General features: G+C 38.5%; 55 protein-coding genes, 2 tRNA genes, 2 pseudogenes and 1 other annotated feature. Of the genes and pseudogenes, 8 read left to right on the plus strand and 51 right to left on the minus strand.

What is annotated here, in order from left to right; all coding sequences use genetic code 11:
- Window positions 1–19: 19 nt before the first annotated feature.
- The 14 genes and pseudogenes from FD29_RS02855 to gmk form a co-directional block, all read right to left on the minus strand.
- A pseudogene (locus FD29_RS02855) lies at window positions 20–864 on the minus strand (MetQ/NlpA family ABC transporter substrate-binding protein).
- A gap of 290 nt (window positions 865–1154) precedes the next feature.
- Window positions 1155–1931, minus strand: a complete 777-nt coding sequence (locus tag FD29_RS02860; RefSeq protein WP_057887463.1) for an SDR family oxidoreductase — start codon at window positions 1929–1931, stop codon at window positions 1155–1157.
- A gap of 23 nt (window positions 1932–1954) precedes the next feature.
- Complete coding sequence (locus FD29_RS02865) at window positions 1955–2428, minus strand: S-ribosylhomocysteine lyase (RefSeq protein ID WP_057887464.1); 474 nt, start codon at window positions 2426–2428, stop codon at window positions 1955–1957.
- 30 nt (window positions 2429–2458) lie between these two features.
- Window positions 2459–3313, minus strand: coding sequence for a MetQ/NlpA family ABC transporter substrate-binding protein (locus FD29_RS02870; protein ID WP_057887465.1), 855 nt, complete (start codon window positions 3311–3313; stop codon window positions 2459–2461).
- A 785-nt stretch (window positions 3314–4098) separates the two neighbouring features.
- Window positions 4099–4758 carry a thiamine diphosphokinase gene (locus FD29_RS02875; RefSeq protein WP_057887466.1) on the minus strand — a complete coding sequence of 220 codons (660 nt, stop codon included), beginning with the start codon at window positions 4756–4758 and terminating at the stop codon, window positions 4099–4101.
- A complete protein-coding gene (gene rpe, locus FD29_RS02880; RefSeq protein ID WP_083477750.1) occupies window positions 4758–5432 on the minus strand; it encodes a ribulose-phosphate 3-epimerase in 675 nt (224 codons plus the stop codon). The genes FD29_RS02875 and rpe overlap by 1 nt, the downstream gene beginning before the upstream one ends.
- Before the next feature lie 13 nt (window positions 5433–5445).
- On the minus strand, window positions 5446–6336 hold the full coding sequence (gene rsgA / locus FD29_RS02885) for a ribosome small subunit-dependent GTPase A (RefSeq protein WP_057887467.1): 891 nt from the start codon (window positions 6334–6336) through the stop codon (window positions 5446–5448).
- Between the two features lie 3 nt (window positions 6337–6339).
- Entirely contained in the window at window positions 6340–8313 is a 1974-nt protein-coding gene (gene pknB, locus FD29_RS02890; RefSeq protein ID WP_057887468.1) for a Stk1 family PASTA domain-containing Ser/Thr kinase, read from the minus strand.
- Window positions 8314–9060 carry a Stp1/IreP family PP2C-type Ser/Thr phosphatase gene (locus tag FD29_RS02895; protein WP_057887469.1) on the minus strand — a complete coding sequence of 249 codons (747 nt, stop codon included), beginning with the start codon at window positions 9058–9060 and terminating at the stop codon, window positions 8314–8316.
- Window positions 9061–9079: 19 nt separating this feature from the next.
- A complete protein-coding gene (rsmB, locus tag FD29_RS02900) occupies window positions 9080–10402 on the minus strand; it encodes a 16S rRNA (cytosine(967)-C(5))-methyltransferase RsmB (protein WP_057887470.1) in 1323 nt (440 codons plus the stop codon).
- Window positions 10395–11342: a methionyl-tRNA formyltransferase gene (fmt, locus tag FD29_RS02905; protein WP_057887471.1), complete on the minus strand. Its 948-nt coding sequence runs from the start codon at window positions 11340–11342 to the stop codon at window positions 10395–10397. Before fmt ends, rsmB begins: the two co-directional genes overlap by 8 nt.
- Window positions 11343–11356: 14 nt before the next feature.
- Window positions 11357–13765, minus strand: a complete 2409-nt coding sequence (gene priA / locus FD29_RS02910; protein ID WP_057887472.1) for a primosomal protein N' — start codon at window positions 13763–13765, stop codon at window positions 11357–11359.
- Between the two features lie 74 nt (window positions 13766–13839).
- Window positions 13840–14097 carry a DNA-directed RNA polymerase subunit omega gene (rpoZ, locus tag FD29_RS02915; RefSeq protein WP_057887473.1) on the minus strand — a complete coding sequence of 86 codons (258 nt, stop codon included), beginning with the start codon at window positions 14095–14097 and terminating at the stop codon, window positions 13840–13842.
- 6 nt (window positions 14098–14103) lie between these two features.
- A complete protein-coding gene (gene gmk / locus FD29_RS02920; protein WP_057887474.1) occupies window positions 14104–14715 on the minus strand; it encodes a guanylate kinase in 612 nt (203 codons plus the stop codon).
- A gap of 179 nt (window positions 14716–14894) precedes the next feature.
- Between gmk and FD29_RS02925 the strand changes: the two genes are divergently transcribed.
- Window positions 14895–15215, plus strand: a complete 321-nt coding sequence (locus FD29_RS02925; RefSeq protein ID WP_057887475.1) for a hypothetical protein — start codon at window positions 14895–14897, stop codon at window positions 15213–15215.
- Here FD29_RS02925 and recN read toward each other — a convergent pair.
- From recN to FD29_RS03000, 15 genes are all read right to left on the minus strand, one after another.
- Window positions 15207–16904 carry a DNA repair protein RecN gene (gene recN / locus FD29_RS02930; RefSeq protein ID WP_057887476.1) on the minus strand — a complete coding sequence of 566 codons (1698 nt, stop codon included), beginning with the start codon at window positions 16902–16904 and terminating at the stop codon, window positions 15207–15209. The genes FD29_RS02925 and recN overlap by 9 nt on opposite strands.
- An 8-nt stretch (window positions 16905–16912) precedes the next feature.
- Window positions 16913–17737 carry a TlyA family RNA methyltransferase gene (locus FD29_RS02935; RefSeq protein WP_057887477.1) on the minus strand — a complete coding sequence of 275 codons (825 nt, stop codon included), beginning with the start codon at window positions 17735–17737 and terminating at the stop codon, window positions 16913–16915.
- 10 nt (window positions 17738–17747) lie between these two features.
- The gene (locus tag FD29_RS02940; protein WP_057887478.1) at window positions 17748–18596 is read right to left on the minus strand and encodes a polyprenyl synthetase family protein; all 849 of its coding nucleotides are present in this window, start codon (window positions 18594–18596) and stop codon (window positions 17748–17750) included.
- 2 nt (window positions 18597–18598) lie between these two features.
- Window positions 18599–18838: an exodeoxyribonuclease VII small subunit gene (locus tag FD29_RS02945; RefSeq protein ID WP_057887479.1), complete on the minus strand. Its 240-nt coding sequence runs from the start codon at window positions 18836–18838 to the stop codon at window positions 18599–18601.
- Entirely contained in the window at window positions 18831–20180 is a 1350-nt protein-coding gene (gene xseA / locus FD29_RS02950) for an exodeoxyribonuclease VII large subunit (protein WP_057887480.1), read from the minus strand. Before xseA ends, FD29_RS02945 begins: the two co-directional genes overlap by 8 nt.
- Window positions 20173–21021 carry a bifunctional 5,10-methylenetetrahydrofolate dehydrogenase/5,10-methenyltetrahydrofolate cyclohydrolase gene (locus tag FD29_RS02955; RefSeq protein WP_083477751.1) on the minus strand — a complete coding sequence of 283 codons (849 nt, stop codon included), beginning with the start codon at window positions 21019–21021 and terminating at the stop codon, window positions 20173–20175. The genes xseA and FD29_RS02955 overlap by 8 nt, the downstream gene beginning before the upstream one ends.
- Before the next feature lie 38 nt (window positions 21022–21059).
- A complete protein-coding gene (gene nusB, locus FD29_RS02960) occupies window positions 21060–21464 on the minus strand; it encodes a transcription antitermination factor NusB (RefSeq protein WP_057887482.1) in 405 nt (134 codons plus the stop codon).
- A gap of 5 nt (window positions 21465–21469) precedes the next feature.
- Window positions 21470–21889: an Asp23/Gls24 family envelope stress response protein gene (locus tag FD29_RS02965; protein ID WP_057887483.1), complete on the minus strand. Its 420-nt coding sequence runs from the start codon at window positions 21887–21889 to the stop codon at window positions 21470–21472.
- Between the two features lie 29 nt (window positions 21890–21918).
- Window positions 21919–22479, minus strand: a complete 561-nt coding sequence (gene efp / locus FD29_RS02970; protein WP_057887484.1) for an elongation factor P — start codon at window positions 22477–22479, stop codon at window positions 21919–21921.
- 139 nt (window positions 22480–22618) lie between these two features.
- Window positions 22619–22891 carry a 50S ribosomal protein L27 gene (gene rpmA, locus FD29_RS02975; protein WP_057887485.1) on the minus strand — a complete coding sequence of 91 codons (273 nt, stop codon included), beginning with the start codon at window positions 22889–22891 and terminating at the stop codon, window positions 22619–22621.
- Between the two features lie 12 nt (window positions 22892–22903).
- A complete protein-coding gene (locus FD29_RS02980) occupies window positions 22904–23248 on the minus strand; it encodes a ribosomal-processing cysteine protease Prp (protein WP_057887486.1) in 345 nt (114 codons plus the stop codon).
- A 2-nt stretch (window positions 23249–23250) separates the two neighbouring features.
- Window positions 23251–23562, minus strand: coding sequence for a 50S ribosomal protein L21 (rplU, locus tag FD29_RS02985; RefSeq protein ID WP_057887487.1), 312 nt, complete (start codon window positions 23560–23562; stop codon window positions 23251–23253).
- A 9-nt stretch (window positions 23563–23571) separates the two neighbouring features.
- Window positions 23572–23639, minus strand: a sequence feature (ribosomal protein L21 leader region).
- A gap of 44 nt (window positions 23640–23683) precedes the next feature.
- The gene (locus FD29_RS02990) at window positions 23684–25249 is read right to left on the minus strand and encodes a glycosyltransferase family protein (protein ID WP_057887488.1); all 1566 of its coding nucleotides are present in this window, start codon (window positions 25247–25249) and stop codon (window positions 23684–23686) included.
- 106 nt (window positions 25250–25355) lie between these two features.
- A complete protein-coding gene (locus FD29_RS02995; RefSeq protein WP_057887489.1) occupies window positions 25356–25604 on the minus strand; it encodes a hypothetical protein in 249 nt (82 codons plus the stop codon).
- A gap of 144 nt (window positions 25605–25748) precedes the next feature.
- On the minus strand, window positions 25749–27140 hold the full coding sequence (locus FD29_RS03000; protein WP_162253415.1) for a carboxylesterase family protein: 1392 nt from the start codon (window positions 27138–27140) through the stop codon (window positions 25749–25751).
- A 200-nt stretch (window positions 27141–27340) separates the two neighbouring features.
- Between FD29_RS03000 and FD29_RS03005 the strand changes: the two genes are divergently transcribed.
- The 3 genes from FD29_RS03005 (at window position 27341) to FD29_RS03015 (ending at window position 28268) form a co-directional block, all read left to right on the plus strand.
- A complete protein-coding gene (locus FD29_RS03005; RefSeq protein ID WP_057887491.1) occupies window positions 27341–27529 on the plus strand; it encodes a hypothetical protein in 189 nt (62 codons plus the stop codon).
- Between the two features lie 461 nt (window positions 27530–27990).
- Window positions 27991–28064, plus strand: a tRNA-Arg gene (locus FD29_RS03010).
- 130 nt (window positions 28065–28194) lie between these two features.
- Window positions 28195–28268, plus strand: a tRNA-Arg gene (locus FD29_RS03015).
- Window positions 28269–28325: 57 nt separating this feature from the next.
- Here the strand turns inward: FD29_RS03015 and FD29_RS11825 are convergent.
- The 5 genes and pseudogenes from FD29_RS11825 to miaA form a co-directional block, all read right to left on the minus strand.
- Window positions 28326–28565: a cation transporter dimerization domain-containing protein gene (locus FD29_RS11825; RefSeq protein ID WP_371862708.1), complete on the minus strand. Its 240-nt coding sequence runs from the start codon at window positions 28563–28565 to the stop codon at window positions 28326–28328.
- The gene (locus FD29_RS03020; RefSeq protein WP_371862706.1) at window positions 28566–29294 is read right to left on the minus strand and encodes a cation diffusion facilitator family transporter; all 729 of its coding nucleotides are present in this window, start codon (window positions 29292–29294) and stop codon (window positions 28566–28568) included. It lies immediately after the preceding gene.
- Between the two features lie 236 nt (window positions 29295–29530).
- Entirely contained in the window at window positions 29531–29662 is a 132-nt protein-coding gene (locus FD29_RS11725; protein WP_268871997.1) for a hypothetical protein, read from the minus strand.
- Between the two features lie 438 nt (window positions 29663–30100).
- Window positions 30101–31315: pseudogene (locus FD29_RS03025) on the minus strand (methionine gamma-lyase family protein); the annotation flags it as partial.
- Window positions 31308–32234, minus strand: a complete 927-nt coding sequence (gene miaA, locus FD29_RS03030; protein ID WP_057887492.1) for a tRNA (adenosine(37)-N6)-dimethylallyltransferase MiaA — start codon at window positions 32232–32234, stop codon at window positions 31308–31310. The gene miaA and the pseudogene FD29_RS03025, both read right to left, overlap by 8 nt.
- Before the next feature lie 85 nt (window positions 32235–32319).
- Between miaA and FD29_RS03035 the strand changes: the two genes are divergently transcribed.
- Complete coding sequence (locus FD29_RS03035; RefSeq protein ID WP_057887493.1) at window positions 32320–32514, plus strand: DUF3042 family protein; 195 nt, start codon at window positions 32320–32322, stop codon at window positions 32512–32514.
- Window positions 32515–32572: 58 nt separating this feature from the next.
- Here the strand turns inward: FD29_RS03035 and FD29_RS03040 are convergent, their stop codons facing one another.
- From FD29_RS03040 to FD29_RS03095, 13 genes are all read right to left on the minus strand, one after another.
- Window positions 32573–32980, minus strand: coding sequence for a rhodanese-like domain-containing protein (locus FD29_RS03040; RefSeq protein WP_057887494.1), 408 nt, complete (start codon window positions 32978–32980; stop codon window positions 32573–32575).
- Between the two features lie 12 nt (window positions 32981–32992).
- A complete protein-coding gene (locus FD29_RS03045; protein ID WP_057887495.1) occupies window positions 32993–33955 on the minus strand; it encodes an ROK family glucokinase in 963 nt (320 codons plus the stop codon).
- On the minus strand, window positions 33952–34185 hold the full coding sequence (locus FD29_RS03050; RefSeq protein WP_083477752.1) for a YqgQ family protein: 234 nt from the start codon (window positions 34183–34185) through the stop codon (window positions 33952–33954). The genes FD29_RS03045 and FD29_RS03050 overlap by 4 nt, the downstream gene beginning before the upstream one ends.
- The gene (locus FD29_RS03055; protein ID WP_057887496.1) at window positions 34178–34855 is read right to left on the minus strand and encodes a rhomboid family intramembrane serine protease; all 678 of its coding nucleotides are present in this window, start codon (window positions 34853–34855) and stop codon (window positions 34178–34180) included. The genes FD29_RS03050 and FD29_RS03055 overlap by 8 nt, the downstream gene beginning before the upstream one ends.
- Window positions 34839–35408, minus strand: a complete 570-nt coding sequence (locus FD29_RS03060) for a 5-formyltetrahydrofolate cyclo-ligase (protein ID WP_057887497.1) — start codon at window positions 35406–35408, stop codon at window positions 34839–34841. Before FD29_RS03060 ends, FD29_RS03055 begins: the two co-directional genes overlap by 17 nt.
- A 49-nt stretch (window positions 35409–35457) precedes the next feature.
- A complete protein-coding gene (rpmG, locus tag FD29_RS11210) occupies window positions 35458–35607 on the minus strand; it encodes a 50S ribosomal protein L33 (protein ID WP_083477753.1) in 150 nt (49 codons plus the stop codon).
- A gap of 473 nt (window positions 35608–36080) precedes the next feature.
- A complete protein-coding gene (locus FD29_RS03065) occupies window positions 36081–38177 on the minus strand; it encodes a peptidoglycan D,D-transpeptidase FtsI family protein (protein ID WP_371862707.1) in 2097 nt (698 codons plus the stop codon).
- Between the two features lie 37 nt (window positions 38178–38214).
- The gene (locus FD29_RS03070) at window positions 38215–38511 is read right to left on the minus strand and encodes a HesB/YadR/YfhF family protein (RefSeq protein WP_057887499.1); all 297 of its coding nucleotides are present in this window, start codon (window positions 38509–38511) and stop codon (window positions 38215–38217) included.
- A gap of 49 nt (window positions 38512–38560) precedes the next feature.
- Complete coding sequence (gene greA, locus FD29_RS03075; RefSeq protein ID WP_057887500.1) at window positions 38561–39040, minus strand: transcription elongation factor GreA; 480 nt, start codon at window positions 39038–39040, stop codon at window positions 38561–38563.
- A 102-nt stretch (window positions 39041–39142) separates the two neighbouring features.
- Entirely contained in the window at window positions 39143–40243 is a 1101-nt protein-coding gene (gene mltG / locus FD29_RS03080; protein ID WP_057887512.1) for an endolytic transglycosylase MltG, read from the minus strand.
- Window positions 40244–41001: 758 nt separating this feature from the next.
- Window positions 41002–43407, minus strand: a complete 2406-nt coding sequence (pheT, locus tag FD29_RS03085; protein ID WP_057887501.1) for a phenylalanine--tRNA ligase subunit beta — start codon at window positions 43405–43407, stop codon at window positions 41002–41004.
- 4 nt (window positions 43408–43411) lie between these two features.
- On the minus strand, window positions 43412–44458 hold the full coding sequence (gene pheS, locus FD29_RS03090; protein ID WP_057887502.1) for a phenylalanine--tRNA ligase subunit alpha: 1047 nt from the start codon (window positions 44456–44458) through the stop codon (window positions 43412–43414).
- A 652-nt stretch (window positions 44459–45110) separates the two neighbouring features.
- Window positions 45111–45872 (minus strand): TrmH family RNA methyltransferase, encoded by a 762-nt coding sequence (locus tag FD29_RS03095; RefSeq protein WP_057887503.1) that lies wholly within the window; start codon window positions 45870–45872, stop codon window positions 45111–45113.
- Window positions 45873–45938: 66 nt separating this feature from the next.
- On the opposite strand from FD29_RS03095, the gene FD29_RS03100 reads away from it, so the two are divergent.
- From FD29_RS03100 to trpX, 3 genes are all read left to right on the plus strand, one after another.
- Window positions 45939–46214, plus strand: coding sequence for an acylphosphatase (locus FD29_RS03100; protein ID WP_057887504.1), 276 nt, complete (start codon window positions 45939–45941; stop codon window positions 46212–46214).
- Window positions 46215–46272: 58 nt separating this feature from the next.
- Window positions 46273–47283 carry a membrane protein insertase YidC gene (yidC, locus tag FD29_RS03105; protein ID WP_057887505.1) on the plus strand — a complete coding sequence of 337 codons (1011 nt, stop codon included), beginning with the start codon at window positions 46273–46275 and terminating at the stop codon, window positions 47281–47283.
- A gap of 475 nt (window positions 47284–47758) precedes the next feature.
- On the plus strand, window positions 47759–48775 hold the full coding sequence (gene trpX / locus FD29_RS03110) for a tryptophan ABC transporter substrate-binding protein (RefSeq protein ID WP_057887506.1): 1017 nt from the start codon (window positions 47759–47761) through the stop codon (window positions 48773–48775).
- 95 nt (window positions 48776–48870) lie between these two features.
- Here the strand turns inward: trpX and FD29_RS03115 are convergent, their stop codons facing one another.
- From FD29_RS03115 to gndA, 4 genes are all read right to left on the minus strand, one after another.
- Window positions 48871–49806, minus strand: coding sequence for a hypothetical protein (locus FD29_RS03115; RefSeq protein ID WP_057887507.1), 936 nt, complete (start codon window positions 49804–49806; stop codon window positions 48871–48873).
- Window positions 49807–50107: 301 nt separating this feature from the next.
- On the minus strand, window positions 50108–51199 hold the full coding sequence (locus tag FD29_RS03120; protein WP_057887508.1) for a sensor histidine kinase: 1092 nt from the start codon (window positions 51197–51199) through the stop codon (window positions 50108–50110).
- A complete protein-coding gene (locus tag FD29_RS03125) occupies window positions 51196–51882 on the minus strand; it encodes a response regulator transcription factor (protein ID WP_057867881.1) in 687 nt (228 codons plus the stop codon). The genes FD29_RS03120 and FD29_RS03125 overlap by 4 nt, the downstream gene beginning before the upstream one ends.
- Before the next feature lie 340 nt (window positions 51883–52222).
- A complete protein-coding gene (gene gndA, locus FD29_RS03130) occupies window positions 52223–53647 on the minus strand; it encodes an NADP-dependent phosphogluconate dehydrogenase (protein WP_057887509.1) in 1425 nt (474 codons plus the stop codon).
- Window positions 53648–54311: the final 664 nt, after the last annotated feature.

Genomic DNA, 54311 nt, shown 5'->3' on the forward strand with positions numbered 1-54311 from the left:
AGTACTGTTTAGAATACTCTCATTTTCTATATATCCACTTGACTAATCGTAGGAAGTATGAGAGTGGTTTATTAACTTCCACTTTAGTTCCGTAATACTTTTTATTGATGAATTTTTGAATAGCCTTGTTGTGGTATAGCTTGACTAATTTCTTGTATGCGGCATTATCTTTATTCTTTTCAGCTGTAGCTAAAACATTGACGTTATTCTTAGTATCTTGTTCAACTTTTTCGTGATAGATTGAATCTTGCAGGACGTGCAATCCACTGGCTAAAGCGATACTGTTACCAATCAAAACAACTGGCACATCACCTAAAACACGTGGGCCTGTGGTATCATCAATTTCCTTGAATTTGAAATGATGTGGATTGCTGGCAATATCTTTAGTGTCACTAAAGGCATTGAAATCCTTCTTTAGAGTGATCAATCCGGCGTTTTTCAAAAGTAGCAAGCCACGAGAAGTATTAGCTGGATCATTGGCGATGGCGATGGTAGTTCCATCAGGGATCTGGCTGATTTTTTTATACTTCTTTGAATAAACCCCAAGTGGTTCTAAATACGTAGTTCCTAAAACGGCTAATTTTCCCTTAGGATTTTGCTTGTTATAAGCTTCCAAATACGATAAGGATTGAAAGGCATTAACATCAACTTGACCATCGCTGGTTGCTTGATTTTAATCGTCAAACCTAATTCCTTAGCCTGCTTGCTTTTAGCAATATGTTGCCAAATATCTAGATCAGATGTATGCGAGCCAACTGTGACCGTATCCGTTTTAGCGGCTTGAGATTGTTTGCCACAACCAGCCAATAGAAAGACCGTAAAGAATAAAGCTAATGCGAATAATAAATTTTTTCCCCTTCTCATTTTCGTTCTCCTTCTCCTAAAAAATTATTAAAAAAGCGTCCCTATACCAAAGTAAATCCTTTGATATAGGGACGCTTTTTGCGTGATACCACCCTAATTTGTACTTTGTTTACACAAAATACCTCGACGACACTAACATGTCTGGGATGATATCGCATCCTTGCGTACCCTTGGCTTGCACCGCAGATAAGACTCAGAGTTCATTCAATTAAACTTTTGTTCCACCTTTTCACTAGACAGTGGTCACTCTTCAAAACTACTAATTTAATTTACTATTCTCTTCAATGTCTTTAATTCATCGTCATTCCACCAGTAACATTGATTCCTTGACCTGTCATGTAATCTGACAACGGACTAGCGAGAAACAATACTACATTGGCCACATCTTCAGGAGTTCCTGTTCGTCCCAAAGGTACTTGACTATTATCTTCCTTTTCAATGTCATCGGGCGTTAAACCGCGAATCTTGGCGCCATCTTTTCTCTCACGATGCTTCATGGAAGTTTCGATGATTCCAGGACAAACGGCATTGACATTGATCTGGTCATGGGCGACTTCAATCGCCAAGGTCTTGGTCAAACCAAGTACGGCATGTTTGGAGGCTACGTATGCAGCCATGGCCCGATAGCCATTCTTGCCAGCTTGAGATGCAATCAGAACTACTTTGCCTGGTCGTTTGGCGGCGACCATCAGTGAGACGATATATTTGCTGACTAAATACGTACCACGCGTATTCACCGCAATCGTCTTGTCAAAATCGGAAGTTTTGCTTTCAATCAAATAATCCATCGTGGAAATACCAGCAACGTTGACTAAAATGTTGGGAGTTAAGTTTTGAGTTTTTAGTTGGTCAGCTAGATTAGAAACACTCTTTTCATCACTGACATCTAGGTTGATCTGATATTCCTGATCATTTATTTGTCGTAAAGTTTTATTTTGATATGCCAGATTGGCAGCAATGACAATGGCTTTTTCATTCTGAAAAGTCTCAACTACTTGGCGACCAATACCTTGATAACCGCCAGTTACAAGCACGATTTTCTTTTCTAAAGATGTGAATAGACTCATAGATTGACCCTTCCTTACTCTGATTAAATTACGTGACGTTCGTATGGATCGTTTGAAATTCCTTCTTCAAGAATCTTCTTGGACCATTCTTTGGCTGAGAACAATGAGTGATCACGATAGTTACCACAACTGTACTTGTCAGTTCCTTGAACATCTTTCCATTCAATCTTATTAGCAATATCATCCAAGGCGCCCTTCAAAGCAGTAGCAACTTCAGTAGTTGAGTGTTCGCCCCAGACGATCAAGTGGAATCCTGTTCGACAACCGAATGGTGAACAGTCAATAACGCCATCAAGACGGTCTCTCAAAAGTCCAGCTAACAAGTGTTCGATCGTGTGCAATCCAGCAGTTGGAATAGCATTTTCATTTGGTTGAACCAAACGTAGATCGTAATTTGAAATCGTGTCGCCCTTTGCTCCGTGTTCTTCAGTGATCAAACGTACATATGGTGCCTTTACCTTTGTGTGATCCAATGTAAAACTTTCAACTTTAGCCATAATTAAATATCTCCTTAAAATGTTTATTTATTATTTATTTTCCAAATATGTTAATGGTTTATTAACTTCGATCTTAGTTCCGTAATACTTTTTCTTGATATATGCTTGGATCTCTTTGTTGTGATACAACTTAACAAGTTTCTTGTAACTTGCATTGTTCTTATTCTTTTCAGCTGTAGCTAGGATATTGACGTTATCTTTAGTACTTTGATCAACTTGTTCGTGATAGATTGAATCGGTCAAAACATGAAGTCCGCCCTCCAAGGCTACGGTGTTGGAAATGAGAACGACTGGCACATCATTTAAAACACGTGGTCCGGTAGTATCGTCGATTTCTTTGAATTTCAAATTCTTAGGATTTGAAGTGATATCTTTGGTATTGCCTAAGGCATTGAAGTTTTTCTTCAAAGTGATCAAACCGGCTTTTTGTAGTAGTAGTAGATCACGCGATGTGTTGGCAGGATTGTTAGCAATCGCTACGGTAGTACCATCTGGAATCTCTTCGATGCTCTTGTACTTCTTGGAATAAATTCCCAAAGGTTCCAAATAAGTTGTTCCTAAGGCTGATAACTTACCTTTAGGATTCTGTTTGTTATAAGCCTCGTAGTAAGACCATGATTGAAAGGCATTGACATCGACTTGGCCTGAACTTGTGGCAGTGTTCAATTGCGCTCCGTCGGTGATTTCCTTGGTTTTAATATTGAGACCTAATTTCTTTGCTTGAGAACTCTTGGCAATATGTTCCCAGATGTTCAAGTCAGATCCTTGTGAGCCAATAGTTATGGTATTGCTCTTGGCTGCACTGGCACTCTTTCCGCATCCGACTAATAAAACCAGTGATAAAGCTAACAATGCTGTAAAAAATATCTTTTTCCCTTTTCTCATTTCCATTCTCCTCCTCATAATTCCAATACAAGTTACTCTCTAAGTTGGTGCGAACCAAAAATCAAACATCCAATGCCTCCTCCGTTGAATTTGCTTATTTAATTTAATTCTAATGCGATTAGAAATCGTGGTATTTATCTAACCTTTGTCAGCTTTGATCTGAACGATCCACTTATATAAACTATGCTGTGAATCTCGTCCTAAAATTTACCTTCGTCAGCTCAAATCCGAACGATCCACCGGAACGTTCGGATAATGGATTCTAAGTGGCAAAGCCACTAAGAATCCATAAAAAAAGGCGTCCCTATACCAAAGCTATTGCTTTGATATAGGGACGCCTCTAAACGTGGTACCACCCTAATTTATATTTTGCTTGCACAAAATACCTCAACGACACATATATTATATGTCCGGGATGATATCGCATCCTTGCGTACCTTTGGCTTTCACCTAGGTAAGACTCCAAGCTCATCTTCAGTTAAACTTTCGTTCCGCCTTTTCACTATCTGACGGTCACTGTCAAAACTACTCGTTAACTTACTCTTCTCTTCAACGTCTAATTAGATTAAATAAGTTTTAATTGTTTGATTGGTGATTAATTTACTCTTGCATTATTAACTTGTCAACATTACTTTCAAAAAATATATCTATTTCTAGCTTGCATATCGTCTATAACTAACTATACCAATGGTTTTAAAAATTCATTTCTAGGGCATAAAAAAAGGCATCCAGCTGAGGGATACCAAATTTTAGAAAATTATAATTAATTAAATAAAAAATTTTTATTATTTTTTGTCTTTACTCTGAATAACCGCAATTATTCCACTTTCAAAACTGAAATCGATCGTCCCTTTGACAAATTCATTGCTGGCCCAACTGATTGGATGTCCCGCACTGAAATCGGTCAATTTGTACTTAGCATCAAACAGATTCAGGTGCGTTACTGGGCCCAAATTGACAAAAGCGACATATTTCATTCCGTTCTCGTGAAAAATCGTATAGCGACCAGGACGATAAAACCTGATCGTATTAGTAGCCGACTTGTAATACAGTTTATCGTAAAAGTCCAAGAATCGTGGATCAAATGGCAAGAACAGATTGACCAAAAAATGGTCTATCCGCCCACCAGTTGCACCATAAACGTAGTATTCTTGCGCATTATAGGCTTCCCTAGCCGCTAACAAGCACAACTCTGAATCAGTATCATCTTTTTCGGGGGGAAATTTTTTGAAGACTGGCACATTATCCCGTAATAACTTTTGTTCTTTCTTGTCGATCGAATCAAAGTCACCAATGGCAATCTGCGGAACGATGCCATTTTTCAGCAAGTGCAAACTTCCCCGATCAGCACCCACCCAAGGTCCAGGAATAGCCTTGATACTTTGGCTCAATTCCTTTGGATATTCGCTCTGTGGTCCGCCTAAAAGAATATTTACTCGTTTCATTACTGTTCAACCGCTGCCAAGGAACGAAGGTTATCGATTCTACCTTTTAGATCGGCATCGTTGCCATCAAAAAGATATGATCCGGCTACAAAAATATCAGCACCGGCTTTAGCACATTGACGAATCGTTTCAGGGTTGACCCCACCGTCAACTTCGATATCAAAATTATCATCGGCAGCAGTTTGACGCAATTGGTCCAACCGTTGGATCTTCTTAGTCATACCGGGAATGAATTTTTGACCACCAAAACCAGGGTTGACTGTCATAACCAAGATCCGGTCAATAATTGGGAACAATTCTTTCACAGTTTCCAAAGGTGTACCTGGATTGACTACGACACCAGCACGGACTCCGTAGCTCTTTACCAATTCAATCGAACGATAAATGTGCTGTGTACTTTCGGCATGGATCAAAATCGTACTGGCACCAGCATCAACGATTGGTTTGATATAAGCATCAGGATTTTGCATCATCATATGAATATCAAGCGGTTTGTCAGTCACTCGACGCATCCCCTCGACCACACTAGGGCTAAAGGACATGTTTGGTACAAAGTTACCATCCATTAAATCAATGTGAAAGACGTCAGCACCAGCTTTGTCAGCTGCTCTAACATCACGTTCTAGATTCATAATATCTGCAGATAAAATTGAAGGTGCAATTTTTATTGTCATTTGATTCAGCTCCTCAATATCTTTTTTTGTAAGAATTAATTTCGTTCAAAAAGTATAAATAATCGTCATAACGACTGTGCATTATCTTACCTTCAGCCAACTCTTCTTTGACTTTACAGTTGGGTTCATTGACATGACGGCAGCCTCGGAATTGACATTCGCCACTGTATTCCAAAAATTCTGGGAAAAGCGTTGGCAATTCTTCTGGGGTGATATCCATCAGATCGATCGATGAAAATCCTGGCGTATCAGCTACCAAGCCATCAGCAATATTGAACAATGACACTTGTCTAGTCGTATGCTTACCACGATTCAACACTTGAGAGATTTCAGCCGTGGCCAAACCAAGTTCCTTATCGATATGGTTCAGCAAAGTCGACTTTCCAGCCCCAGATTGACCTGTAAAGACCGTTACTTTGTCAGCAAAGGTCTTTTCCAGTCTATCCAGTTGATCATCATTATAAGCTTCTTGATCGTCAAAAACTTGATAGCCAGCTTCACGGTACCCTTGCATTATTTTTTGCAATTCTTGGTACTTTTCCGTCGTTAATAGATCTGATTTAGTTAAATAAACGACTGGTTCAATCGAATTATGCTCGATATTGACCAAAATTTTATCCAACAAATTGCTTGAAAAATTAGGTTCCGCCGCTGAAGTGACCACGATAGCTTGATCGATATTAGCTATCGGTGGACGAACTAAACTATTCTCTCGTGGCAAAATCTCCAGAATATATCCTAGATCGCCGGTCGCATCATAGGAAACTTTGTCGCCAACTAGTGGTTTGATCTTACGCTTGCGGAAATTGCCTCGAGCTCTAGTTCTGATTAGTTCTTCACTTTCATCGTCAATTACATCATAAAATCCACTGATCGACTTTATAATTCTTCCAATTCTTTCCATACATCACCCATTTACTGAACCGCCAAGAACAGTCTTATTGTCACGTTCGACTACGTAGGATCCAGTTTGTCCATCTTTTAAATTAAAACTCAAAGTTACTGGTGTATCAGCAGTAATGTTCATCGTCTTATAAACAGTATTGATACTGTGCGTGGCGTCAGAAATATAGATCGTAATACTATTATTGCCACCCGCATCGTAAGGAATCGTAATATCCTTTGTCACCGTACTTGTTGACGAAGAACCATTGCTGTTAGTGTTATTAGTGCCGTTGCCATCGCTTTCCTTGTCGGTCGTAGTGGTCTTATCAGAATCAGGTCCCTTAGAGATCACGACTGACAAAGTTCCACCTTGATTGATCGTACTGTTGGCACTTGGCGTTTGACTGACCAAAAGGCCTTCTTCAACATCGTCAGAATACTCGTACGAAGTATTCAAAGTCAAACCGACTTCTGTAGCATAATCTTGGATGCTCTTGAGGTTGTAGCCGGTCAAATCACGGACTTTGACAACTTTAGGCTTGATAGTCTTAGCCTTAGCTAAGGTTAAGGTCAACGACTTATTCTTAGTAACGACTTTTTTGCCGCCAGGGATACTTTGTTTGATGATCGTACCGGCATCATATTCATTTGTCGCTTTGTAGTTCACTCTTACTTTAAAGCCACGACGTTTCAAATTACTCGAAACATCTTCATATTGCTTACCAATTAATTTAGGCATTTTGTAATAAGTTGCACCTAAGCTGACAACTAAATTGACTTTGGCACCATTTTTCAACTTCAAACCCTTGGCTGGAATCGACTTGATCACGTGTCCCGCTTCCACATCGTCGTCGTTTTCCTTAGAAATATCGCCAGCTGTCAAATTGGAACTCTTCAACATCACATTGGCTTGTTTCATAGTCAAGTTAAAGAGGTCCGGAACTGTGGTCTCTTGGTTGCTTTTGATCACCATAGCAATCAGGAACAAGACAATAATAACTGGCACGATCGAAGCAATCAAAATAATCTTACGCTTGCGATCGAGTTTTTGAGGTTTCTTAGTTGGAGCCGTGGATTTATCGCTTGTTTTATCAAGTGGCTCCATGACTCTTGTTTCTTCTAAATCATTTATAGGGGTCGGGATAAACTTAGGTTCATCGCCACGTTCGGGCATCAGACACGTATTTAAATCGTCGCACATCTCTCTGACTGATTGGTAACGTTGGTCAGGGTCCTTTGCTGTGGCCTTCAAAACTACGTTCTCCAGTGGTTGAGGAATGTCTGGGTCAATCTTACGTAGATCCGGCATATCTTCCTTAGAGTGCTTCAAAGCCACTGTCACAGCCGTATCTCCGGTAAATGGTACATGCTTAGTCAACAATTCGAATAAGATTATTCCCAAAGCATAAATATCGGATAGTACAGTTGCTGAACGTCCTCTGATCTGTTCAGGCGACATGTAGTGTACTGAACCCAAAAGCGAATTGGTCCGTGTGATCGACCGTTCGCTCAAAGCCAAAGCAATCCCAAAATCAGACACTTTGACTTGGAGAGGGTCTTTTTTCTCATCTACCAAAATATTTTCTGGTTTAAGATCACGATGGATAATTCTGTGCTCATGAGCATCAGCTACTGCCATACAGATCTGTTTCATAATATCGACAACTTCGCGATATGGGATCGGATAGTGGGTCCTAATGTACTTCTTTAGATTCGGACCATCAACGTATTCGATGACGATATATTGCACGCCGTCATCATTGCCGACATCTAAGACATTTACGATATTGGGATTAGAGAGACCACTAGTTGCCCTAGCTTCACGCCCAAATCTCCTTTTAACCGATTCGTCATCTTGAAGATCGTACCGCAGCGCTTTAACAGCAACCTTACGGTTCAAAAGTGTGTCATTGGCCAAATAGACATTGGCCATTCCGCCTTCACCAAGTGTACCTAGGATCTCATAACGACCGCCTACTAGGTAACCTTTCTCCATCTAGTGATTACCTCCGTTATCTTTGGTAGAAAAGAGCAAGGCGGTAATATTATCCCTTCCACCAGCGGCATTGGCTTTGTCGATCAACAGATGACACTTAGTTTCTAAACTCATCTGTTTCGACAAAATATCTTTAATTTCATTTTCGGGAACCATATTCGTCAAACCATCGGTACATAACAAAATAATGGCATTGTCGACTAGATCAAAATTCTTTACCCGCGGTTGAACGGTCTGTGAAACGCCCAACGTTTGCGTAATGATGTTCTTCTGAGGATGATTCTCAGCTTCCTCAGGGCTTATTTGACCAGTCTCTAGTAACTCGTGCACTAAAGAGTGATCGACGCTGAGTTGCTTCAATTCTCCATCAGTGTAGATATAACATCTGGAGTCGCCGACATTAACGACCATTAATTTTTGATCCACGAAAAAGACGCCGACCATCGTCGTTCCCATTCCGTTCAAATCATCGAATTGATTGGAGACCGAAACGATTCGATCGTTTTCTTTGCTTAATTCACGGATGATCCATTCACGCAATTCTTCAATGTTATCAACATCCGATTCTTCAAAATTGTGTCCTAAATGAGAAACAGCCATGTCTGAGGCAACATCCCCACCACGGTGGCCACCCATTCCGTCGGCAACGATCCCAAAGACGATATCTTTTTTATTTTTGAAAACATTCACGTAATCCTGATTGTTTTCCCTGAGTTTTCCAACATCAGTTAATAACGCATATTCCATCAGTTTAAACCTTACCTCTTTAGTTTTTTCTAACAAAAGTAGCTATGAAGAATCCATCTGTAAAGTAATCGCTTGGTAGAACTTTAAGCATGCCATCTTTAACGGATTTATCCATCGCTGCTTCATGTTTAACTGGTTCAAGTTCAAAGTTCTTGTGCGCTGCCAAGAATTTCTCAACAACTTGTTCGTTCTCTTGATCGTCAAAGGTACATGTACTGAAGACCATTTTACCGTTAACTTTAAGAAGATCGACCAAGCTGTCAAGGATTTGTAATTGAACTCGTTGCAAGTTCATCAAATCTTCTTCTTGACGGAAATATCTCAATTCAGGCTTTCTGCGCATCAAACCTAGTCCAGAACATGGAGCATCGACCAAAATACGGTCAAAGTTCATATTCAAAACGTCCTTGGCTTTACGAGCATCGATCGCACCTGTACTTATAATATCGCTATAACCCATTCTTTGACTATTTTCACGAATCAACTTGGTCTTGTGTTTGTGAATATCCAAAGCTGTAACGGCACCATCTTTGATGTAGCTGGCGATGTGAGTCGTCTTACCACCAGGAGCAGCACAAGCATCGAGCACTTGACTGTCAGGTTGAACGTCCAAAGCTGGAGCAACTAACATTGAGCTTTCATCTTGAATAGTATATAAACCATTTCTAAATTCGTCTGTGTTGACTAGATTGCCATGTTCACACACTAAGCCAACTGATGAGATTTTACTTGGCTTCATGTCGAATCCTTGAGCATTCAACGTTTCCATCAAGTCAGCAACTGTCGTCTTATTAGTATTTACACGAATTGAAATATGTGAAGGCTGATTGATCGACTTCAAAATTTCCTTAGTCTTCTTCTTGCCTTGTTGGTTTTCGAATAGCTCAACTAACCAGCGAGGAACACTGTACAAACGACTCATGTCGTAAATTGAATCAGAACCTGGCATGATTCTGGAACCGTGGCGTTGATAATTTCTCAAAACAGCATTGACTAAGTTAGCAGCCCCTTGATTGGCACGTTGTTTAGCGACTTCCGTCGATTCGTTCAAAACAGCATGAGCTGGTATTTTATCCAAATAGGCTAATTGATAAACGGCTGTCTGCAATAAAAGATCCAACCAAAGATCGAGTTTTTTATCTTTGATATATGGTTCTAGTTGATATTCCAAAACATATCTATTTTGAATGACGCCGTAAACGATATTAGTCATCAAACGACTGTCGGCGTCTGACATTTCAGCTTTCTTCAAAATATTATTGATCTCAATATTCGAGTAAGCCTTATTTTGGAAAACTCTAGTTAATGCTTCTACAGCTAATGCACGTGGATTATTATTCATCAATGACTTGTTGTCCTTTTTCTAAGTTTTTGCCTAAACCATTCATATAATTGGCAATATCCATAACTTTTTTACCGGCTGGTTGAATTCTTTTGATTGCTACGCCTTGACCATCGCCAGCTACGATGACTAAGCGTTTCTTACCTAAATCATAAACTGTGCCGGCCGCTTGATCAGAATTTATCTCTTCAACATTGGTCTTATAAAGCTTCGTTCTTTGACCATTCAACATCATCCAAGCACCTGGATCAGGACTCAAGGCTCTGATCTGATTGTGAACTTGTTGCGCTGACTTAGTAAAGTCGATGTGTTCTTGTTCTTTAGAAATGTTTGGTGAAAAGACGACTTTATCAGGGTCTTGTGCTACTGGTGCTATATCGCCACTCAAAATCTTTGGTACAGTATCCAACAACAATTCTCGTCCAACAACAGCCATCTTCTCAAACAAACTGCCATTGTCATCGTCATCAGTGATTGCAATCTTTTCTTGACTGATGATATCGCCGGCATCCATTCCTTTGACCATGTACATGATCGTAATCCCAGTTTCTTTATCGCCATTTAGAAGCGACCACTGAATTGGAGCTCCACCACGATACTTAGGTAACAATGAACCGTGAACATTGATGGCTGCTACTTTAGCTGAGTTTAAAAAACTGGTAGGCAAAAATTGTCCATAAGCTGCCGTAATGATCAAATCTGCATTGAGACTCTTTAACTCTTCAACCTCAGGGCTGCCTGGCAACTTAGCCGGTTGATACAGCTTGATATTTTCATCCTCAGCAATCAACTTAACTGGACTCTTTTGTAATTTTTGCTTTCTTCCTACTGGCTTGTCTGGTTGTGTCACAGCAGCAACGATATCGTAGCCTTCTTTGATCAAACCTTTCATAACTGTAGCTGAAAATTCTGGTGTTCCTAGAAAAATAACTCTTGTCATTCAATCACCCTCACTTAATCGATATGTTGCGGCTCATTGTCGATCGCAACTGTAAATCCACTTTTAGCATCAGCTTGTGTCTCATTTAAAATTTCCAACAATCGTTGATGCAATTTTGGCTCATGCTTATATTTTACAATAATTTGGTAATAATATTTGTTTTGTTTACGTGAAATCATCGTCGGACTTGGTCCCAATAAAATTGCATCATCAGAAAGAGCCGTTTGAAGCTGTTTCTTCAACCAATAGCTCCGCTTTAAAGTTTTACCTTCATCTTGATTAGCTACACTGATCAAAGTCGTAAAGTAATAAGGCGTGTAATTGGACTGGTGTCTGATATACATTTCTTGTTTAAAGAACGTTTCGTAATCTTGTTTAGCCGCATCTTTGATAGCATAGTGATCCGGATTAAAGGTTTGGATCACCACATGCCCAGACTTTTGGGCTCGACCAGCTCGGCCACTCACTTGCGTCAACAATTGGAAAGTCCGTTCACTAGCACGAAAATCAGCCAAGCTCAAGGTAGTGTCAGCGTTAATGACCCCAACTAAAGTTACGTCTGGAAAATCCAATCCTTTAGCGATCATTTGCGTACCCAACAAAATATCGGCTTTGTGCTGACCAAATTGACTCAAGATCTTTGCATGGGCCCCTTTTCTTCTAGTCGTATCGACATCCATACGCAAAACTCTAGCTTGTGGGAACAAATCATTCAATTGCTGTTCGATATTTTGCGTTCCAGTCCCATAAAAGCCGATCTTTTTACTGCGACAGTTAGGGCAAAATTGGGGCATTGGTTCCTCATGGCCGCAATAATGGCACTTCATCTTGCCAAGATCCTTGTGATACGTCAGTGAAACATCGCAATTAGGGCATTTTAAAACAAAACCGCATTCCCGACACATCATAAACGACGAATAACCCCGCCGATTCAACAAAATAATGGCTTGATCGTGTTTGTTTAAAGTTTCTTGCAGACTAGCTTGCAAAACTGGCGAAAAATCACCTTTAACGGCTGAATTTTCCGCATCCCGCATATCGACGATTTGAACTTGAGGCAATTTTTGTTCATTGACTCGTTTCTTCATTCGAATCATCTGATAAACGCCCTTTTCGGCTCTAGCTCGTGATTCCAAAGATGGCGTAGCGCTCCCCAAAACTACTGGGCTCTTGTTGACTTTAGCCCGCCACAAAGCTACATCACGCGCATGGTATCTGGGATTGTCGTCTTGTTTATAACTGGCCTCATGTTCCTCATCAATGATGATCAGGCCAATATTCTCCAAGGGAGCAAAAATGGCACTTCTGGCTCCAACCACTACCTTAACCTCGTGATTCTCAATTCGCGTCCACTCATCGTAACGTTCACCATTAGAAAGTCCACTGTGCAAAACTGCTACTTGATCTCCGAATCTGCCAACGACTCGATTGACCATTTGAGGCGTCAAAGAAATTTCAGGTACTAGCATCAGAGCGGTTTTACCTTGCTGTAAAGCCTTGTCGATCGACTGCAAATAAACTTCCGTCTTGCCACTGCCGGTGACTCCTTCAATCAAAAAGGTCTTTGGATCTTCATCTGTGATAGCTTCGTCTATCTGGTCGACTGCTTGTTTTTGCTCATCTGTCAAAGACATTTTAGTCGTCTTCTCTGGAGTCATACCGACTGGCTTTCGGAGTTTCGTCACTTCAGTGATCTTGACTAGATGATTCTTTTCAGCCGTCTTGATTGCTGCTCGAGAGATTCCGTAGTCTTTTTCTAAAACATTGAATTCCACTGGCAGATCGTGCAAATGTGCTGTTAGATATTCCAAAAGTTTGATTTGAGCTTTGGCATTAGCGCGCAGTTTGCTCTTTTCTTCGTGCAATTGGATGACATTCAAATCCGTCGTTACTGCTTGACGTTTCACTTGTACTGCTTGATTTTGGACGACATATTGAATGTCGACTTTTTTATTTTTACGTAATTTATTGATCAATTTGATCGTTTCATCATCGAGTTGATTAGTGATCTCAAAAGTTGGCTTACCTTGCAACAAAGCCACTACTTCAGGATCATTTTCCACGATAGGAACGACAAATTGTTTATATTTGGCCCGCATAACACTGGGCAACATCGTTTGAAGACAGGAAATTTGAAATGAATACGTCCGATCAGCCAACCAATAAGACAGTTTCAACATCTCATTTGATAAAACTGGCTTCAGATCGATCACTCGTACGATCGGTTTGAGTTTGCCTTGGAAGTCGCTGGTATCCTTTACTTTCATTACAAATCCTTGAATCTTACGTTTGCCACGGCCAAAGGGTACTTCTACCCGCATCCCTGGTACTACGACATCGGATAAAGCATCCGGGATCAAATATTCAAAAGGTCTGTTGGTTTGCATTGTAGGTACATCTACAATTATCTCTGCTACTGACATAAAAACCACCTATGATATTTTTGTTTAGAATAAAAAATCCTCCACCAATCCGAAAATCAGTGAAGGAATAATTTTTATTCGTTGTCTTCTTTTTTCTCTTCTTCAATCTTTTCTGCTTCTTTTTCAAGAAGGATTGAATTAGGATCGATTTCAATCTTATCATCGGCGATCTCTTCAAGTGCACGGCCAACAGTTCTTGGTGATTCATAGTGATTTAACAATTCGATATCACCATTTTCAAGTTGGTGGGCTCTTTTAGCAGCAAGAACTGCTAGTGAATAACGAGAATCTACTCGGTCTAAAAGTTTATCAATTGATGGATAAATAATCATAAATTATTAATCTCCTATTATTTTTTTGTATTTGTCAATTACACGAGCCACTCTCAAGTGTTCACTTGTAATTATACCTTCAATTTTTTCAACTGCATTAGGTATTTTATCATTTACGACGGCATAGTCATAGCTTGTCATCATTTGGATTTCTTTTTTAGCCTTTTCCATACGTTTGTCGATTGTCTTCTCGTCGTCTGTTCCACGGTGAGTAATACGATCTCTTAAACTTGTCAAATCAGGTGGCGTTAGGAAAATAAAGACGCCATCCGGCATTTTTTCACGGACTTGCATGGCACCATTGACTTCGATCTCCAACAACACATCGATCCCAGCATCAAGCTTTTGATTGACGTACTTCAAAGGAGTTCCGTAGTAATGATCAACATACTTAGCATACTCTAACATTCCGCCGTTTTTTATTTCTTCTTCAAATTCTTCATTTGTTCGGAAATAATAATCGACTCCGTCGACTTCTCCAGGACGCATTTGACGAGTAGTCATCGAAACAGAATAATCAAACTTAATTGATGAATTCTTAAGCATAGCTTTTCTAACAGTTCCTTTACCTACTCCAGATGGACCTGATAAAACGATTAACATTCCCCTTGTTGACATAATTAAATTATCCCTACTATCTATATAATATGATATCTATAATGCAATAAAATCGCGCATTTTTCAAGCTTTGCCACTTAGTCAAACTAAAAATTCTTTAAGAAATAGAAAAATAAAGTTGCTCTTTCGAACACAGGTTCGTATAATGGAGATGCAAACAAGTGTTCGGGGGTTTAAAAATGCAAGCAAAACAATTACGCAATCGTTTCACTACAAATCTAATCAACAATACCACTAACTTTATTAACAATAATTTCGATTTCAATCTTGAACTCAAACCAGTGTCTCAGGTCAAACAAATGCCATTAACACAATTACAGATTTTTTCAGAACAGAGTTTTCATAAAAATTATTCTGTCGTTATTACAATGTTAAACGACAAACAACTTCAAGGCAAATTTATTTCACAAGTTAATAAAAATAAATTCGTTTTCAAAGTAAATTCTAAACTATTCAGCATTGTAGCTTTAAGCCAAATCAAGTCGATCAACTTAATCTAACCGCTTTTGTTCGCCTTGTGCTAATTCCAATAATTCCTGGGCATGTTTTCTCGTCAGATCAGTCACTTTGGTCCCAGCTAACATCAAGGATATCGCTTCAATTCTTTGGAGATCGTTAAGCAACGAAACTTTCGTTTCAGTTTTGTCTTTAACGGTCTCTTTTTCTATCTCGAATTGGCGATCACTCATAGCAGCAACTTGTGGCAGATGAGTAATACAGAGAACTTGCAGGAATTGTGAAACTTTATATATTTTATCTCCGATTGCCTGGGCAACTCGCCCACTGACACCAGTATCGATTTCATCAAAGACGATTGTTTCGACGTTCATCTTCTCGGCAATGATTGCTTCAAAAGCTAAGATCACTCGAGACAACTCACCACCTGAAGCAACTTTGACTAACGGTTTGAAATCTTCACCAACATTAGTCTTCAAGTCAAATCTGATTTGGTCGATCCCGTTGGCTGACAGACTCTCGTCAGCTGAAGATTCAAAGGAAACACCAAATTTAGCATTAGGCATGTAGAGATCTTTTAATTGATGATTGATCGATTTTTCTAAGGCTGTTGCCGTCTTGTGTCGTTGTTTGGAAAGTTCCTTACCTAAACTGATCAACTTATTTTGTAAGTCGATCAATTCTTTTTCCAGTTTTTTCTCAGTATTATCGTCAATATCGATCTCGGACAATTCATGATGAGCATTTTTGCCAAATTCGATCACTTCATTCAGCGTTGGACCATATTTCTTCTTCAAGCCATCCAAAGTAATCAAACGCTTTTGAATATTATCCAGACGATTCTCATCGAAGTCGAGATTCTCCAACTGATCAGAAATAGTAGCCGCATTATCTTGCAACTGGTAGTAAGCACCGTTGATCGAATCATATAATTCCTTATACGACTTATCGTAGTCCATAATATCTTCCAATTGGTCCCGGACATTGCCTAAAGCGTCCACGACTCCAATATTATTTTCGGACAAACCACGATAACTCTCTTGCAGAGAAGAACTGATCTTTTCGAAGTTGGACAATTGATTCTTCTCATCTTCTAATTTGTCATCTTCGCCAGCAATTACCTTAGCACTGTCGATTTCTTCGATTTGGAATTTCAACATGTCGATTCTTTGAACTAAATTCTGTGAATTCTTTTGAATCGTTCGCAAACGACTGCGTTTTTCCAAGTATTCATTGAACATGATTTGATATTTTGCCAAGTCAGCTTGGAACTTATCATCTGCAAAACGATCCAGAATATTGATGTGATTATCCTCATTCAACAACTCTTGCTGCTGATTTTGACCGTGGATCTCGACTAGAAAGCGACCAACTTGTCGTAAAACATTAGTTTTAACTAATTCATTATTGATCCGACAGACGTTTCTACCTTTGCGATTGATCTCGCGTTTGATGATGATTTGATTATCTTCATGACTGATTCCATATTCGTCCAAAATAGCAAAAATAGGACTACTTGATTTTACTTCAAATAGTCCTTGCACATTGAGTTGCTCTTGCCCTGTTCTAATAAAATCAATCGATGACCTGCTTCCAACCAATAATCCCAAAGCATCAATAATAATTGACTTACCAGCACCAGTTTCACCAGTCAAAGCCGTCATTCCAGCATGAAAATCGATCTGCAATTTATTAATAATTGCAAAGTTATTGATTATTAGTTTTTTTAGCATTATTTCACCTATTTATTAAGATCCGAGTATGCTGCTTCCATAGTCTTTTCAACCGATACACTGTCGAGGATCTCACCAGCTTGTTCGTGTTCTGGCTTTTGAATGTGCATCAAGAATTCGATATTGCCTTCGCCACCTTTGATTGGTGAGAAGTCCAAACCGGATACGATAAAACCAGCGTTTTTAGCAAAATTAGTGATCTTTTCCAAAACCATCTGATGCACTTTGTGATCTCTGACAATTCCGTGCTTGCCGACATTCTCTGGACCAGCTTCAAATTGTGGTTTGATCAAACAAACGGCGTCGGAACCAGGAAGAATAATATTGAACATTGGTGGCAAAATTAATTCCAAAGAGATGAACGAAACATCTGTCATTGCAAAACCTGGCAAACCTTCTTTGAAATCTTCTGGCTTGCTGTAACGGAAGTTGACACGCTCCATAACGACTACTCGTTTATCTTGACGAAGTTTCCAAGCCAATTGGTTGTAACCCACATCCAAAGCGTAAACTTTCGTAGCACCGTTTTGTAAAGCCACGTCCGTAAAACCGCCAGTTGAAGAACCGATATCCAAACAGATTCGATCCTTCAAGTCGATGTCAAATGACTTCAAAGCTTTTTCCAACTTGTAGCCACCACGACTGACGTATTTACTGTGAGCGTTCTTAGCCAAGTGAAAGACCGTATCTACAGGCACCTTTTCCCCCGGCTTGTCAAAACGTAAATTGTCTTGATTATAGACTTCACCAGCCATAACTGAACGTTTAGCCTGTTCTCTCGATTCAAATAAATTTTGTTGAACTAATAAAACATCAATTCTCTCTTTTGCCAATATATGTCACCTATTCTTTAAAATAATCCAAAAAGCTTACCAATAAGTTTTTATCGAATTTTTCTTCCTTTAGCACCGCATTCAAAGCATCTTTGACCAAATCATTCAACTTAGTTTCAGTTGCTTTTTTGCCGATCAAATTAGGGAAGGTGTTCTTGTCAACATCCTCGCCATCAGTTGAATCATCTAAATCATCTTTTAATTGAAAAGCTAAACCAATATCTTCAGCGTATTGAACTAAGTGTTTCGACAAACTATGTCCCGCACAAAAAGCCCCAATCGTTACGGCAGCCGTCATCAAGTCGGCTGTTTTTTGTTTATGTAAAGTTGTCAATTCAGTTTCGTCTAGTTTTTTATCTTCCATCGTGATGTCAGTCATTTGCCCAGCTACCATGCCCATTGGGCCGGCATTATGAGCCAAAATTCTCACGGCTGCCATCCGTTTGTCGGTATCTAAACTAGATTTAGCGATCCAATAGAAAGCCTGAGTCAACAAGCCATCGCCAGCCAAAACTGCCGGACCAACGCCAAATTGCTTGTGATTAGCCAGTTTGCCTCGACGATAATCGCTGTCATCCATTTCGGGCAGATCATCGTGGATCAAAGAATACGTGTGAACTAATTCAATTGCCCCAGCTACATCGTAATACTTAGGCAGATCATCTAGCTTTACGCCACTAGAATAAGCTGCAGCAAAAAACAACATTGGACGAACTCGTTTTCCACCAGCATCCAGTGAATACAACATTGCATCCCTAAGCGTTGGTTGCTTGATCTCTGCGTTAAGACGATCATCTAGAAATTGATTGAAATCGGGTAAAACTCGTTCGCAAAATTCAGAAAACTTTTTGATTTCCATAATTAATCTTGGTCCTTAGTCTCATCATTTTTCATATTGATCTCTTGACCGTCTTTAGTCATGATCTTCGTAACAGTTGCTTCAGCGTCGCTGAGAGTTTTTTCCAAATCCTTGCTCAAAGTGACACCCTTTTTGAATTTTTCCATGGCTTCTTCCAATGGAACGTTGCCTGATTCAAGGTTCGTTACGATTGCCTCTAAATCAGCTAGATTTTCTTCAAATGTCTTCTTTTTTTCAGCCATTATTATCCTCGCTTATTTCTTTGGTTATCAACTTGACGTTACCATTTTTGACGTGGAGATCAACTTCTGTATCGACCTTGTAATCGGAAACATCTCTTAGAACTTTACCAGTCTTAGTCGTTGGGATCGCATAGCCTCGACTCAGGGTCTTCAACGGACTCAAGGAATCCAAACTAGCAACGCGACTGTTAAATATATTACGGTTTCGATTGATAATTTTATTAACGTTATTGATCAAAATCTGATAATTGCGATTAACTTGATTGCCATAGCTGTAAATTTGATCACGGGGTGAAACTCGTACTAAACGATTGGCATATTGGATCAAATTTGTCTTGGAACGGTTCAAATTATTATTGATGCTCTGCTTCAATTTATCTTGCAGATAATCAACTTTTTGTAAGTAGACTTCATAGATTCGCTCAGGATGTTGCAAAAATACGTTCTGAGCCAAAGAATTCACTCGGTCCCTGTAATTACCTATGATGTTATTTTGTGCATTGTAAAGCCTTTTTTCGTCTCCTTGCAACTGCAACAAAACTTCGCTCAAAACCGGCGTAGCTAATTCAGCTGCAGCTGTCGGCGTTGCAGCTCGAAGGTCGGCTACCAAGTCAGCAATCGTCGTATCAGTCTCATGACCAACTGAACTGATCACTGGGATCTTACTGTTGACGATCGCCTCAGCGACAATTTCCTCATTGAAAGGCCACAAGTCTTCGATCGAACCACCGCCACGGCCAATGATGATCGTATCAAAATTTCCAGCTTCATTGATCCGTTTCAGCTGTTCAACAATTGTTTTGGCAGCTTCTTGTCCTTGAACTTGAGCCGGATACAAAACTAATTGCACGATAGGATATCTTCTGGCTACGGTGGTCATAATATCATGAATGACCGCTCCAGATTGACTGGTAACGACTGCGATCCGTTTGGGGAACTTGGGAATTTCTTTCTTAGGCAAATCAAAGATCCCTTGTTCAGAAAGTTTCTTTTTCAACTGTTCATAAGCAGCGTACAAAGCCCCTAATCCAGCTGGCTCCATCGAATCGATATAGATCTGATACGAACCTGAAGGCTCATAAAGAGAGATTCGTCCTTGAACGAGAACTTTCATACCTTCTTCAGGTTGAAACTTGATTTTTTCAAAGCTACTTCGAAACATGATTGCAGAAATCTTAGCTTTGTCGTCCTTTAAAGAAAAATATTGGTGTGCGTGGGGACGCATCCGAAAGTTAGAAATTTCGCCCATCAAATAGACGTGTCCCAAATAAGGGTCCACGTCAAATTTTCTCTTTAAATATTGGCTCAAAGCGGTAACTGTTAAATATTGTTCACTATCCATTTGCCCTGCCTTCGGCTAATTCGATCACTTGGTCTACCAAAGCAGTGATCGTCATAGGACCAACACCACCAGGTACTGGCGTCATCATTGCAGCTTTGTCTTTGACATCGTCAAAATCAACGTCTCCACAAAGCTTGCCATTTTCATCTCGGTCCATACCGACATCAACGACGATTGCTTGGTCTTTGACGTAATCTTTGGTAATGAACTTAGCCTTTCCAATGGCAACAACTAATACATCAGCCTTTTGTGTAATTTCTTTTAAGTTCTTAGTATGTGAATGTGTGATCGTTACAGTGGCATTACGATCCAACATCAAAGCAGCAGTTGGTTTTCCAACAATATTGCTACGACCAACGATTACAACGTTTTTACCATCGAGGTCAACGTTGTAATGGTCTAGCATCATCAAAATACCTGAAGCGGTGGCTGGTTTGGTTAATGGTGTTCCAATCCAGAGATTGCCGACACTGACTGGAGTAAATCCGTCAACATCTTTTTTAGGGTCAATAGCTTCAATGACCTTGTCCTCGTCAATATGATCTGGAACTGGCAATTGCACGATAAAGCCATCAATTGTCTCATCGTGATTCAACTCGTCGATTTTATCCAACAATTCTTTTTCAGAAACAGTTGCATCAAAGTGGATCAAGTCAAACTTGATTCCTAGTTTTTCAGCACGACGTTTCTTATTGCGAACATACACGGCACTGGCACTGTTCTCACCGACTAAAATCACGGCAAGTCCTGGAGTCACGCCTTTTTGTTTCAAATCAGCTACGCGCTTAGTCATTGTTACATCTAAAGCTGCTGCTACTTTTTTACCTTCTAATAATTTCATACTAATCACCATAAAAAGGCTGGTAAATTTACCAGCCTTTACCCTTCTACAAAATTAGATAAAATACCATTAACGAAGGACTTTGAGTCCTTGTCGCCAAATTCGCCAGCCATTTCGATTGCTTCATCGATGGCGACTTTCTTTGGAACTTCTAAACTATTTTCCATTTCAAATAGGCCAATACGTAAAATTGAGCGATCAATCCGTGATAGACGTTGAACGGTCCATTTGTTTTTGAGATGTTCGGCAATTTCTTTGTCGAGGTCATCTTGATGCTCAACGGCACCTGAAACTAGAAAATTCAAATAATCAGGCACAGCCTCTTCGCCTAAATCACATAGTTGCATGGTAGATGCGATTGCGACGTCGGGTGTGTCTTTGGTAGTTTCGATAGAAAATAGTGATTGAACTGCGAGTTCTCTGATCTTATGTCTATTTATCACTAGTTTTATTCCTTTTTGTCTGTTGTTACACGTTCTATTTCGCCAGTTTCTTTCTTGGCGATTAAACCTACAACATGCACGTTGATTTCACTTAAATCTAAATCGGTCATGAATTCCAGTTGTTCAATGGCTGATTTTTGGATTTCCAAAGATACCTTAGGGATCGATACGCCATAGTTCAAATATACGTAAACATCCGCAGATATTTTATCATCAGCAAATGACACATCGACACCCTTACCATGGTTGATGATTCCAAACAGCGAATCCATTCGATTAGAAATAGTTCCACGCATTTCGTAGACACCGTCAACTTGGTTTGTAGCAATTCCCAGAAGAATCTCAATAACTTGATGTGAGATTTCAACATTACCGTCAACTTTTCCACTATCTTGTTGTAGAGAAACATATTTTTGTTCAGCCATAAACTCTTATCTCCATAATCAGTTATTAATTAAGCACGTGAAATGTAAGTACCATCTTGTGTATTAATAGTTAGCATGTCGCCTTCGTTAACGAAGAATGGTACTTGCACAACTAGGCCTGTTTCCATTGTAGCTGGTTTTGAACCACCTGATTGTGTATCACCCTTGATTGATGCTTCAGTTGCAGTAACTTTAAGATCAACCGTATTAGGAATATCAACACCGATAGTTTCGCCATTGTACATCATGACACTAACTTCCATGTTTTCCTTCAAATATTTCAATTGTTCTTCAATTTCACTTGCAGGAATTGTTAGTTGTTCGTAAGTTGTTGTATCCATGAAGACGTGGTTTGTACCATCTGCATATAGATATTGCATCTTTTTACTTTCGATGTTAGCTTTTTCAACTTTAGCAGTTGATCTGAAAGTCATTTCTTGAACGGCACCAGTTCTCAAGTTCTTTAACTTTGAACGAACAAAGGCACTACCTTTACCTGGCTTAACGTGCTGGAATTCTACAACACGCCAGATACCATCTTTTACTTCGATTGTTAAACCATTTTTAAAATCATTTACTGAAATTGACATTTTACTCTCCCTTAGTTCGTAAGATTTTGCCGATAGAACACTATACATTATCTTACCAATATTTTAGTACTAATGGCAATAACTCACACTTAATTAAATAAAAAAAAAGAAGAACAATGTCCTCCTTTTTATCAATATATTAATATACTGAAACTTGTCTCTTGTCTCTGCCAAGTCTTTCGAACTTAACAACACCGTCTGTAAGTGCGAACAATGTATCGTCGCCACCGCGACCAACATTAGCACCTGGGTGAATCTTTGTACCACGTTGTCTGTAAATGATTGAGCCAGCAGTGATAGCTTGGCCATCAGCACGCTTAGCACCTAATCTACGACCTGCTGAGTTACGGCCGTTACTTGTTGATCCACCACCCTTATGGTGAGAGAAAAATTGTAAATTCATCTTAAGCATGAAGTTTACCTCCTAATCAAGATCTATCTTATTTTTTTGTACTTGAACTTCAATGTTTTTCGGATAACTTCCTTCGATATCTTTCAATATCCAAAAGAGATTATCCAATAACAAAGCAGTATCATGTGATATAGCTTTGTCAAATTGGCAACCTAAATGACCACCATTGACCTCGTCCATAACGACTTGGGGAACGGCTTGAGTAAGCTTCTCCAGATTATTGATCGTTCCGATCGTCACTGCTGAAACAGCGGCACAAACTAAATCTTGACCGTAAGGTCCCGAGTCGGCATGTCCTTTGATCAGAAATGAATCGATCTTTTGCTCTGAATCTTGGTGAAAACTAGCCCTAATCATAATTAACCTTTGATACTATCGATAAGTACCTTTGTATATGGTTGACGGTGACCTGTCTTCTTGTGTGAATGCTTCTTAGGTTTGTACTTGTAAGTAACAACTTTCTTTTCCTTACCTTGCTTTTCAACCTTACCAGAAACACTAGCGCCTTCAACAACAGGGCTACCAATCTTAACAGTCTTGCCATCAGAAACTAAAATTACATCGTCAAATGTAACGGCGTCCCCTTCTTTGACATCAAGCTTTTCAATATAAATAGAAGCATTTTCTTCAACTTTATATTGCTTACCACCAGTTTTAATAATTGCGTACATAAGCGTACACTCCCTTCTAAGACTCGCCAATTAGGTGCACTAAGCTTAAACCTAATTTTGAGCGGTTGTAGATGCAATAGTGATTGCAACTTATAAAATATAGCAAATTTTGTAGTTATTTTCAACTCTTATTGGAAATTTTTTTGTTTTTTCCAACGACTTTCGTTAGTGAAAGATAGCCTAATAATATAAAGCTAAATAAATTTGCCAATAATGAAATTATCCCGATCCAATCATATTGGGTATGGATCTCGACAATACTTTTGCCTGGATTAGTTTGTAACTCGATCGTCCCACGTTTAGATTTTGTTGTCCTTACGTTTTCATTATTCAGCTGAATTTTATAGCCACTGTATTTTTGAACGGGAATATCCATCGTTGCCGACTGTGGATCGTAATATTGGATCCAATAATCATTAGCTTTAGTGTAATAAGAAACAGATGCTTTTTTATTATTGACTAAGAATTGATTTTGACCCTCAACCGCCCGGTCATGGTAGTTGATGACATACTTTTGATAATTGATCTTTGAAGCAGAAGTTATTCTTTGTTCCGCATGGATCTGATCAGCTTGGTTATAGATCAAAAAGCTCATCCCACCGATCGTTGCGACCATCAAGAGCAGTTTTAATATTCCTGGTCCCTCTTGGAAGATCAAGATAACGATGCGACTGACAATGATTGCTAAAAATAGATCAAGGATACTTTGAAATGCTGGAACCAACCGGCTCCAGTCGACCACTAAACTATCGGTTTTTACAAATAAGCTTATCGTCAACGGAATCATTTCCAACATGATCAATTTGTAGCTGAATTGACTGTTCATAAAAATAACGATCAGAACCAACACCGATAGAACCGCAATCCCTATCAGTAAAATTTGTTGAATCTGAGACAAGTGCAACTGATCAAACCATTTTACATAATTGAAATTATTTCTAGGATTTTGTTGCAATTTACCTTGCAACAACTTGGTACCTAAAGGAACCAAAAATCCTATTGTCGTCAAAACTACTAAACCAAACGTCTTCAATAAGCTCAATGACAATCGGCCCCAATAGCTCCAGTGGTGCGAAATGCCTTTAAAGATCATCAAAATAATCCACGGTACCAAAGTCAAAAGCACGCCCACTGCCATATATGGCGACGTCCAGATGATCAAAGACATCCCCCAAGCTAAATTGTACCAACGCTGATTTTTCAAAATTTGATAAATTCCATAGTAGACCATCGGTAAAAAAATCAATACTAAGTAATTTTCCAAACGCTGGATTTGAAAAACTTGTACAAAGCGATTCAAAGACAATGTGTAGATCAATGAGAAAAGTAACGACTCCAACGTATCGTGAGAAAATCGGTTCATATAAACGTAAGCACTAACAAAGGTCAAGAAAGTGATCAGCGTTAAATAAATGCTGAAGCCATAAGTCACATTACTATTTACGAAAATCGTTCCCGACAAAATCGTCAGCCAAGGACTGAACAAATTGATCTGACTACCCGAATGATTCCAATAATTAAAGTTGATCGGCGAAGTAAAAACATTTGTCAAACTCTGCAAATGGGCAATATTGAAGATCATCGTATCGCCGAATTCGGCTTTTTGAAAAAACATAACTGTATAAAAAACACTTAAAAGTAAAAAGATCGACCCTAAAATGGTCCCTTTCCATGAACGATTCGACATGGGTAACTCCTTTTAAAAAAAATCTCATTTTAAATTATACTAAAAAAAGGATTGTGCAAACTGTTTTCAGCACAATCCTTTGATAATATTCATATATTCAACTTTACTACGCTAAAGTAGTCATAACTAATCGTCCTAATACTAAGAAGAAAAAGACGGCGGCAAAAACTATCTTGCCTTGTCTAAGATTTAGTTTCGTAAAGATTCTCGTTATTAAGATCAAAGCAATAACTAGACTGACTCCGATTAAAATCCCCATCAGATTACTAATGATTGCTTGTTGCGTCAAAAATGCCGCTAAAACATCTATCAGAATGAAAGCAATTGTAATAACAAACGCAAACTTTCTTTTCAAATCGTCCACCTCTAAAATCCTAAGCATTACAAAAAATGCTTAAACTCTAAGCACAACGGCTACATTGTAAATTTAATTTATATTCTTTGCAAGACGTTTTTTTATTTATATGCCAGAATCATTAATACATCAACATTTATTTTTTTATAATTTATATGTTTGCCATGGTAAATTATCGGGATAACGTTGATTTATGACTGAAATACTTTTGAGATCATCTGGATCCAATTCCAAAGCTAAACGGTCGTCGTCGAACAAAGTCCACTCATATTTGATTTCTTCAACATAAGGCTTACCACTGACAATAAATTCACGTAACAGTTCCAAAAGATACTGACGATTTTTTCGATAATCGATGTTCAATTCTTCTTCAGGCGTATTTAAATATTCCACGATTCCACCGTGTCGACCTGACAAGACATTACTTAGATTGCAATAAACTTCAGCATCGGTATTTTTAGCAAGCAGTTCCGCCATTCTTCTAGCTGGTAGAACGTACATTGCTAGACCCATTATTTTAACAAAATCGTTTTTAGAGTACGTATCGTTCAATAAGGTTTGCTTTAAAATCTGGCTATTTTCACCGAAGAGATCCGTCATCACAGTATCTTCTAAATCACCGATATTTTTGCTCTTCAAAGTTTCCAACTCATTATTAGCAGCCGAGATGATCGATTTAAAATGCGTTCTTTTAGCACGTTGAAGCAATTTTTCTTGCCAATCAGCGGAAATCAAATCGTCGTCGATCACTGGACCAAACCAATTCGTAGGAATATGGTCATCCAAGCTGCGTTCTTGCACTAATTGCAAGCCATCATCAGTCAAATTGAACAAGTCTTGCGTTGCTTTGATGTTATTGTCTTGGCAAATTCGAGCCGCAACTTTTTCAGCCGTCTGCATATCCCGAATGGTCTGGACACCGCCTGAAAACAAGATGACCTTTTGAATCCGATCCAAAATGGCCGAGTTGGACGCCATCAAAGCGGAAATCGATTTGGCTCCAGCCGATAAACCAGCTAAGGTAATGTTTTCAACATCGCCACCAAAGCTTTGAGCATTGTCGATCACCCATTGAATGGCCATCAACTGATCCGAGAGACCGACATTCGTATCGCCGCCTTGAATCTTTCCCCAACCAAAGAGTCCTAAGCGGTAGTTAGGAACGACATGAACGATCGATTCGTGATCCAGCCACGACATCTGTTTACTATAATTTCCACCCTTCAAGAATCCACCACCGTAAAATTCAATCACAATTGGATACTTACCTTCGACATCCGGCGTACAAATGTCCAAGTTCAAACAATTTTCACCAAAAGCAACTTTTTCATTTTGTTGATCCAGCGCTCCGTTTTGCATTGGCTGAATTCCATGATGAACAGCATAGTGCAATTTATTAACTTCATTAGATCCAAATTTTGCAATTGAGAATTCTTCCGCTCGTTTAAATCTACGGCCGTATCCGTAAGGAACACCCAAAAAATCAACGTGCGTATGATCCACGATTCCATGATACGTGCCTGTAGTTGTTTTCATTATCTTCTTCATTTAAAAATAAAACCCCAATGAACAAAATATCAATTTAGTTAATATTCTAAACTAATAATATTAATGTACAAGAATTTCATGTAACCATTTTTATTAGAAACTTATATGAAAATATTCATATTTTTCCTTGTCTACCAAAATAACATTGTATATAATTTCAAAGATATGTTTTTAAGGGAGAAAAATACATGGTATTAACAGATGCACAAAAACGTGCCAATGAAAAATGGCACAAAAACCACCGCGACCGCGCAAACTATATTGCTATGCGCTCGTCAGCACGCAGTTTCATTCGCAAAAAGTCGACTTTAGATGACCTCCAAGAACTTGAAGATATCATCAACAATCGTCGCAAGGAATTGATTCAACCCCAGTAATTTACTTAACTTTATCCCTAATAATATCGAAATAATAAAATTTATTTTTTAGATAAGACTTATTTATTTTTCAAATGTAATATTTCTGATATAATTCGTTTTAGATAAGGGGAAAGGAAGCCTTATCTAAAGCAATATGTCCAAATCACGATGACATTAAAAGCTGTATCATTTTTCGGAGATGAAGATCATGAAATTAATCAAATGGATCAAATCATTATTTAAAACCGAAAGAATTGACTCTTCCACACAAGATAGAGAGATCCTTGCTGAACTTGAAGGAGAGAACAGAGCCTTCATTTATGGCAAGTAAAGTCATTTATTTAGTAAATTATTATTAGGGGTGGTTCACTTATTTATAAGTGGACCTTTTATTTTGCCTAAATTAAGATTTTTTTTAATATATATCAAATTTTACATTGACAGAAACCATCACGTTTAACTATAATAATAAAAGTGATGTCACAGTGGCTCAGTTGGATAGAGCAACGGTCTTCTAAACCGTAGGTCGTGAGTTCGAATCTCACCTGTGACATTTTTTTATACCTTTAAGTCGTTAGAGATTTTTCTCTAGCGACTTTTTTTATTGTTTTAAATTAATTAAAATATTTTTTAATTTAGGCGTTGCATGTTTAATAACTTTTATCTATAATAGTACGAGTGATGTCACAGTGGCTCAGTTGGATAGAGCAACGGTCTTCTAAACCGTAGGTCGTGAGTTCGAATCTCACCTGTGACATAATAAAAAATACCGCTAAGCGTAATTTACGTTTGGTGGTATTTTTTTTGTACTATTTTACATTGCCGGTACAGCCATTACATCTGTATCAACAATTCCAAATTGCCGGCGCATCTTGGACTCGATCCGCTCTCCTAGCAAATAACTATCTCTAACTTCCATATGCGGATCGACGCCGATAATAATATCCAACGTCACGACATTGCCATTGTAATGAGCATTTAGTTCTTCAACTTCTTTGACTTCAGGAAACTCTTCGATCGACTGCTTAAATTGACCCTCAACTTCAGGGTCAATTTAAGCAGCCAGATTCAAACTGCTTTCGCGAAAAATTTTGATACCCGATACCAGAATAAAGAGGCCTACAACGATACTAGCCGCTCCGTCTAACCAAGCAATCTTAAACCAGAGAGCCCCACCGATAGCAACTAGCGTTCCTAAACTGGTCATGGCGTCACTCAAACTATCTTGGGCTGCTGCCGTCAAAGCCGCATTGTGCAATTTTCGCCCAGCACGAAGATTTTGATACCAAACCACTAACATAATGACCATCGCAACTCCTGCTCCTAGCATGGTGATCGGTTGTGGCACTGCCTGAGAATTCTGATTCAAAAGACTTTTTAAGCCGGAAAACATAATATTTAACGAAATAGCGATCATGATCAAACCAGTGATCAGCGTGAAGACTGTCTCGTAATGAAATCTAGTCAGCTGCAATCGCTGTCCATTTTGTTGAGAATCCTCTGGTAAAGGCTCTCCCATCAGATCATCGTCGTCAATATCACGGGCAATAAAAATACCGATCAACAACAAAACCGCTGAAATTATTCCTGACAAGTTATTCAAAGCATCGGCCCGCAAAGTTTGCGAATGTCCAATCATGGCTAAATAAAATTCAACTACTGAAATCACCAAATACGCTGCGACATTGAACCATAAATGATGTTGGGCACTGTGTAATTTTTGTAATTCTTCAGTCTGTGTCCTCTTCCAAACCGCTTGTTCAGCTTCCCGATGTTCCTGCATAGTCTTACCTTCTTTTGATGTGGTTCAAAGTCAATCTTAGACCATCTTGCCTGCAAATGGCATCAAAAAAGCCTCTTCCTTACCGGGAAGAGACCTTTTTTATCGTTGAGGATAGAATGCAGCCTTCGCTGCTCATTTAATATATCATTTTAAGTTCAATCATTGAGCAATTTAAAGAACACGTAAAGGAACTGTATTCTAAATTACAAACTCATGAAAAAATGATTATTTTTATTCTACAGACCCAACTGCAATAGTTTGTTCATTGCTTCTTCAATTGTCTTACCGCATGCAGAAACCCGAGTGTTTTTCTTATCAAATACGGTAAACAATTGACTCTTGTTATCTAAAGTCACTTTATATCTCATATTGCCTACCTCCTCTTTATTTGATTATTAATTCTACACGCTTTTAATAAAAATGCAATAGAAACAAACTATTTTATTTTTATTGTTTATAATCGTTCGTTGGCATATTTTTCTGTTTCCCAGTAGTCTCGGTTAAATATATATATTGTGTACCCTATCAACTATTTTAGGCTCGGCTAAATTATTTCTCTTAGAAGTTTTAAAGTAGGCATTTTGTCATCAACCCTTAATAATGTCATCAATCAGTAATATACTTGTAATCAATTTTTCATAACGAGATATATCATTATATTTAAATACATTTATTTATAATATTTTCAAATTCATAAATAAGGTTCGGAAATTACCCATTTTTACACTAAAACAGCTTGAAATTGTTTCATAAAACAAAAAAAGCATGGCCACTGGCCACACTTTTGCGCAATTTTTAGAAGAATAGATCTTTACATGCTCGTAAGTCAATCCACCTTGAATATAAATAATATATGGTGCACGCATTGGTCCATCACATGAGAATTCAATACTTGCACCCGAGACGAAAGTTCCGGCTGCCATAACTACTTGATCTTCGTAACCTGACATAGGACTTGGTTCCGGCGAAACATTGGAATCGATTGGTGAGAACTTTTGCACGAGATTAGCAAATTGGACCATCTTGTCGGGGTCGTTGAATTCAATCGTTTGGATCAAATCGGTGCGATCGTCATTCCACTTAGGTGAAACATTCAAACCGAGCTTTTCAAAGATAGCAGCTTCAAAAATTGCCCCTTTGATAGCATTTCCGGTCACTCTTGGAGCCAGGAAGAAACCTTGGAACATTTCAGCTTGACGGCCAATCGTAGCCCCTTCAGAAGCCCCAATTCCAGGAGCGGTCAAACGGTAGCTAGCTAATTCAACTAGATCTTTTTTACCGACGATATAACCACCGACTTTAGCCAAGCCACCACCAGCATTCTTGATCAATGAGCCGGCCATAAGATCAGCCCCTACTTCAGTAGGTTCGATTGTTTCGGAAAATTCACCGTAGCAGTTATCAACAAAAATAATTGCATCGGTAACTTCCTTAACATTCTTAATGATCTCAGCGATTTCTTTGACGGTCAAACTCTTTCTAGTTGAATAACCACGTGAACGTTGGATAGCAATAACTTTAGGATTCTGTTCTTTGATCTTTTTCTTCATCAGATCAAAATCAACTTTGTCGCCATCCATTTCGACATAATCAAAGCCAATCTTGTAATCGATCAAAGAACCCTTTTTGTTGCCAGCTGTTCCGATAACTTCTTGCATCGTATCGTAAGGTTCCCCTGTAACGTACAAAAGGTTGTCTCCTGGACGTAATAATCCAAATAAGGCTGTTGCTAATGTATGGGTACCAGAAACGAACTGTGGACGAACTAGAGCTGCTTCAGTCTTAAACACATCCGCATAGACTGCTTCTAGTTGATCACGGCCACGGTCATCATCACCATAGCCAGTCGTTCCCAACAAACTAGCTTCGTCGATACTCTCTTTTCTAAAGGCTTTTAGAACTTTATCTTGATTGTCCAAAACTTGTTCATCGATCTCAGCAAGTTTTGGTGCAATTTGTTCATCCGTCTCCTTAATAACTTCCTTCAATTTTTCTGGAAATGCTGCATCCCATTTAGTCATTTTGCCCTCCTACAAATTTAATGATATTTTCCTCAACTATATTTTGATAATTTTTATCATCACTAATATTATACCAATCTACGTCCATTTGATTACGGAAATAAGTAAATTGTCGTTTGGCAAAGTGACGAGAATTCTTTTTGATTTCATCCAAGCAGCTATCTAAACTCTGTTGACCTTCAAAATAAGGAAATAGTTCCTTGTAGCCAATGCCGTTCTTAGCTTGGGGAAAGACATCTCGATGGTCATAAACGTACTTGACTTCGTCTAATAAGCCCATCTCGACCATTTTGTCGACTCGATGGTTGATTCTTTCATAGAGTTTTTGACGTTCATCCGTCAAGCCTACTAAATAAAACTCAGCCCACTGTTGGCCATTGTTTTGATCGGTTATCGATCTTCCAGTCGTCCGTTTGACTTCGATTGCCCGAATCAAGCGCCTAGGGTTCTCAATATCGATTTTGGCAAAAGCTAAAGGATCTTCAGTCTGCAATATTTCTTGTAAACCTGAAACGCCTTTTTCTTGTTCTAGCGTCAATAATTCTTGGCGAACTTGATCGTCTCCGGTCGACTTGCCACCGAGATTCAAATTGTTGATCAACGAACTCAAGTAAAACCCAGTTCCACCGACAACCAGTGGCAATTTGTTGTGTTCGCTCAAATCAGTAATGATTGCTTTAGCCTTCTGTTGAAAATCTTTGACTGTATATCTTTGATCTGCCTCACAAATATCGACTAAATGATGCGGTACTTGTTTCAATTCTTCTGGACTATCTTTGGCTGTTCCGATATCTAACTTTTTATAGATCTGCATCGAATCGCCAGAAATAATCTCGCCGTTGAGCTTTTGAGCTAATTTCAAACCGAGGGCACTCTTGCCAACAGCGGTTGGTCCTACTATTGCAACAACTTTTATCAAAAAATCACCTCTCTTGGACAGTTTTTTATAGATATTTTGTAAGAAATACACCATAATGGGAATTAAAGACAGGAGGAATAGTATTATGGCAAAAAAACAAAAACATCTTCGTTTTGTTAAAGGATTCCTTGTTGGTTCATTAACAACAGCTACAGCAGTTTATGGTGCTTTGCACGCATTCAAGAAGACTGTCATCGAACCTGAAAATGAAGAAAACGATCGTATCGAATCAAACCGCAGACGTGCTAACCGTAAGAGCCTTCAAGCACACCAAGGTTAATCAACATTCTAATTATACAAAAAATGCTGTGTCAGAATTTATTCTGCACAGCATTTTTTTAGATTTTAGTAGTTTTCTTAGTTTTGCCTTCCCAATCGACAAAACGGTCTTCCAACCACTTAACATCAGTAAAGCCCCACTTCTTTTGCAACTTGAGAGCAGCACGAACGCACATATTCTTGTTGTCGCTGTATAAGTATACAGGTAGATCAGGTCTCAATTCGCCTTCATTATACTTCAATTGGGAATAAGGAAGACTTCTGGCACCTAAAATATGTTTAGAATCGAATTGATTCTTTTCTCTTAGATCAACGATTTGAGCTTTTCGCATCGTATCCTCAAAACTCTTTTGGTCCATTGCACCGCCCATTTGTCTACCTTTGAGCCAGTAATAAAGCCATGTACCAACCCAGTAGATCAAAAATCCAATTACAATAACGTACAAAACAGCATTTAAAACTTGCATCTATAAAAACCCCTAATCAACTTTAATCAATGAAGCAGCACCAATAACACCCGCACCATTACCAAGACTTGCAAGTCTTAGTTCTGTTGAATCCTTGATAGTAGCGAATTCGTTCTTACGCATTGCTTTATCAACCTTGTTGAGCAAGAAGTCACCAGCAGCTGAAACACCGCCACCGATAACAACGTACTTAGGATTCAATGTGTTAGCGATGTTACCTAGAACAAATCCAAGTGAATCACAAACATAATCGGCAACGATCATAGCAAGGTCATCATCTTTCTTAGCTAGGTCGAAAACGTCCTTAGCTGAGATATCTTGACCATCATCAAGCATGGCCTTCAATTCTGAAGTACCAGCGTATTCTGAGGCACGATCACGAGCAACACGAACGATACCAGTAGCTGAAGCGATTGTTTCTAGACAGCCACGTTTGCCACATGTACACATGAAGCCGTGAGGATCAACCGTAACGTGTCCGATTTCACCAGCAGCACCATTTTGACCTTGTAGCAATTGACCGTTAGCGATGATACCACCACCAACACCAGTACCTAATGTAACAAAGACAACATCGTTGGCATTGTTACCAGCACCTTGCCATCTTTCACCAAGAGCAGCAACGTTAGCATCATTTTCAATTGTAACAGGAAGACCTGTACCTTTTTCAATATCGCGAACAGGGTAAACTGAGTTAGTCCAGTTAAGGTTGTATGCACCCTTGATTGTTCCCTTTTCGTGATTGATCGTACCAGGTGAACCTAAACCGATTCCATCGAATTGGTCTGCAGTCATATCGTACATATCGATATGATGATTGATTGAATCAATAATATCAGGAATAATAAATTGTCCATCAGATAGAATATTTGTTTCAATACTCCATTTTTGTTGAATCTCACCATCTTCAGTAAGAATAGCAAATTTAATTGTTGTACCACCAAGGTCAACACCGATTAACTTTTTGTCTGTCACTTTGATCTGTCCTTTTCTTTCTTTTCTTCTATTCTGTGCTCCCGTTTTAAGACCATTTGAGCACTAATGAAAGTCTTTTTGTCGATCATCTTATCCTCGTACAAGCGCTTAACTTCAATAAACATCAACTCAATATCCCAGAGCCTTTTACCAAGGTGAATAAAAGTTCCATATCTTTTGAGTAATTGCTGTACATCATAGAGGGTTCTAAAGCTCATCATATTATCCATAAACTACCATACCCTTTACATACATATAATATGAAATAACGACAAATATTACTAGAGCCAGTATGCGAAACATCATTTTAGGACGACTGATTCTAGGAATTCCTAAAGCGTATCCCAACAATAGTCCGCCAACAGCACCACCTAAGTGGCCCCAAATATCGATACCAGTCATGGTCAGATCCATTATTAAATTAATAACAATCAATCCTAGAAAACTCTTGCCAAGTTCCGTCAAAAAGCGATTTTCACGATAGATCAAAGCTAAAGCTAGAAACGCCGCAAACATCCCAAACAATGACGTACTAGCACCAGCCGAAATCACGCTACTAGCCCCGAAGGCAAAGCTGGCTAAGTTTCCCATAATACCGCTTACTATATAAATAATGAAAAAACGCCAATGACCAATCATTGGCTCCAATATTTGACCAACATATAACAGTGTAAACACATTCATAAAAATATGGAAGATGCCAATGTGTAAAAATATTGGTGTAATCAAGCGCCACCATTGACCCATTTGGATCAACTCATTGGTTTTGGCACCCAATCGAACTAAAACATTGATATTTTGCGAGCCGCCAATTAACGTTTCGACTAGAAAAACGCCAATCGTAACGGCCAACAATGACCAAGTCACATACGCTTTACTCTGTCTATTGATTATCTGCATCTTGTTCTTCCTTTGATACGATGATCTTATCGATCGGCTTATCTAGCACATATACCGGCCAAGGCGTTTCTTCGTAGTATTGTTTAGATAATGCTAAGGAGATTGTCTTGGTTGGATACTTAGCTAAATAGCGGTCAAAATACCCAGCTCCAAAGCCAAGACGATTATTATCTTGCGAATAAGCTAGTCCCGGAACGATCATGAGTTCTGGCGGATCTAAGAGATTATTGTCGTACTCTTTGGGTTCTCTGACGCCAAAGGAATTCTCTTCCAATTCGGAATCCTTCGTGTAGCGAACAAAAGTCATCGAATAATCAGCAAAGGTCTTAGGAATATAAACTTCTTTTCCCATTTCAAAACACTGATTGATAATTGGGAAGGTTGGAATCTCGTCATTCATACTCAACGTGATCCCAACACTAGCGGCTTTTTGAAAATCAGGATCATTAAATAGTTGAAAATAAAGATCATTGATTTCCTTTTGAGCTTTATCGGATTTCATAAATTTACTTACGATGTCGATCTGCTTTTTTCTAAAGCTTACCTTATCCAACTAAATCACTCCTTAGTAAAAAAAAACAACAGGGATTTTATCCTGTTGTTTATTTTGTTTCGCGGTGCAATGTAACAGTGCGTTCGCGTGGACAATATTTCTTAAGTTCTAGGCGATCAGGATTGTTACGCTTGCTTTTGTTTGTTAGGTATGTACGTTCATGACATGAAGTACATTCCAGTGTAATATTTACTCTCATATTGGAATATCCTTTCATAATTCTTAACTAAATTCAACTAATTAAATATATCATTTTTTTGCATAATTTAAAAGGCCAAATTCGCATTAGATTCAACTCTTTAAGTTCGATACCATTATAGCACCTGAAAACATCATTATTAATCGATATGATGTTTTCTTAATCTCAAAGGCAATCACAAATAAGAAAAAACAGTCTCAAAGACTTCAAAATTTCTCACGTATAATAGCTTATCATTTATTAGTCGCAGGTGCCAGTTATACAGGCTTTACATTTAAAATAATCACTCAAAAAATACCACCTGATTCACATTTGAAATCAGATGGTATTTTAAATTAATATTCAAAAGTTAAACGAGTTGCACAACCCCAACTTCCTGCGTTTTGCTACATCTCCCAAAGCACTCGCAAAATCGGCGAGCAATTCGTAAGATTAGGCAAATACTCAGAAGTTAACCGGAGTTGCTGCACTCTCTATTTTTGACCTGTCATCTTGTAATAGTCAGTATAAATTTGATGTGCTAGCAAGTTAGGATAACTACCAGTCTCACTAGTCAAATTAGGGAATACAATCGCCATAGCCACGTTAGGATCATCATAAGGTCCAAAACTGACTAAACTGGTTGTAATCGTTTCTGGAGGATCAGTCGATGGATTATCAGGGTCATAGTAGAATGACTGAGCGGTACCAGTCTTAGCAGCAACTGCTGGTGAAAGATCGGCCAACTTAGTAGCTGTCGTCCAATAACCACTACCGTGAACAGCTTCGTACATACCCTTTTTAACTACGCCAAATTCATCCTTTGTTGCATTGATCGCATTCAAGACTGAAGGTTTTGTTACTGAGGTATAAGCGCCCTTAGTCCCATCATCTTTTGTCTTTTGAATCGATTGAACAACATAAGGCTTCAAACGATATCCGCCATTAGCGATGGTTGAAATGTATTGAGCCATTTCGATCAAAGTATAGGCATCGTAGTTTCCGTATGACAAATCCAGTGCAGAACCGGTCTTCAAGGCTCCGGTACTTGTTCTAGTTGAACCTTCAATACCAGTTGTTTCACCAGAAATATCGATACCAGTCTTAACACCCAAACCAAATTGATTAAAGTAACCACGTAAAGTTTGGAAAATGTCAGGATTCATGACCATTGATTCACTAGGAACGTAACTAGCGTGTCCTTCTTTCATAGCAAGTCGCATCATATAAATATTAGATGAGAACTGCAAAGCTTGAACAGCGCCTAAACTACTGAACGTACCAGCAGGATAAACAGATTTCTTAACTGGAGAACCTGGCAAGTAAATTGGTGTATCGTCTTGAGTATTGTTTTCAGGTGTAATGACACCGTCCATCAAGGCACCCATAACCGTAGCACCCTTAACCGCAGAACCCATAACGAAGGTCCGGTTAATAACGCCCAATGAATCTTCAGTCGTCTTACCTGTCTTAGGATTGTTGTGGATCCCGGCCATAGCCAAAACTGCACCAGTCTTAGGATTCATAACTACTGCATATGCACCATCGGAATATTGAGTGATTCCGGCCGCTTTAGCAGAATTATATTGTGTTTCCAAAGCGCTTTGAACTTTCTTTTGGAACGCAGAGTCAATTGTTAAGTTAAGATTGCCACCCTTTTGACCTTTATAAAGGATAGTACTCTTCTTGATCTGATTATTAGCACCAACTTGTACTTGGCGTTGACTCTTGGTACCAGAAAGGATCGATTCGTAATTCTTCTCTAGATAACTTGTACCCACACGGTCATTACGTGAATAACCTGAAGCTAACATTGAATTGATCTCATCATCAGGAATACCTTGTTGCTCGGTCGAAACGCCACCGATAATACTTGCAATGGATTTTCCTTGTGGATAGTCACGATTCCAGTTGCTACCGATACTGATACCTGGCAACTCTGTCAAATGTTCACTGACTTCAGCAATTTCTCTAGCAGTCAAGTCTTTATCTTTCAAGAAGACTGTTGAGAGTGAATAAGCTGCACTCATTTTCTTAAACAAAGTAGCTCGTTGCAAATCTTTTTGATTCAAATGAATTCCTTGTTGTTCAACGTATTTGACCTCATTAGTATAGATCTTCGCACTGGACAACGCATCGCCATTAGAATCAACACGATAGGATTTAGGCATCTGCTTAGCAACTTTAGCTGACTTATTAGGCGCAGCCAAAATATAATCAGCTTGGTCACGCTTCGTCAAATCTGTCACTTCAACATTCATGTATTTAGTCAATCTATTTGCAATCGTATAAATATCACTCGACTTCACACTGCCACTCTTAGTATAAGTGACGGCATTTGCAGTCGAATTGCCAACCAAAAGTCTACCCTTCGAATCATAGATCATCCCACGTGGTACACTGCCTGTCATTACTGTCTTATCTGTTCGATCAACTTCAGCTTGGAACTTACCGCCATAAACGATCTGTAAATAGTCAAGTTGAGCGACTAACATTGCGAATAGAACAAAGACAATAAAAAAAAGCAGGTTTAGACGAAATGGAATAGTAGACTTCGCTTGACTACCTGTTCTTTTCTTTATTATATCCAGTATTCTTCTCATATTTATCCTTCAAAAAAACGAACGCTTATTCATTCGATTTAAAAATATACTTAGGTCCGTCGAGGTCAGGATCATATTCAACTAACAAGTCATATCTGGCAAAAAACCACGTATCACTGTCAGTAATATAATATGTCACGCCGTCGATCACCGTACTCGACACTGGATCAACTGGTTTTTCCTTACGCATAGCAATTGAAAAGCCTTCATGAACCATTGTTTTTCCGTAAACCTTACCATAAAAATGTACACCATCACCGGGTACTAAGTCCAACTCTTCTTTGAACCATTGATCTGCTTTTTCAGTCAATTCAATCTTCATGACGCCCACCTCAATTATTTAATTAAGATAAACATAGCAGAAAACATGACTATTCAGCAACTGCCACGTCTTTGACGATTACATCGTAACTGCCAACTGGTGTTTCGATTGTTACAGTGTCGCCAGTGTGTTTACCGATCAATGCCTTAGCGATTGGTGACTCGTTAGAAATCTTGCCGCTGTCAGGATCTGATTCAGAAGCTCCAACGATTGTATATACGTCAGGTTCCTCACCATCTTCTTGAACAGTAACTTTTTTACCGATTGAAATTTCATCGTCAGCAACGTCATCAGCATCGATAACTTTAGCATATTGGATTTGTTCAATATGACTAGCAATTTTTGATTCGATTACACTTTGTTCATCTTTAGCAGATGTATATTCAGAATTTTCTGAAAGATCGCCGTAGCTTCTTGCAATCTTGATACGATTGATAACTTCAGGACGATCAACTTTCTTCAAGTGTTCTAATTCTTCTTCCAGCTTCTTCTTACCTGCTGCTGTCATTGGATAACTTCTATCTGCCATTTTTATAACTTCCTTTTTAAAATTCAATATTTATTCTAATTTCAAAATGTCATCTAATCAAGTTTGACTAGATGACATTTATTAACTATATACAATTATACATTATTGACCAAGTGACGAACTTTTATTTTCGTGTTCATCAAGTGTATGTGAATAATATACCTTACCAGTCTTCAAGTTGGCAACAAAGTATAGATAATTTTGATCCCGATCGCTCGGATTCAAAGTAGCTTCAATCGATTGCAAACTTGGTGTGTTGAATGGTCCAGGTCCATAACCCGCATTCTTATACAAGTTATAAGGAGACTTAACCGCTGTATCCTTGTTTGTAAGATGTGTCTTATGGGTATTCAAAGCATACATAACGGAAATATCTGATTGAATCGGAATATTGATTGCAATCCGGTTATAGAATACGCCGGCAATCTTCTTACGATCAGTATTAGTTACACCTTCACGTTCAACCAATGAAGCCAATGTTAAGACTTGTTGAACAGTGTAGCCTTTTTCTTTGATCGTAGAATAGTAAGGTTGCAATTCTTCATTTTCCTTTTCAACCATTTGTGTTACAAGCTCTTTGAGCGTTAGACCTTTGTAAACACTGTAAGTAGCTGGGAAAAGATAACCTTCCAAGTGATATCTGACATTCTTCTTAGCCATTGATGAATCGAGTAATTCTGGATACTTCTTTTGAAGTCCCTTTAGGAACGATTCATTCTTCATTAATTTCAAGAAATCAGATTTCTTAAAGTTAGTTGACTTTTGAATTTGATCGCCAATCTGATCGATCGTTACACCTTCACGGACTAATACTGAGTTAGTTGCTGTACCACTTGTATTTGGCTCGGCACTACCGCCTTTTTGCAACTGTTTAACAATAGAACTCATGTCCATTGACTGTTTAAAAGTATAGTAGCCGGCTTGGAAATCATTGTAATTCTGTGCTTTGATATAAAGATTAAAGACGCTGGCACTCTTGATGATCTTATCTTTTTCAAGCGTTTTAGCGATATCCTTGCTAGAAGAACCGATTGGAATCTTAACAACAACATCTTCTTTATTATTTGCATTATATGGTTGCAATGAACTATTCACATAATTGAAGCCAATAACCGCCACAACAACTGCTAAAACAGCAATCACACCAACGATCCAATACGCAATATGATTTGCGACGGAACGCTCCTCAGCCCGACTCCTCATTTTACCAGTTGATTCTTGACGCAATGCTTCCTTTTTATCATCCTTTTGGCTCAAGATGCAGCCTCCCAAGTTAATTTATTAGAATTATACCATTAGTTTTGAAGTAATCAGTTAATTTCTTTTATTTGTATAGGAATACCTTTATATCAAGGATATAAAGGTACAAATACAGTTATGACACTAAGGTTGACTTTACAACTTTGACATACCAATTGTTACACTATAAAAATTTATAGTGCAACCTCTGATACTTTGCCACAATGCACGATATTATACACCCCAACACTTAGTTTATAAATACACTTTACTAACAAGTGTTTCAACAATCTTACTCCATTGCCAAATTATCATGACACTTAATAATAATATAATAACCAACTGTGAAACAATCCTTTTATTGAATATCTTTAGATTCTTTTTATCAGTTCTAATGTTCTTATTTGGCCATTTAGATAAACTTTATATTTTCTAATTACTATCTATATATTATCACAGACCACTTATCTCAAAAGTGAATTTGAAAGATTGATTTTTTTCGTTTAACTAAGAAAACCTCTGATCCTAAATAAAGAATCAGGGGTTTTCTCATATTAGTGTTCATGTTTAAAGGTTAAACGGTTTAAAACACTCTCTATTCAAAACGAGTTACTCAAACCAACTTTCTGCGTTTTGCTACATCCCACAAATCACTTGCAAAATCGGCAATCAATTCGTGCGATTAGGCAAATACTCAAAAGTTAACCGGTTTGAAACACTCTCTATCTAATTTCAACATTGAATTTCTTGACCAAACTATCTTTAACAACAGTGAAGGATTTTTCAACTTCTTCATCTGTCAAAGTATCATTAGGGTTCAAGAATACTAAGTGATAGCCGAGTGACTTGTGATTGGCGGCGATGTTCTTGCCTTGATAAACATCAAAGATATTAACATCCTTCAAGTACTTGCCACCATTAGCAAAGATATCGTTAACGATTTGACCATTTTCAACATCTTTATCGACCAAGATAGCAAGGTCACGGCTGATTGCTGGATACTTAGGTGCAGCTTGTGCTTTGACGTTCTTCTTATTCAAGTCGAACAAAAGATCGACGTTGAGTTCGAAGACATAAGTATCACTGACGTTGTGGGCTTTTTGATAATTAGGGTGCAATTTACCAACGAAACCGATCACTTGGCCATTTGCCAAAATCTTTGCAGTTTGGCCTGGGTGCATGTTCTTGTAGTCTTTAGTAGCTTCAAAAGTGAATTCAGCATCAGCATTGACGAATGAAAGCAATTCTTCAACAATACCTTTTACATAATAGAAATCTGCTGGTTGAGCAGTTGTGTTCCATGAGTCAGCAACAACATTTCCGCTGACGGCACCGGAAAGATAAGTGATCTCATCAGGACGTTCTTTGCCAGTAGCTCTGGAGAAGATACGGGCGTGTTCAAAAATTTGTAGATCATCGTTTTTACGAGCTTGGTTGTAAGCAACATTTCTAACTAAACCAGGAACTAAACTGTTTCTTAGATATTCGTGATCTTCAGTCATTGGGTGCAACAACTTAGTGTATTCACTGTCGATGACATTGAAATCTTCAACTTCTTGTTTACTCAACAATGAGAAGTTGATCACTTCGTCCATTCCTTCACCAAGTAAGATGTCACGTAATTTATTAGCTAATTCACGTTTAGGACTGTAGCCACCCTTAGTTTCCATACCAGCTGGCAAAGTATTTGGTAAGTTAGCATAGCCGTAGATACGGTTAACTTCCTCCACAAGGTCAGCTTCAATAGCCATATCCCAACGTCTTGTAGGGATAGTTACTGTAATATCATCCCCTGCAACAGCCACGTCAAAGCCTAAGCGATCCAAGATCTTTGTGATCTCATCAGTAGCAAGATGTAAGCCCATCAAATGGTTGATATGTGAAATACTCCCTTTGATGATGGTTGGTTCAGCTTTAGTAAAGTTACCGGTAATTGTCTCTGAAATAGATGCAACATCGCTATCTTGGTCGACCAATTGAGCTGCACGCATCAAAGCTTCAGTTACGATACCATTGTCAACGCCCTTTTCAAAACGATTTGAGTCGTCGCCACGAAGGTCGTGTCTTTGAGCAGCTTTACGGACAGAAGCTCCGTTGAATACTCCCGCTTCCAAGATAACATTCTTAGTGTTTTCATCAACAGCAGCCACGTCACTTGTCTGTACACCAGCTAGACCTAAAATTTGGTCACCAGCAGTGATAATCAAGTCGTTTGCATCGAGAACCTTGTCTTCGTCAGCTAAATGCAATTTGTCGCCATTGTGAGCTAACTTAACGACCAATTTCTTAGCAGCCAATTTATCAGCATCGTAAGCTTGGATAGGTTGACCATATTCGATCATTGTATAGTTGGCTGCATCCACAACACTGTTGACGGGACGAATACCTTGATTCCAAAGTCTTCTTTGCATCCACAAAGGACTCTTAGCGACTTTGACACCGTTGATCTCACGCAACAAATAATCTGGAACAAGTTGCTTTTCTTCTACATCCGCAGTGATATCAGAATCAGAAGTTACCTTAGCATCGTCTAGTTCAGGTTTGGTAAAGCTTGGTTTCTCATCATAAGTAGCACCGATTTCCCAAGCAGCTCCACGCATACCCAAAGTATCAGCACGATTAGGTGTGATATCGATATCGATCATTTGTTCCTTTAGGCCTAACAAGTCATAGACAGCTTGACCTGGTTTTTGAGGTTCGTCAAAGACGTAGATGCCATTTTCAAATTCTTCTGGCATATATTTAGCAGGAACACCGACTTCATCCAAACCACAGATCATACCGTTAGATTCTTGTCCACGCAATTTTCCACGTTTGATCTTAACGCCATTTGGCAAATGAGCGCCGTGCAAAGCAACGATCACATATTGATCTGCTGCAGCGTTTGGAGCGCCACAGACAATTTGAATATCTTCTGATTCGCCAACATCGACTTGGCAAACTTTCAAGTGATCTGAATCAGGATGTGGTGCGATACTTGTGATGTGTCCCACAACTAAGTTCGTCAACTCTTCACCCAATTTAACTGGACTAGATTCGATCCCAGTTAACGAGATCTTATCAGCCATTTCTTCAACTGTGTGTGTGACAGGAATATATTCTTTTAACCAATTAACAGAAATCTTCATTATTTTAATTTACTCCTTTGAATTGTTCTAGGAATCTAACATCGTTCAAGTAGAAATCACGAATATCGTTAACTCCGTATTTAAGCATTGCAAAACGTTCTGGTCCAAGACCAAAAGCCATACCACTGTATTCATTAGGGTCGATGCCTGACATCTTCAAAACGTTTGGATGTGTAAGACCAGCACCTAATACTTCGATCCAGCCAGTATACTTACAAATTCGGCAACCTTGCCCGCCACAGTTGAAACATGAAACGTCAACTTCAACGGATGGTTCAGTAAATGGGAAGTAACTTGGACGGAAGCGGATCTCACGGTCAGGTCCAAAGACGTGACGGCACAAAGCATCCAAAGTACCTTTTAGATCGGCCATAGAAATGTTTTTATCAACAACTAGACCTTCAATTTGGTGGAATTGGTGTGAGTGAGTAGCGTCATCATCATCACGACGGTAAACGACACCCGGTGAGATCATTTTCAAAGGACCCTTAGTAAAGTCATGAGCTTCCATGTCACGGCCTTCTTGAGCAGAAGTTTGCGTTCTCATCAACAACTCATCTGACAAGTAGAAAGTATCTTGCATATCACGTGCAGGGTGATCCTTAGGGATGTTCAATCTTTCAAAGTTGTAGTGATCTTCTTCAACTTCATAGCCACCAGCAACTTCATAACCCAAGCCAATGAAGAATTGTTCAATATCTTCGATCGTTTGATTCAAGATGTGTTTAGTACCTTGAACTTGCTTAGTAGCTGGCAAAGTTACATCGATAGTTTCATCTTCAAGCTTTTTAGCAACAAGCTTTTCATTCAATTCGACCATTTTTTCTTCGATAGCAGCTTGAATATCTTTTTTAACGTTGTTAGCTAACGTACCGATCTCAGGACGTTCTTCAGCGGGAACATCTTTCATTCCACGCAAGGCCTTTGTAATAGGACCCTTCTTACCTAACAAATTAACTCTTAGATCATTTAATTCTTGAAGTCTTTCAGCACGTTTGGCTTCATCAATACCGTTTTCTCTCAGGTTCTTTAAAGTATCATTTAATGACATGTTTTCCTCCTTGATGATCGACCTTGATTTACAAGATTCACTTGTTGACAAAAAACTCATTACTATAATTTGGTTCTTTCTATGGTTGTTTTACTTGCCGTCTTCCATGAAATTTTGTTAGATGCTGGAACGCTGTGAGAGCAACTTTGAACCAATTCTATGAATTGTTTTAAAGCTTGTCTGGCTCTAACCTGGCAAAGTACGCCAGCTAAAAGCCTCCCACGGCTGAGCATCTAACAAAATTTCATTCCAGACTAAATATTTTTTATATTATGTAATTGCATTAAAACAACCATTCAATTTTTCCAGATGACCTATATATTTAAATAATTAGATATAACCGAAATTTAAGAAAGAATCATAATTTTGACATAATCACTTTTAAATAAATTACGCAAAAAAAGTCCCCATCCCAAAATAAGGGACGAGGACTCGCGGTACCACCCTAGTTCATGTTAAATAGACATGCACTCAAGTAGTTATATAGTAACTAGCTAAAAACTCAGAAAGTGAATTCGCCAATTCATTCATCAAGCCTTTTTCAGTCGATCGGCTCTTCCTGTCATGAATTTATTGGTTACTATTTTTCGTCAAAGTTTAATTATTATTTTGTATATGTTGATTATACAAAAACTAAAAACTTTCGCAAGTTTTAAAGTGATTGCAAACCGTACATCAAAACACCGGCAGCTACTGCTACATTAAGCGATTCGGCTTTTCCTAAGATAGGAATATAAATATTTTCATCACAGTTTACAAGTACATCTTTGCTGACACCGTGGGCTTCATTACCCATGATCAAAGCAAAGTTTTCAGTCTTAGGCAATTCATTATAAGGCTTAGCACTCTTGTTGACTTCTGAACCATAGATCTCCAATGATGAATCTTTGGCTAACTTCAAAGCCTTTTGAATATCCATGCGGTAAATTGGTAAGTGGAATTGGCTACCTTGCATTGAGCGTTGTACTTTTGGTTGATATGTATCAGCTGAGTTCAAGCTGGTAATGACACCGTTGTAACCTGCAGCATCAGCTGTTCTGACAATAGTTCCCACATTGCCGGGATCTTGTACGTCGTCTAAAATGACCCATTTGCCGTCTAAAGTTGGCATATCGGGAACATCTTGAACTTTAATAACTGCAAAGATTCCTTGGGGTGATTTTGTTTCAGATATTTCTTCAGAAACATCTTCGGAAATAGTTGTGGCAATATCGTAGTACTTTTTAACCAAACGGTCATCTGAGTAGTTCTCAGTTACGAAAAGCTTCTCGAATTTTTGGTCGTATTGATCGGCTTCACGGACTAGATGGAAACCTTCGATCAGGTAAGTTCCAGTCTTACGAATATTTTTAGTTGCTGACAATTTTTTCAATTGTTTGATTTCATCATTTTTCTTAGATTCGATATATTTCATATTGATCCATCCCTCTTGTTCTATAATATAAATATTAACACATTCGAGGATTTGAGGTGATTAGTTGTGAAACATCTTTCTATTAATGTCGATGGTTTAGTGCAAGGTGTCGGTTTTAGATACTCAACCTTTCAAGTGGCCCTCGAACTAGGGGTAACTGGCACGGTCGAAAACAATATCGACGGTTCAGTTTCGATTGAAGCCGAAGCTGATGAAAAAACACTCTATATTTTTTTAAATCGAGTAAAATCTTCCCCTTCACCCTTTGGAAAAGTAACCAAATTGGACTATACTTTTTCTGACGACTTGCAAGATTACAGGAAATTCACTGTAATTGGTTGAAACGTCAAATGAGTTAACGTATATTACTTTCTATACGAGTAAAAGGGTGGTTTATTAAGTGAATAAAAAATACGTCAAATATATATCGATACTGTCATTAGTATTGGTACTGACATTAGTTTTGACGGGGTGTGCAGCGCAGGGTTCAGCCGCTAACCTACACGCTCCAACTAGTGGGCCTTATGGATTTATCTATAAATGGCTGGGAATTCCGTTCCAAAAATTGATCCTCAAGACAGCTCAAGCTGTCGGCGGTACTAACGCCTATGCTTGGGGGATCGTGATCATTTCCTTCGTGGTTCGTTTGATTCTGGTTCCACTTTCATTGAATCAACAATACAAATCAACGACACAACAAGAAAAGATGCGTGCCGTACAGCCACAATTGAAATTGATCCAAGTTGCTCAAAAGAAAGCTCAAGGTCCTGACCAACAACAAAAGATCAGTGCTTTGATGATGGATGTTTATAAAAAGAATAATTTGAGTTTGACTGGTGGTATCGGTTGTTTGCCTTTACTACTTCAAATGCCTATCTTGATCGGTATTTATCAAGCCGTACAATATTCTAAACAAATTGGTGCCGCTACTTTCCTTTCAATTCCACTTGGTAAGCCAAGTATATTGATTGCCATCATTGCGACCGTCTTTTATTTGATCCAAGGTTGGATGTCACTACAAATCGTGGCTCCTGAACAGAGAAAACAAATGCAGATGATGATTTTGATGAGTCCGATGATGACTTTCTTCATTTCATTGATCTCAACTGCTGCTCTAGCACTTTACTTCTTAGTCGGTGGTGTCGTAATTTTGATCCAACAACTCATCACCAACTACGTCATTACGCCAAAGATCAGAAAGAGAACTGACGAAGAACTTGAGAAGAATCCGGTCAAAGTCGTTGTAACTCAAGAAATGCTCGACGATATTCTCAATGGATCTTCTAATAACAGTACTTCAACTGCTAATTCCAATACTAGTTCTAGTTCCGATTCTGCCAGTGAAGAACAACTTCACAAAACACTTCGTGAATTGAACCAAGGCAAGCAACAACGTAACAAGAAGAAATAATGAAATATGTTTAATTTTAAAAGATCTCTGATTCTCACATCGAATCAGAGGTCTTTTTTTGTAGCTGATATTCGAAAAATTAAAATATTTTAAGATTATTTTCATAATATTTTTAATCTTTTCTTCATATAAGGCGATATAAATCAACATTTACCAACAAATAATAATTAAAATTATTGTTGACAAGATTAAAAGTTTGAAATATATTTATGACATCAAATTTGTTAGGAGAAAACATTATGAAAAAGACATACTCTCTAAACATTGTGAATATTCGTTGGCAAAGCCGATAACTCAGACTAATCCGAGATGGATTCAGTCTGAAAAGGATTGAATCCGTGTCGGCTTATTAAACTATGATAATTTTAAAGCCCACATGGAAAAATTTTTAATTTTAGCCATGTGGGTATTTTATTTATTAAGGACAATCCCACTAAATTTTGGGATTGTCTTTTTATTTTAGGGGAATATTACAATGAAAAAATCGAGAAAACTTTACACAACCATCGCTTCACTAGTCGCTTTAGGCGCAATTTTAATCGGGGCTTATTTTTATACTGGACGAGCTGACGCACAAAAACAGGCAGCCATTCCTAAGGTCGGAATATTGCAGTTGATGTCACACCCAGCTTTGGATCAGATCCATCAAGGAATCGATGACACTTTGAAAAAAAATGGCTACATTGATGGCAAAAACATCAAAATTGAATTCCAAAACGCTCAAGGGGATCAAAGTAATCTAAGAACTATCAGCAAAAAATTTGTTCAAGACAATGTCGATGTTTCCGTTGGTATCGCTACTCCAGCCATTCAATCACTGATGAGTGCAACTAAAACTACGCCAATCATCATGGGTGGTATTACTGATCCGGCTGGTTCTGGCTTAGTCAAAACTGAAAAACATCCTGGTGGCAACGTTACTGGTGTTGCTGGTCAGGCACCGATCAAAAGTCAGTTAAAACTGATTCAAACTGTCATTCCTAATCTTAAAACTTTAGGTATCATCTACACTTCCAGTGACACTCCTTCAGCACACCAGATGAAACAAATGAAAAATTACGCTCAAAAAGAAGGTATCGATGTGCAAGTTTCAAGTATTAGTTCTGTCAACGACTTACAACAAGTAGCCACTGCCTTAGCCGGCAAGGTTCAAACGATCTACGTACCAACCGACAATACCGTTGCTTCTGGAATGAAGTTATTATCTTCTATCGCTGCTAAAAAGAACATCGCTGTCTTCCCTGCTGCTACAACAATGGTCAAAGATGGTGGTTTAGCCACTGACGGTATCAGTCAATACGAATTAGGTCAAAAAACTGGCGAACAAGTAGTCAACGTCCTCAAACACCACAAAGACCCTGCAACTACCCCAGTAACCGTCGCTTCAAAAGGTCACTTGATGCTCAATGAAAAAATGGCTAAGAAACTCAACATCACTTTCCCAGATTCATTAGTCAAACAAGCTCAAAAAGATGGTCAAATCTTAAAATAGAGAGTAATGATTCCAAGCACCGGCCTAGCTCCAACCATAAAAATAATCCACATCAACGCATATCTGTTGATGTGGATTATTTACTTTAAGCATATTTACTGTTGCGATTGATCATTATGTTCATCAACTGGCGGATTATTTTTAGTATCTTTGTTAGACATAATCTCAGGTACTTGATTGACAACAATACCATTTTGATAAACTGTCCAATCATTTAGACCACCGTTATTGCCACCAACATCAGTCTTAAATAATCTGATCCAATAGACCATCTGGCCATCGCTTCCTTTGATCGAACAGTCCATCCCCGAACTATTGTCGACCATGTGCGTATAGGCTGTGCCATTCGGAGCTAAGCCATATTGACTCTCCACTAACGTTATTGCTTGATCAGCGTTGACGATCGGTGGTTTGGGTGGAGCTGGTTTTTGCGGCTGTTGAGTCTTCTTAGTTTCATCAGAAGCTTGATCAGATTTTTTTTGAGAATCCTTTTTATCCTTGTCTATTGCTGCTTTTTTCTTTTGCGGTTGCCCCTGATATTCTTTTTGTAAAACTGCTTCCTTCAAATTGGAAGACTCGGATTCATTGGAGTCTTTTTTACAATAGGCCAATTTATAATTGGAATTTTTATAGTAAAACAAACCGACTGCTTTAAAATTGTCATTATCAACGCCGGTGAATAAAAATTTCACTGTCTTAGTACTATTTGACTTGATAGTTATCGTATCATCCTTAGTCGAGTAGACATCAGGACCCTTTTGGTACGCTAAAACGAACTTCGTGCCATCGAACAAAACATCTTCGCTAGTTCGATTGACAACGTGCATATTGATCGATGAAGTGTCGCCACCATCGTAACGTTTGAACGAAAAACTCATTTCATCTTTTTGCGACTGATCTAAATTCGTATAATCAATTGACTTGACGGTATTGTGAACCGTTTTAGTAGGTTGACTGGTGGTAACTTTGGAACAACCAACGACAAACAATAATAATCCCAAAATAGCAACTATTAATCCCCTTTTTCGCATTGTGTTTCCCCCTTAACAACTTGGTATAATAATATACCTTTCTTGGGTAAAATGTGCAAATTAATTCCTTATATACGGAAAAAAGTCTTGTGGAACAACTATATTTTGGTTCTTTTTCAACTTTGATTACATACAATTATTTAGATATATTAATAGGTCATCCAAAAAATCAACTGGACGACCCATTTTAGTAATGTAAAACAAATAAAAACCGTTTAGTCTGGAATGGAATCCCGGCGGATTGTTGGAAGACGGCAGTAAACAACCAAACTTGAAAAAAATAACCCTCAAAAATTGAGAGTTACTTTTCTTTTTCAGTATTTTCAGTTGTGTCTTCTTCTTCTGGTTCTTCTTGAACTAATGGCAATTCAATCTTAAAGACTGTTCCGGATCCTACGACACTTTCAACTTCCAAACTGCCGTGATAGATCTCGATCAAACGTTTAGCGATAGAAAGGCCTAAACCATTCCCTCCACGCTTTCTAGAACGAGCCTTGTCAACTCTATAAAATCTATTGAAAATGCGTTTCAAGTCGTTTTTAGCGATTCCTAGGCCATAATCTTGCACGACAACTTCCAACAATGCGGAATTAGTCGAAGCAGCCAAATTGATTTCTTTGCGATCAGCTGAATACTTAAAAGCATTATCCAAAAGAATGACTAATACTTGTTCCAAGTGATTGCGGTAGATTTTTACTTTGCTGCCTTCTCTGATATCGTCATCAAAATTGATCACAAAGTCTGGATGCAACATTTTGAAATCATTATAAACTTGCGTAAACAGTGGTTTCACTTCAGTTGTTTGTTCCAAATAAGCGCTGTCGATCTGTTCCACACGGGTCAGATCCAACATTTCTTGAATCAATGACTGCATCCGTTTCAACTCTTGAAGCGATGAATTGATCGAGTCGTTCAAAACTTCTGGGTCATCCTTGCCCCAGCGTTGCAGCATGCTCAAATGACCTTCCAACACTGCCACTGGCGTTCTAAGCTCATGCGAAACATCCTCTACGAATTCCTTTTGTTGGTTCGTATAGGCTTGCATCCTATCCAGCATCTTATTGATATTGACAGTCATGTCATAAATTTCATCATTACGTTTCCGCAGCTTGATTCGCGAATCTGAATCCGGTTTCTTATTCAGATCGTCGATCGTGCGGTTGATTTTTTTCAAATCGTTCAAAACTAAAGTTACAGCATAAAAACTGACTAAGACACCGATAATAAATACTACAATACCACCGATGACTAATTTAGTTGTGAAAGTATTTATTTCGTTAACGGATGCCACGTTTCCAACCGTTCTCATGGCCAATACTCCAACAAAGATATAAGCCAACAAGATCACGATGGAAATCAAAACCGTCCACTTGAATCTAATCGAGATCCTCATCGACGCATCACGTACCCTTTACCACGAACGGTTGAAATGTAGCTTGGTGCACCGGCTCGGTCGATCTTATTTCTAAGATATTTAATATAAACATCGACAACGTTAGTCTCAGTTGATGAACCTGTTCCCCAAACACGTTCTAGTAAGTCATCACGACTCAAGACAGTCCCGACGTTTTCCATCAAAGCACTCAAAAGGTCATATTCACGACGAGTTAAGTCGATAACTTCACCATTGCGCTTCAAGGTTTGTGTTGTCTTGTCGATCACTAAGTTTTTATATTTAAGTACTTGGTCGTTGTTGCGAGTAACATCGATATCAAGGTCGATTCGTCTCAACAAAGCCCGGATTCTAGCAAGCAACTCTTCGATTGCAAAAGGCTTAACGATATAGTCGTCAGCTCCGTGGTCCAATCCTGATACACGGTCAATGATCGAGTCACGGGCTGTCATCATAATAATTGGTGTGTTCTTTTCTTGACGAATACGACGGCAAACTTCGATACCGTTCAACTCGGGCAACATCAAATCAAGTAAGATCAAGTCCCAATCTTCTGATAACGCTGCGTCGAGACCAGTTCTACCATCACGTTCAACAGTCACTTCATAGTTCTCATGTTGAAGTTCGAGTTGAACGAATTTTGCCATATTCTCTTCGTCTTCAATAACAAGTATTTTAGCCATACGTATCTCCTATACATAAAATATTAAATTATCTTTAATTATAGCTTAATCATTAATTCAAATATGTCACGCTTTTGGCAATGCATTAATGATTTTAACATATAGCAAAAATTAAAAGAAGACAAGCTTTAATTTTTATTTTTTTAGAATCTCAAAAAATTGATTATTATTTTTTAAAACTCCAAGCAAATTAACCATATATTAACGTCGATTCTGATTACTTTTTTAAATCAACTACAAGGACCTCCACTTCACACTGACCGTGAAATGGAGGTCCTCTAGGTTAATCCTTAAAAGTTAAAATCAACTGATAATGCACTTAACCGAAATTTCAAAGCGATTATTGTTCTTCGTACCAAGTATAGTGATATGTACCTGGTTTGTCGTTTCTCTCATAAGTGTGAGCACCGAAGTAATCTCTTTGAGCTTGGATCAAGTTAGCTGGCAATGTTTCTGAACGATATTGATCGTAGTAAGAAATAGCAGCCATAAATCCTGAAACAGGAATTCCTGCTTGAACGGCAAAACTGATAACGTCACGAACATCTGATTGATATTCCTTAACGATACCCTTGAAGTAGTCGTCCAATAGTAAGTTGTCTAGTTTTGGATCCTTGTCGTAAGCATCAGTGATGTTTTGTAGGAATTGAGCACGAATGATACAACCAGCACGCCAGATTTGAGCGATCTTACCGTAGTTTAGATCCCAATCATAGTGATCTGAAGCGGCCTTCATTTGAGCAAATCCTTGAGCATAACTGATGATCTTACTGAAGTACAAAGCCTTTCTGATCTTAGCAACTAATTCGTCAACATCTTTGATAACTGGCTTTGTTTCTGGAGCTGGCAAGACCTTGCTTGCTTTGACACGTTCGTCTTTATAAGCAGAAACGTAACGTGAGTAAACTGATTCTGTGATCAATGATTGTGGAACACCAAGTTCTAGGGCACTTTGTGAACTCCACTTACCAGTACCTTTGTTACCGGCCTTGTCCATGATCTTGTTGACGATGTAGTCATCTGTGCCTTCGTCGTCTTTTCTTGTCAAAATTTGTGAAGTGATATCAATCAAGTAACTTGAAAGTTCACCCTTGTTCCAGTCTTGGAATACTTCAGCAATCTTGTTAACGTCATTGTTGAACAAGTGCTTCAACAAGTTGTAACTTTCGGAAATAAGTTCCATATCGCCATATTCGATACCATTGTGGACCATCTTTACATAGTGACCGGCACCATTTGGTCCGATATATGTAACACATGGAGCACCGTCTTCGTCAGCTTTAGCTGAAATTTGTTCCAAAATAGGAGCAACTAAGTCATAAGCTTCTTTTTGACCACCGGGCATCAATGAAGGACCTTGCAAAGCACCAAGTTCACCACCGGAAACACCCATACCGATAAAGTTGATACCTGATTTATCGAGGCGTGCATTTCTTTCCATTGTGTCTTCGAAGAATGTGTTACCACCATCGATCAAAACGTCACCTTTGTCTAGTAAAGGCAACAATTGCTTGATAACAGCATCTGTACCTGCACCAGCTTTGACCATCATCATAATACGACGTGGTTTTTCAAGTGAGTCTACAAAATCCTCAATTGTATAACTAGGTACTAATTTCTTTTCTGGATGTTCTTCAACAACTGCTTTTGTCTTTGAACCTGTACGGTTGTAGATAGCAACTTCATATCCACGGCTTTCAATATTTAGGGCAAGATTCTTACCCATGACTGCCATACCAATAACACCAATTTGTGGTTTTGCCATTATAATAATTACCTCCGATTTTTGTTCACAATATCATCTTAACAAAAAAATAAAAAAGGAGTATATAAAAACTACTCCATTTTACGAATATTTTAATTTACGGATAACATCAGACTTTATAACCGTTATTTTTTTCATAGCCATATATCCCTGATATTTTTTATTTAAACCAACTAATTAATCCATATATGATACCGACACAATTCAATGCAATAATGATTTTGTATATAACGATTCTTCTCTCATAACTGTTCATGTCATGCACTCCTAATTTTCATTCATGCTCTTATTTTACCGCCTATGTTACCATATACGAAAGGAAGGAGTTTAACCCCAACCTTTCAATGTTTTAATTAACCACTTGATAGCTGCTACTATCATTTTAATAACGGTTTCACCATTTACAAGAACTGATAAATTTAAGCTAACATAACTGGCTTTCTTTTATATCAGTTCTTTTTTGTTTCTTTAAATCTTCTCTTTTCAAAAGTAGCCGTGGCAACAATGACAACATTCTGTTGGTTTCTAATGAATACCACTTCTGTATCAAAAAGCCTGTTAAATTGTTCCCTAATGAAACTAATAAAAAGGAGCAGTTGAAAAACTACTCTAAAGTGCAACACAAAAGTTAGACAAAATTAAATATTGTTAAGCTGCTAAGGCA

It is taken from the genome of Companilactobacillus mindensis DSM 14500 (assembly GCF_001434275.1).
Lineage (GTDB): Bacteria > Bacillota > Bacilli > Lactobacillales > Lactobacillaceae > Companilactobacillus > Companilactobacillus mindensis.

What these genes read in the sequence shown, in the direction of transcription:
- FD29_RS02860 (WP_057887463.1), bottom strand. Translation starts at nt 1,931, where the DNA reads ATGAGTCTATTCACATCTTTAGAAAAGAAAATCGTGCTTGTAACTGGC.
- mltG (WP_057887512.1), bottom strand. Translation starts at nt 40,243, where the DNA reads ATGAGGAGTCGGGCTGAGGAGCGTTCCGTCGCAAATCATATTGCGTAT.
- FD29_RS02895 (WP_057887469.1), bottom strand. Translation starts at nt 9,060, where the DNA reads ATGGAATATGCGTTATTAACTGATGTTGGAAAACTCAGGGAAAACAAT.
- FD29_RS02990 (WP_057887488.1), bottom strand. Translation starts at nt 25,249, where the DNA reads ATGTCGAATCGTTCATGGAAAGGGACCATTTTAGGGTCGATCTTTTTA.
- gmk (WP_057887474.1), bottom strand. Translation starts at nt 14,715, where the DNA reads ATGTCAACAAGGGGAATGTTAATCGTTTTATCAGGTCCATCTGGAGTA.
- pheS (WP_057887502.1), bottom strand. Translation starts at nt 44,458, where the DNA reads ATGTCATTAAATGATACTTTAAAGAACCTGAGAGAAAACGGTATTGAT.
- recN (WP_057887476.1), bottom strand. Translation starts at nt 16,904, where the DNA reads ATGCTAAAAAAACTAATAATCAATAACTTTGCAATTATTAATAAATTG.
- FD29_RS02965 (WP_057887483.1), bottom strand. Translation starts at nt 21,889, where the DNA reads ATGGCTGAACAAAAATATGTTTCTCTACAACAAGATAGTGGAAAAGTT.
- FD29_RS03000 (WP_162253415.1), bottom strand. Translation starts at nt 27,140, where the DNA reads ATGAAAACAACTACAGGCACGTATCATGGAATCGTGGATCATACGCAC.
- FD29_RS03020 (WP_371862706.1), bottom strand. Translation starts at nt 29,294, where the DNA reads ATGCAGGAACATCGGGAAGCTGAACAAGCGGTTTGGAAGAGGACACAG.
- pknB (WP_057887468.1), bottom strand. Translation starts at nt 8,313, where the DNA reads ATGGAGAAAGGTTACCTAGTAGGCGGTCGTTATGAGATCCTAGGTACA.
- FD29_RS03035 (WP_057887493.1), top strand. Translation starts at nt 32,320, where the DNA reads ATGGCAAAAAAACAAAAACATCTTCGTTTTGTTAAAGGATTCCTTGTT.
- FD29_RS02955 (WP_083477751.1), bottom strand. Translation starts at nt 21,021, where the DNA reads ATGAAATTATTAGAAGGTAAAAAAGTAGCAGCAGCTTTAGATGTAACA.
- FD29_RS02980 (WP_057887486.1), bottom strand. Translation starts at nt 23,248, where the DNA reads ATGATTAGGGCTAGTTTTCACCAAGATTCAGAGCAAAAGATCGATTCA.
- FD29_RS03055 (WP_057887496.1), bottom strand. Translation starts at nt 34,855, where the DNA reads ATGCAGATAATCAATAGACAGAGTAAAGCGTATGTGACTTGGTCATTG.
- priA (WP_057887472.1), bottom strand. Translation starts at nt 13,765, where the DNA reads ATGTCAGTAGCAGAGATAATTGTAGATGTACCTACAATGCAAACCAAC.
- FD29_RS02945 (WP_057887479.1), bottom strand. Translation starts at nt 18,838, where the DNA reads ATGGCTGAAAAAAAGAAGACATTTGAAGAAAATCTAGCTGATTTAGAG.
- rsmB (WP_057887470.1), bottom strand. Translation starts at nt 10,402, where the DNA reads ATGAATAATAATCCACGTGCATTAGCTGTAGAAGCATTAACTAGAGTT.
- rpmG (WP_083477753.1), bottom strand. Translation starts at nt 35,607, where the DNA reads ATGAGAGTAAATATTACACTGGAATGTACTTCATGTCATGAACGTACA.
- FD29_RS11725 (WP_268871997.1), bottom strand. Translation starts at nt 29,662, where the DNA reads ATGAGATATAAAGTGACTTTAGATAACAAGAGTCAATTGTTTACCGTA.
- FD29_RS02875 (WP_057887466.1), bottom strand. Translation starts at nt 4,758, where the DNA reads ATGAAACGAGTAAATATTCTTTTAGGCGGACCACAGAGCGAATATCCA.
- pheT (WP_057887501.1), bottom strand. Translation starts at nt 43,407, where the DNA reads ATGAAGATTTCTGTTAATTGGTTAAAAGAATATATTCCTGTCACACAC.
- FD29_RS02925 (WP_057887475.1), top strand. Translation starts at nt 14,895, where the DNA reads ATGCAAGCAAAACAATTACGCAATCGTTTCACTACAAATCTAATCAAC.
- fmt (WP_057887471.1), bottom strand. Translation starts at nt 11,342, where the DNA reads ATGACAAGAGTTATTTTTCTAGGAACACCAGAATTTTCAGCTACAGTT.
- FD29_RS02870 (WP_057887465.1), bottom strand. Translation starts at nt 3,313, where the DNA reads ATGAGAAAAGGGAAAAAGATATTTTTTACAGCATTGTTAGCTTTATCA.
- FD29_RS02940 (WP_057887478.1), bottom strand. Translation starts at nt 18,596, where the DNA reads ATGGAAATCAAAAAGTTTTCTGAATTTTGCGAACGAGTTTTACCCGAT.
- rpoZ (WP_057887473.1), bottom strand. Translation starts at nt 14,097, where the DNA reads ATGATTATTTATCCATCAATTGATAAACTTTTAGACCGAGTAGATTCT.
- FD29_RS03005 (WP_057887491.1), top strand. Translation starts at nt 27,341, where the DNA reads ATGGTATTAACAGATGCACAAAAACGTGCCAATGAAAAATGGCACAAA.
- rplU (WP_057887487.1), bottom strand. Translation starts at nt 23,562, where the DNA reads ATGTACGCAATTATTAAAACTGGTGGTAAGCAATATAAAGTTGAAGAA.
- FD29_RS03070 (WP_057887499.1), bottom strand. Translation starts at nt 38,511, where the DNA reads ATGAAGATTGAATTGACTGAAAAAGCAGATCAATGGTTCAAAGAAGAG.
- trpX (WP_057887506.1), top strand. Translation starts at nt 47,759, where the DNA reads ATGAAAAAATCGAGAAAACTTTACACAACCATCGCTTCACTAGTCGCT.
- gndA (WP_057887509.1), bottom strand. Translation starts at nt 53,647, where the DNA reads ATGGCAAAACCACAAATTGGTGTTATTGGTATGGCAGTCATGGGTAAG.
- rsgA (WP_057887467.1), bottom strand. Translation starts at nt 6,336, where the DNA reads ATGGAAAGAATTGGAAGAATTATAAAGTCGATCAGTGGATTTTATGAT.
- greA (WP_057887500.1), bottom strand. Translation starts at nt 39,040, where the DNA reads ATGGCAGATAGAAGTTATCCAATGACAGCAGCAGGTAAGAAGAAGCTG.
- xseA (WP_057887480.1), bottom strand. Translation starts at nt 20,180, where the DNA reads ATGGATAGTGAACAATATTTAACAGTTACCGCTTTGAGCCAATATTTA.
- FD29_RS03125 (WP_057867881.1), bottom strand. Translation starts at nt 51,882, where the DNA reads ATGGCTAAAATACTTGTTATTGAAGACGAAGAGAATATGGCAAAATTC.
- FD29_RS03040 (WP_057887494.1), bottom strand. Translation starts at nt 32,980, where the DNA reads ATGCAAGTTTTAAATGCTGTTTTGTACGTTATTGTAATTGGATTTTTG.
- rpe (WP_083477750.1), bottom strand. Translation starts at nt 5,432, where the DNA reads ATGACAATAAAAATTGCACCTTCAATTTTATCTGCAGATATTATGAAT.
- FD29_RS03050 (WP_083477752.1), bottom strand. Translation starts at nt 34,185, where the DNA reads ATGGATAATATGATGAGCTTTAGAACCCTCTATGATGTACAGCAATTA.
- FD29_RS03120 (WP_057887508.1), bottom strand. Translation starts at nt 51,199, where the DNA reads ATGAGGATCTCGATTAGATTCAAGTGGACGGTTTTGATTTCCATCGTG.
- FD29_RS02865 (WP_057887464.1), bottom strand. Translation starts at nt 2,428, where the DNA reads ATGGCTAAAGTTGAAAGTTTTACATTGGATCACACAAAGGTAAAGGCA.
- efp (WP_057887484.1), bottom strand. Translation starts at nt 22,479, where the DNA reads ATGTCAATTTCAGTAAATGATTTTAAAAATGGTTTAACAATCGAAGTA.
- FD29_RS03115 (WP_057887507.1), bottom strand. Translation starts at nt 49,806, where the DNA reads ATGCGAAAAAGGGGATTAATAGTTGCTATTTTGGGATTATTATTGTTT.
- rpmA (WP_057887485.1), bottom strand. Translation starts at nt 22,891, where the DNA reads ATGCTTAAGATGAATTTACAATTTTTCTCTCACCATAAGGGTGGTGGA.
- FD29_RS03095 (WP_057887503.1), bottom strand. Translation starts at nt 45,872, where the DNA reads ATGAAATATATCGAATCTAAGAAAAATGATGAAATCAAACAATTGAAA.